The sequence below is a fragment of the Pseudomonas sp. NPDC087690 genome (genome assembly GCF_044743175.1).
Taxonomy (GTDB): domain Bacteria; phylum Pseudomonadota; class Gammaproteobacteria; order Pseudomonadales; family Pseudomonadaceae; genus Aquipseudomonas.
This window is the reverse complement of the sequence record NZ_JBIUVX010000032.1, coordinates 1-55,375: the sequence shown is the minus strand read 5'-3', so window position 1 is coordinate 55,375 and position 55,375 is coordinate 1. Positions and strand designations below refer to the sequence as shown.

At 59.6% G+C, this 55,375-nt stretch carries 55 protein-coding genes, 1 pseudogene and 1 riboswitch; of the genes and pseudogenes, 29 read left to right on the top strand and 27 right to left on the bottom strand.

The genetic code is table 11. The annotated features are described in order from the left end of the window. The first annotated feature begins 121 nt into the window (after window positions 1–121). The 6 genes from hemA to ACIPIZ_RS22885 all read left to right on the top strand — a co-directional run bounded on the left by hemA (window position 122) and on the right by ACIPIZ_RS22885 (window position 5,482). The gene (gene hemA, locus ACIPIZ_RS22910) at window positions 122–1,408 is read left to right on the top strand and encodes a glutamyl-tRNA reductase (RefSeq protein ID WP_401167600.1); all 1,287 of its coding nucleotides are present in this window, start codon (window positions 122–124) and stop codon (window positions 1,406–1,408) included. Further along, window positions 1,405–2,487 carry a peptide chain release factor 1 gene (gene prfA / locus ACIPIZ_RS22905; protein ID WP_064387643.1) on the top strand — a complete coding sequence of 361 codons (1,083 nt, stop codon included), beginning with the start codon at window positions 1,405–1,407 and terminating at the stop codon, window positions 2,485–2,487. The genes hemA and prfA overlap by 4 nt, the downstream gene beginning before the upstream one ends. Beyond that, complete coding sequence (gene prmC, locus ACIPIZ_RS22900; protein WP_064387642.1) at window positions 2,488–3,318, top strand: peptide chain release factor N(5)-glutamine methyltransferase; 831 nt, start codon at window positions 2,488–2,490, stop codon at window positions 3,316–3,318. Continuing rightward, a complete protein-coding gene (locus ACIPIZ_RS22895; protein WP_122854089.1) occupies window positions 3,312–4,067 on the top strand; it encodes a molybdopterin-synthase adenylyltransferase MoeB in 756 nt (251 codons plus the stop codon). Before prmC ends, ACIPIZ_RS22895 begins: the two co-directional genes overlap by 7 nt. Further along, on the top strand, window positions 4,060–4,851 hold the full coding sequence (gene murI, locus ACIPIZ_RS22890) for a glutamate racemase (protein ID WP_236427795.1): 792 nt from the start codon (window positions 4,060–4,062) through the stop codon (window positions 4,849–4,851). The genes ACIPIZ_RS22895 and murI overlap by 8 nt, the downstream gene beginning before the upstream one ends. A gap of 112 nt (window positions 4,852–4,963) precedes the next feature. Further along, window positions 4,964–5,482 (top strand): acyloxyacyl hydrolase, encoded by a 519-nt coding sequence (locus ACIPIZ_RS22885; RefSeq protein ID WP_064387641.1) that lies wholly within the window; start codon window positions 4,964–4,966, stop codon window positions 5,480–5,482. Window positions 5,483–5,611: 129 nt separating this feature from the next. On the opposite strand, the gene ACIPIZ_RS22880 is transcribed toward ACIPIZ_RS22885, so the two are convergent. The 12 genes from ACIPIZ_RS22880 to ACIPIZ_RS22825 form a co-directional block, all read right to left on the bottom strand. Continuing rightward, the gene (locus tag ACIPIZ_RS22880; RefSeq protein WP_064387640.1) at window positions 5,612–5,917 is read right to left on the bottom strand and encodes a YkgJ family cysteine cluster protein; all 306 of its coding nucleotides are present in this window, start codon (window positions 5,915–5,917) and stop codon (window positions 5,612–5,614) included. Window positions 5,918–5,969: 52 nt separating this feature from the next. Then, on the bottom strand, window positions 5,970–6,461 hold the full coding sequence (locus tag ACIPIZ_RS22875; RefSeq protein WP_150647976.1) for a DUF2878 domain-containing protein: 492 nt from the start codon (window positions 6,459–6,461) through the stop codon (window positions 5,970–5,972). After that, entirely contained in the window at window positions 6,454–7,719 is a 1,266-nt protein-coding gene (locus ACIPIZ_RS22870) for a cyclopropane-fatty-acyl-phospholipid synthase family protein (protein ID WP_064387638.1), read from the bottom strand. Before ACIPIZ_RS22870 ends, ACIPIZ_RS22875 begins: the two co-directional genes overlap by 8 nt. Beyond that, window positions 7,706–8,521, bottom strand: a complete 816-nt coding sequence (locus ACIPIZ_RS22865; RefSeq protein ID WP_064387637.1) for a DUF1365 domain-containing protein — start codon at window positions 8,519–8,521, stop codon at window positions 7,706–7,708. The genes ACIPIZ_RS22870 and ACIPIZ_RS22865 overlap by 14 nt, the downstream gene beginning before the upstream one ends. Beyond that, window positions 8,518–9,765 carry an NAD(P)/FAD-dependent oxidoreductase gene (locus tag ACIPIZ_RS22860; protein WP_064387636.1) on the bottom strand — a complete coding sequence of 416 codons (1,248 nt, stop codon included), beginning with the start codon at window positions 9,763–9,765 and terminating at the stop codon, window positions 8,518–8,520. Before ACIPIZ_RS22860 ends, ACIPIZ_RS22865 begins: the two co-directional genes overlap by 4 nt. After that, a complete protein-coding gene (locus ACIPIZ_RS22855) occupies window positions 9,762–10,544 on the bottom strand; it encodes an SDR family oxidoreductase (protein WP_105708777.1) in 783 nt (260 codons plus the stop codon). Before ACIPIZ_RS22855 ends, ACIPIZ_RS22860 begins: the two co-directional genes overlap by 4 nt. Further along, window positions 10,541–10,963 carry a nuclear transport factor 2 family protein gene (locus tag ACIPIZ_RS22850; RefSeq protein WP_064387634.1) on the bottom strand — a complete coding sequence of 141 codons (423 nt, stop codon included), beginning with the start codon at window positions 10,961–10,963 and terminating at the stop codon, window positions 10,541–10,543. The genes ACIPIZ_RS22855 and ACIPIZ_RS22850 overlap by 4 nt, the downstream gene beginning before the upstream one ends. Beyond that, window positions 10,956–12,398: a deoxyribodipyrimidine photo-lyase gene (gene phrB, locus ACIPIZ_RS22845; protein ID WP_401167593.1), complete on the bottom strand. Its 1,443-nt coding sequence runs from the start codon at window positions 12,396–12,398 to the stop codon at window positions 10,956–10,958. The genes ACIPIZ_RS22850 and phrB overlap by 8 nt, the downstream gene beginning before the upstream one ends. Window positions 12,399–12,418: 20 nt before the next feature. Then, the gene (locus ACIPIZ_RS22840; RefSeq protein ID WP_105708779.1) at window positions 12,419–13,360 is read right to left on the bottom strand and encodes a MerR family transcriptional regulator; all 942 of its coding nucleotides are present in this window, start codon (window positions 13,358–13,360) and stop codon (window positions 12,419–12,421) included. Then, on the bottom strand, window positions 13,360–14,322 hold the full coding sequence (locus ACIPIZ_RS22835; protein ID WP_122663033.1) for a DUF523 and DUF1722 domain-containing protein: 963 nt from the start codon (window positions 14,320–14,322) through the stop codon (window positions 13,360–13,362). Before ACIPIZ_RS22835 ends, ACIPIZ_RS22840 begins: the two co-directional genes overlap by 1 nt. Window positions 14,323–14,536: 214 nt before the next feature. Further along, entirely contained in the window at window positions 14,537–14,752 is a 216-nt protein-coding gene (locus tag ACIPIZ_RS22830) for a TIGR02450 family Trp-rich protein (protein WP_064387630.1), read from the bottom strand. Continuing rightward, entirely contained in the window at window positions 14,749–15,735 is a 987-nt protein-coding gene (locus tag ACIPIZ_RS22825; protein ID WP_064387629.1) for an NAD(P)/FAD-dependent oxidoreductase, read from the bottom strand. Before ACIPIZ_RS22825 ends, ACIPIZ_RS22830 begins: the two co-directional genes overlap by 4 nt. A gap of 197 nt (window positions 15,736–15,932) precedes the next feature. On the opposite strand from ACIPIZ_RS22825, the gene ACIPIZ_RS22820 reads away from it, so the two are divergent. Both ACIPIZ_RS22820 and hemH read left to right on the top strand, forming a co-directional pair. Continuing rightward, window positions 15,933–16,835 carry a TIGR01777 family oxidoreductase gene (locus ACIPIZ_RS22820; RefSeq protein ID WP_064387628.1) on the top strand — a complete coding sequence of 301 codons (903 nt, stop codon included), beginning with the start codon at window positions 15,933–15,935 and terminating at the stop codon, window positions 16,833–16,835. 13 nt (window positions 16,836–16,848) lie between these two features. Further along, window positions 16,849–17,874 (top strand): ferrochelatase, encoded by a 1,026-nt coding sequence (hemH, locus tag ACIPIZ_RS22815; RefSeq protein WP_105708783.1) that lies wholly within the window; start codon window positions 16,849–16,851, stop codon window positions 17,872–17,874. Between the two features lie 102 nt (window positions 17,875–17,976). Here the strand turns inward: hemH and ACIPIZ_RS22810 are convergent, their stop codons facing one another. Together ACIPIZ_RS22810 and upp are read right to left on the bottom strand one after the other, a co-directional pair. Beyond that, a complete protein-coding gene (locus ACIPIZ_RS22810; protein ID WP_007912843.1) occupies window positions 17,977–19,251 on the bottom strand; it encodes a uracil-xanthine permease family protein in 1,275 nt (424 codons plus the stop codon). A 2-nt stretch (window positions 19,252–19,253) separates the two neighbouring features. Then, the gene (upp, locus tag ACIPIZ_RS22805; RefSeq protein ID WP_007912842.1) at window positions 19,254–19,892 is read right to left on the bottom strand and encodes a uracil phosphoribosyltransferase; all 639 of its coding nucleotides are present in this window, start codon (window positions 19,890–19,892) and stop codon (window positions 19,254–19,256) included. Between the two features lie 163 nt (window positions 19,893–20,055). On the opposite strand from upp, the gene ACIPIZ_RS22800 reads away from it, so the two are divergent. The 3 genes from ACIPIZ_RS22800 (at window position 20,056) to ACIPIZ_RS22790 (ending at window position 21,605) form a co-directional block, all read left to right on the top strand. After that, a complete protein-coding gene (locus ACIPIZ_RS22800; RefSeq protein ID WP_064387625.1) occupies window positions 20,056–20,613 on the top strand; it encodes a hypoxanthine-guanine phosphoribosyltransferase in 558 nt (185 codons plus the stop codon). A gap of 161 nt (window positions 20,614–20,774) precedes the next feature. Then, entirely contained in the window at window positions 20,775–21,254 is a 480-nt protein-coding gene (locus tag ACIPIZ_RS22795) for a hypothetical protein (protein WP_064387624.1), read from the top strand. 63 nt (window positions 21,255–21,317) lie between these two features. After that, window positions 21,318–21,605, top strand: coding sequence for a PA4642 family protein (locus ACIPIZ_RS22790; RefSeq protein WP_150647970.1), 288 nt, complete (start codon window positions 21,318–21,320; stop codon window positions 21,603–21,605). Window positions 21,606–21,742: 137 nt separating this feature from the next. On the opposite strand, the gene mqo is transcribed toward ACIPIZ_RS22790, so the two are convergent. Then, the gene (gene mqo, locus ACIPIZ_RS22785) at window positions 21,743–23,251 is read right to left on the bottom strand and encodes a malate dehydrogenase (quinone) (RefSeq protein WP_105708785.1); all 1,509 of its coding nucleotides are present in this window, start codon (window positions 23,249–23,251) and stop codon (window positions 21,743–21,745) included. Between the two features lie 709 nt (window positions 23,252–23,960). Continuing rightward, window positions 23,961–24,194 carry a hypothetical protein gene (locus ACIPIZ_RS22780; RefSeq protein ID WP_007912834.1) on the bottom strand — a complete coding sequence of 78 codons (234 nt, stop codon included), beginning with the start codon at window positions 24,192–24,194 and terminating at the stop codon, window positions 23,961–23,963. Window positions 24,195–24,399: 205 nt separating this feature from the next. Here ACIPIZ_RS22780 and ACIPIZ_RS22775 point away from each other — a divergent pair, with 205 nt between their 5' ends. Then, entirely contained in the window at window positions 24,400–24,984 is a 585-nt protein-coding gene (locus tag ACIPIZ_RS22775; protein WP_007912832.1) for a YajG family lipoprotein, read from the top strand. Between the two features lie 266 nt (window positions 24,985–25,250). Here the strand turns inward: ACIPIZ_RS22775 and ACIPIZ_RS22770 are convergent, their stop codons facing one another. Then, window positions 25,251–25,457 carry a hypothetical protein gene (locus tag ACIPIZ_RS22770; protein ID WP_008083982.1) on the bottom strand — a complete coding sequence of 69 codons (207 nt, stop codon included), beginning with the start codon at window positions 25,455–25,457 and terminating at the stop codon, window positions 25,251–25,253. A 193-nt stretch (window positions 25,458–25,650) separates the two neighbouring features. Between ACIPIZ_RS22770 and ACIPIZ_RS22765 the strand changes: the two genes are divergently transcribed. After that, window positions 25,651–25,929, top strand: coding sequence for a hypothetical protein (locus ACIPIZ_RS22765; RefSeq protein WP_105708786.1), 279 nt, complete (start codon window positions 25,651–25,653; stop codon window positions 25,927–25,929). A gap of 90 nt (window positions 25,930–26,019) precedes the next feature. Here the strand turns inward: ACIPIZ_RS22765 and ACIPIZ_RS22760 are convergent, their stop codons facing one another. Further along, window positions 26,020–27,183 carry a 1-acyl-sn-glycerol-3-phosphate acyltransferase gene (locus ACIPIZ_RS22760; RefSeq protein WP_401167585.1) on the bottom strand — a complete coding sequence of 388 codons (1,164 nt, stop codon included), beginning with the start codon at window positions 27,181–27,183 and terminating at the stop codon, window positions 26,020–26,022. A 142-nt stretch (window positions 27,184–27,325) separates the two neighbouring features. Here ACIPIZ_RS22760 and ACIPIZ_RS22755 point away from each other — a divergent pair, with 142 nt between their 5' ends. Genes ACIPIZ_RS22755 through ACIPIZ_RS22745 form a run of 3 tightly spaced genes read left to right on the top strand, consistent with a single transcriptional unit; the run spans window position 27,326 to window position 28,438 of the window. Next, window positions 27,326–27,508, top strand: a complete 183-nt coding sequence (locus ACIPIZ_RS22755; protein WP_064392893.1) for a CPXCG motif-containing cysteine-rich protein — start codon at window positions 27,326–27,328, stop codon at window positions 27,506–27,508. A 9-nt stretch (window positions 27,509–27,517) separates the two neighbouring features. Next, on the top strand, window positions 27,518–27,778 hold the full coding sequence (locus ACIPIZ_RS22750) for a putative signal transducing protein (RefSeq protein ID WP_105708787.1): 261 nt from the start codon (window positions 27,518–27,520) through the stop codon (window positions 27,776–27,778). Between the two features lie 36 nt (window positions 27,779–27,814). Then, complete coding sequence (locus ACIPIZ_RS22745) at window positions 27,815–28,438, top strand: SOS response-associated peptidase (RefSeq protein WP_401167582.1); 624 nt, start codon at window positions 27,815–27,817, stop codon at window positions 28,436–28,438. 219 nt (window positions 28,439–28,657) lie between these two features. Here ACIPIZ_RS22745 and ACIPIZ_RS22740 read toward each other — a convergent pair whose 3' ends face one another. Next, entirely contained in the window at window positions 28,658–29,401 is a 744-nt protein-coding gene (locus tag ACIPIZ_RS22740) for a methyl-accepting chemotaxis protein (RefSeq protein WP_401167615.1), read from the bottom strand. Between the two features lie 111 nt (window positions 29,402–29,512). Continuing rightward, a pseudogene (locus tag ACIPIZ_RS22735) lies at window positions 29,513–29,710 on the bottom strand (HAMP domain-containing protein); the annotation flags it as partial. A gap of 1,301 nt (window positions 29,711–31,011) precedes the next feature. Here ACIPIZ_RS22735 and ACIPIZ_RS22730 point away from each other — a divergent pair. Beyond that, complete coding sequence (locus ACIPIZ_RS22730; RefSeq protein ID WP_105708790.1) at window positions 31,012–31,827, top strand: M48 family metallopeptidase; 816 nt, start codon at window positions 31,012–31,014, stop codon at window positions 31,825–31,827. Between the two features lie 125 nt (window positions 31,828–31,952). On the opposite strand, the gene ACIPIZ_RS22725 is transcribed toward ACIPIZ_RS22730, so the two are convergent. The 3 genes from ACIPIZ_RS22725 to ACIPIZ_RS22715 form a co-directional block, all read right to left on the bottom strand. Then, a complete protein-coding gene (locus ACIPIZ_RS22725; protein ID WP_401167612.1) occupies window positions 31,953–32,543 on the bottom strand; it encodes a TMEM165/GDT1 family protein in 591 nt (196 codons plus the stop codon). Beyond that, a riboswitch (yybP-ykoY riboswitch) is annotated at window positions 32,533–32,655 on the bottom strand. It overlaps the preceding gene by 11 nt. Window positions 32,656–32,695: 40 nt before the next feature. After that, entirely contained in the window at window positions 32,696–33,694 is a 999-nt protein-coding gene (locus tag ACIPIZ_RS22720) for a methyltransferase (protein ID WP_401167579.1), read from the bottom strand. Window positions 33,695–33,725: 31 nt separating this feature from the next. Further along, window positions 33,726–34,691 carry a 2-hydroxyacid dehydrogenase gene (locus ACIPIZ_RS22715; RefSeq protein ID WP_064392888.1) on the bottom strand — a complete coding sequence of 322 codons (966 nt, stop codon included), beginning with the start codon at window positions 34,689–34,691 and terminating at the stop codon, window positions 33,726–33,728. A 91-nt stretch (window positions 34,692–34,782) separates the two neighbouring features. On the opposite strand from ACIPIZ_RS22715, the gene ACIPIZ_RS22710 reads away from it, so the two are divergent. Beyond that, window positions 34,783–35,412, top strand: coding sequence for a LysE family translocator (locus tag ACIPIZ_RS22710; RefSeq protein WP_007912807.1), 630 nt, complete (start codon window positions 34,783–34,785; stop codon window positions 35,410–35,412). A 102-nt stretch (window positions 35,413–35,514) separates the two neighbouring features. On the opposite strand, the gene ACIPIZ_RS22705 is transcribed toward ACIPIZ_RS22710, so the two are convergent. Continuing rightward, on the bottom strand, window positions 35,515–36,279 hold the full coding sequence (locus tag ACIPIZ_RS22705; protein WP_401167611.1) for an AraC family transcriptional regulator: 765 nt from the start codon (window positions 36,277–36,279) through the stop codon (window positions 35,515–35,517). A gap of 85 nt (window positions 36,280–36,364) precedes the next feature. On the opposite strand from ACIPIZ_RS22705, the gene ACIPIZ_RS22700 reads away from it, so the two are divergent. From ACIPIZ_RS22700 to ACIPIZ_RS22670, 7 genes are all read left to right on the top strand, one after another. Beyond that, window positions 36,365–37,549, top strand: coding sequence for an MFS transporter (locus ACIPIZ_RS22700; protein ID WP_105708792.1), 1,185 nt, complete (start codon window positions 36,365–36,367; stop codon window positions 37,547–37,549). 146 nt (window positions 37,550–37,695) lie between these two features. Next, the gene (locus ACIPIZ_RS22695) at window positions 37,696–39,378 is read left to right on the top strand and encodes a fatty acid--CoA ligase (protein WP_401167575.1); all 1,683 of its coding nucleotides are present in this window, start codon (window positions 37,696–37,698) and stop codon (window positions 39,376–39,378) included. Window positions 39,379–39,714: 336 nt separating this feature from the next. Next, window positions 39,715–41,604, top strand: a complete 1,890-nt coding sequence (locus ACIPIZ_RS22690) for a DUF1302 domain-containing protein (protein WP_064392884.1) — start codon at window positions 39,715–39,717, stop codon at window positions 41,602–41,604. 27 nt (window positions 41,605–41,631) lie between these two features. After that, window positions 41,632–42,996, top strand: coding sequence for a DUF1329 domain-containing protein (locus tag ACIPIZ_RS22685; RefSeq protein ID WP_095050635.1), 1,365 nt, complete (start codon window positions 41,632–41,634; stop codon window positions 42,994–42,996). A 345-nt stretch (window positions 42,997–43,341) separates the two neighbouring features. Further along, complete coding sequence (locus tag ACIPIZ_RS22680; protein WP_401167572.1) at window positions 43,342–46,077, top strand: LuxR C-terminal-related transcriptional regulator; 2,736 nt, start codon at window positions 43,342–43,344, stop codon at window positions 46,075–46,077. 51 nt (window positions 46,078–46,128) lie between these two features. Then, window positions 46,129–46,773 (top strand): MBL fold metallo-hydrolase, encoded by a 645-nt coding sequence (locus ACIPIZ_RS22675; RefSeq protein ID WP_064392881.1) that lies wholly within the window; start codon window positions 46,129–46,131, stop codon window positions 46,771–46,773. 111 nt (window positions 46,774–46,884) lie between these two features. Continuing rightward, a complete protein-coding gene (locus ACIPIZ_RS22670; protein WP_253481926.1) occupies window positions 46,885–47,619 on the top strand; it encodes an OmpA family protein in 735 nt (244 codons plus the stop codon). A 230-nt stretch (window positions 47,620–47,849) separates the two neighbouring features. On the opposite strand, the gene ACIPIZ_RS22665 is transcribed toward ACIPIZ_RS22670, so the two are convergent. After that, a complete protein-coding gene (locus ACIPIZ_RS22665; protein WP_064392879.1) occupies window positions 47,850–48,284 on the bottom strand; it encodes a YhcB family protein in 435 nt (144 codons plus the stop codon). A 144-nt stretch (window positions 48,285–48,428) separates the two neighbouring features. Here ACIPIZ_RS22665 and ACIPIZ_RS22660 point away from each other — a divergent pair, with 144 nt between their 5' ends. The 3 genes from ACIPIZ_RS22660 (at window position 48,429) to zapE (ending at window position 51,623) form a co-directional block, all read left to right on the top strand. Then, window positions 48,429–49,058 (top strand): alpha/beta hydrolase, encoded by a 630-nt coding sequence (locus tag ACIPIZ_RS22660; RefSeq protein ID WP_401167608.1) that lies wholly within the window; start codon window positions 48,429–48,431, stop codon window positions 49,056–49,058. Window positions 49,059–49,082: 24 nt separating this feature from the next. Further along, window positions 49,083–50,438: a tryptophan--tRNA ligase gene (locus ACIPIZ_RS22655; protein WP_034156484.1), complete on the top strand. Its 1,356-nt coding sequence runs from the start codon at window positions 49,083–49,085 to the stop codon at window positions 50,436–50,438. 90 nt (window positions 50,439–50,528) lie between these two features. Continuing rightward, entirely contained in the window at window positions 50,529–51,623 is a 1,095-nt protein-coding gene (gene zapE, locus ACIPIZ_RS22650; RefSeq protein ID WP_038361044.1) for a cell division protein ZapE, read from the top strand. A gap of 211 nt (window positions 51,624–51,834) precedes the next feature. Here zapE and ACIPIZ_RS22645 read toward each other — a convergent pair whose 3' ends face one another. Next, window positions 51,835–52,731: a GlxA family transcriptional regulator gene (locus ACIPIZ_RS22645; protein ID WP_177330986.1), complete on the bottom strand. Its 897-nt coding sequence runs from the start codon at window positions 52,729–52,731 to the stop codon at window positions 51,835–51,837. 250 nt (window positions 52,732–52,981) lie between these two features. Between ACIPIZ_RS22645 and ACIPIZ_RS22640 the strand changes: the two genes are divergently transcribed. Continuing rightward, window positions 52,982–54,118, top strand: coding sequence for an acyl-CoA dehydrogenase family protein (locus ACIPIZ_RS22640; protein ID WP_064392876.1), 1,137 nt, complete (start codon window positions 52,982–52,984; stop codon window positions 54,116–54,118). A 105-nt stretch (window positions 54,119–54,223) separates the two neighbouring features. Here the strand turns inward: ACIPIZ_RS22640 and ACIPIZ_RS22635 are convergent, their stop codons facing one another. After that, window positions 54,224–55,264 carry an NADP(H)-dependent aldo-keto reductase gene (locus tag ACIPIZ_RS22635; protein WP_401167566.1) on the bottom strand — a complete coding sequence of 347 codons (1,041 nt, stop codon included), beginning with the start codon at window positions 55,262–55,264 and terminating at the stop codon, window positions 54,224–54,226. Window positions 55,265–55,375 lie beyond the last annotated feature (111 nt).

Sequence of the window (55,375 nt, the reverse complement as noted above, 5' to 3'; positions counted from 1 at the left end):
ATGAACGAGAATGGATCGCAGCATAAGGTGGATACAATAAGGGCGATAGATATCCAATAGTTGTTCTGAATCTGGCGAAGTAGGACAATTGCCGGCTTCACGTCACCATCAGCGACTTTGAATGGCCTTCCTTGCACTCGGTATCAACCACAAGACTGCTTCAGTAGACGTCCGCGAGCGCGTGGCCTTTACGCCAGAGCAGTTGGTGGAAGCCTTGCAGCAGCTCTGCCGACTGACCGACAGCCGCGAAGCTGCGATCCTCTCGACCTGCAATCGCAGTGAGCTTTATATAGAACAGGATCAGCTTTCTGCCGATATCGTGCTGCGCTGGCTGGCCGACTATCACCATTTAAGCCTCGTTGGGCTGCGCGCGAGTGCTTATGTGCATGAAGATGATGCGGCAGTTCGTCACATGATGCGCGTCGCCTCCGGGCTCGACTCGCTGGTGCTGGGCGAACCGCAGATTCTCGGTCAGATGAAATCGGCCTACGCCGTGGCCCGCGAGGCCGGCACCATCGGCCCGCTGTTGGGGCGACTGTTTCAAGCAACGTTCAATGCCGCCAAACAGGTGCGCACCGACACCGCGATCGGTGAAAACCCGGTATCCGTAGCGTTTGCCGCGGTCAGCCTGGCGAAACAGATTTTCAGTGATTTGCAGCGCAGCCAAGCCTTGCTGATCGGCGCCGGCGAGACCATCACCCTGGTCGCCCGCCATTTGCACGAGCTCGGCGTCAAGCGCATTGTCGTCGCCAACCGCACGCTGGAGCGCGCCAGTCTGTTGGCCGAGCAGTTCGGCGCCCACGCGGTGCTGCTGTCGGACATCCCGGCGGAACTGGTGCGCAGCGACATCGTTATCAGTTCGACCGCCAGTCAGTTGCCGATTCTCGGTAAGGGCGCGGTGGAAAGCGCTTTGAAGCTGCGCAAGCACAAGCCGATTTTCATGGTCGATATCGCTGTTCCCCGCGATATCGAACCGGAAGTCGGCGAGTTGGACGACGTTTACCTCTACAGCGTCGACGATCTCCACGAAGTGGTCGCCGAAAACCTCAAGAGTCGTCAGGGCGCAGCCCAGGCGGCAGAAGAGATGGTCTCGGTCGGCGCCGATGATTTCATGGTGCGCCTGCGCGAGCTGGCGGCGGTCGATGTGCTCAAGGCCTATCGTCAACAGAGCGAACGCCTGCGCGACGAGGAACTGCAAAAAGCCCTGCGCCTGCTGGCCAACGGTGGCAACGCCGAAGAGGTGCTCGGGCAACTGGCCCGTGGCCTGACCAATAAACTGTTGCATGCGCCCAGCGTGCAGTTGAAAAAGCTTTCTGCCGAAGGCCGCCTCGATGCGCTGGCCATGGCCCAGGAACTCTTTGCCCTCGAGGGCTCACCGGATAGCTTTTCGGATAAAAAACCGCAATGAAAGCGTCACTGCTCAATAAGCTGGACATCCTCCAGGACCGTTTCGAGGAACTGACCGCGTTGCTCGGCGACGGCGAAGTCATATCCGATCAGGCCAAATTTCGCGCTTATTCCAAGGAATACGCTGAACTCGAGCCGGTCGTGCAAGGCTATAAAAAGCTGCTCGGCGTACAAAGTGATCTTGAAGGCGCGCAGGCGCTGCTCAAGGACAACGATCCGGACATGCGTGAAATGGCTGTGGAAGAAGTCCGCGAAGCCAAGGAATTGCTGATCACCCTGGAATCCGATCTGCAGCGCATGTTGCTGCCCAAAGATCCCAACGACGGGCGCAACGTGTTTCTCGAAATCCGCGCCGGCACCGGTGGCGACGAGGCGGCGATCTTCTCCGGCGATTTGTTCCGCATGTATTCGCGTTACGCCGAGCGTCGCGGCTGGCGTGTGGAGATCCTGTCGGAAAACGAAGGGGAGCACGGTGGCTATAAAGAAGTCATCGCCCGCATCGAAGGCGACAACGTTTACGGCAAACTGAAATTCGAATCCGGCGCGCACCGCGTACAGCGTGTACCCGCCACCGAATCCCAGGGCCGTATCCACACCTCGGCCTGCACCGTGGCGGTGTTGCCCGAGCCGGACGAACGCGAAGCCATCGAGATCAACCCGGCGGATTTGCGTGTCGATACATTCCGCTCCTCCGGCGCCGGTGGTCAGCACGTCAACACCACCGACTCGGCGATCCGCATCACGCACATACCGACCGGTACCGTCGTCGAGTGCCAGGAAGAACGCTCCCAGCACAAGAACCGGGCGCGGGCGATGGCTTGGCTGTCCGCCAAGCTCAACGATCAGCAAACCGCAGCGGCGGCGAATGCGATCGCCAGCGAACGTAAATTGCTGGTGGGTTCCGGCGACCGCTCCGAGCGCATTCGCACCTACAACTTTGCCCAGGGTCGAGTCACCGACCATCGCGTCAACCTGACCCTGTACTCGCTGGACGAAATTCTTGCCGGTGGCGTTGAGGCGGTGATCGAGCCTTTGCTGGCCGAATACCAGGCTGACCAACTCGCCGCGATAGGTGAATAAATGACCATCATTGCCAGCCTGTTGCGCGCAGCCGAACTGCCTGACTCGCCCACCGCACGCCTGGATGCCGAATTGCTCCTGGCCGCCGCGTTGGGCAAGTCGCGCAGTTTTCTCCACACCTGGCCCGAGCGCATTGTGCCGAGTGAAGCAGCGCTGACGTTTGCCGAGTACTTGCAACGTCGTCGTGGCGGTGAGCCGGTGGCCTACATTCTCGGTCAGCAGGGTTTCTGGAAACTCGATCTGGAAGTCGCGCCACACACGCTGATCCCGCGCCCGGACACTGAATTGCTGGTGGAAGCGGCGCTGGAATTGCTGCCCGCGACCCCGGCCAAAGTGCTCGATCTCGGCACTGGCAGCGGCGCGATTGCCCTGGCGTTGGCCAGCGAACGTCCGGCGTGGAAAGTCACGGCGGTGGATCGCGTGCTCGAAGCCGTGGCCCTCGCCGAGCGCAATCGCCAGCGCCTGCATTTGAACAACGCCACGGTGCTGAGCAGCCATTGGTTCAGCGCACTTGAAGGTCAGCGTTTCCAGTTGATCATCAGCAATCCGCCGTACATTGCCGCCGCCGATCCGCATCTGGTCGAGGGCGATGTGCGCTTCGAACCGGCCAGCGCGCTGGTTGCTGGTGAGGACGGGCTCGACGATCTGCGCTTGATCGTCGATCAGGCCCCGGATCATCTGGAGGCCGCTGGCTGGTTGATGCTCGAACACGGCTATGATCAAGCCGAAGCCGTCCGTGACTTGCTGCTGACGCGCGGTTTTGAAGAAGTGCACAGCCGCACCGATCTGGGCGGTCATCAACGCATCAGTCTGGGGCGCCTGCCGTGCTGAATGATCAGGAATTGCTGCGCTACAGCCGGCAGATTCTGCTGCAACACATCGACATCGACGGGCAACTGAAGCTCAAGGACAGTCGCGTGCTGATCATCGGCCTCGGCGGGCTCGGTGCGCCGGTTGCCCTGTATCTGGCGGCGGCGGGTGTCGGTGAATTGCATTTGGCGGATTTCGACACAGTCGACCTGACCAACCTGCAACGCCAGATCATTCATGACACCGACAGCGTCGGCATGAGCAAGGTCGACTCGGCGCTCAAGCGTCTGGGCTCGATCAATCCCGAGATTCAATTGATCGCCCATCGTCAGGCGCTGGACGAGGATTCTCTCGCCGCAGCCGTGGCAGCGGTGGATCTGGTGCTCGACTGCTCCGATAATTTCTCCACCCGCGAAGCGGTCAACGCTGCGTGTGTGGCTGCGTGCAAACCGTTGGTCAGCGGCGCGGCGATTCGTCTGGAAGGGCAGTTGTCGGTGTTCGACCCGCGTCGCGCCGAGAGCCCGTGCTACCACTGCTTGTACGGCCACGGCAGCGAAGCCGAACTGACCTGCAGCGAAGCAGGCGTGGTCGGGCCGCTGGTCGGTCTGGTCGGCAGTCTTCAGGCGTTGGAAGCGTTGAAGGTGTTGGTCGGTTTCGGCGAGCCGCTGGTTGGGCGTCTGTTGCTGATCGATGCGCTGGGCTCGCGTTTCCGTGAGCTGCGCGTCAAGCGTGATCCGGGTTGCAGCGTCTGTGGCTCGCGCCATGCGTGAAGCGCCGATCGGCGTGTTCGATTCCGGCGTCGGCGGCTTGTCGGTGCTGGCGGAAATCCAGCGCTTGCTGCCCAATGAATCGCTGCTCTATGTCGCCGATTGCGGGCACATTCCCTACGGTGAGAAAACCCCGGAATTCATTCGCCAGCGCTGCAGCGTGATGGCCGGGTTTTTCCGCGAGCAGGGCGCCAAGGCGTTGGTGCTGGCCTGCAATACCGCGACCGTTGCCGGTGTCGCCGATCTGCGGCGTGATTTTCCCGATTGGCCGCTGGTCGGCATGGAGCCTGCGGTCAAACCGGCGGCTGCCGCGACCCGCAGCGGAGTAGTCGGCGTGCTCGCCACCACCGGGACTTTGCAAAGCGCCAAGTTCGCGGCGCTGCTTGATCGCTTCGCCACTGACGTGCGAGTGATCACCCAGCCGTGTCCCGGTCTGGTCGAATTGATTGAGAGTGGCGATCTGCACAGCGCCGAGTTGCGCGCGCTGCTGAAAAGTTATGTCGACCCGCTGTTGGCCAGCGGCTGCGACACGATCATTCTCGGCTGCACCCACTATCCCTTTCTAAGACCGATGCTCAAGTCGATGATCCCCGAGGACATCAGCCTGATCGATACCGGTGCTGCTGTAGCGCGGCAACTTCAGCGGCTTTTGGCTGAGCGTGATTTGCTCGCTGCCGGCCCGAACCAACCAGTCAGATTCTGGACCAGCGCCGATCCTGAGTACTTTAAAAACATCCTGCCACTGCTCGGACAAAACGCTGGTGAAGTGCAAAACTTCGACTTGTAAAAAAATTGTGAAATAACTAAAAAATCAGCTGAACTTCTAAGCAGGCGCCAGCTTCTATAGCGAAGAGTTATCTAGAAAACCAAACGATCGTTCCGGAAAAGGAAGTTTCAACGTGAAGCGACTATTCTGCTTGGCCGCGATTGCGGCCGCACTGATGGGGCAAAGTGTTACTGCACAAGCGGCAGGTGTTGAGTTTGCGGTGGGGGCCACTAGCGATTCGACCATGACGTACCGCTTGGGCATGAATTTCGATTGGGACAAGAGCTGGCTGCAGAGCGACGTCGGTCGCCTGACCGGTTACTGGAGCGGTGCCTATACCTATTGGGAAGGCGACAAGACCTCCAGCAACAACAGCCTGTCGTTCTCGCCGGTGTTTGTTTACGAGTTTGCCGGACAGTCGGTCAAACCGTATATCGAAGCGGGCATTGGTGTGGCTGCGTTCTCCAACACCAAGTATGAAAGCAACAACCTCGGCGGTTCTTTCCAGTTCGAAGACCGTATCGGTTTTGGTCTGCGCTTCAATGGCGGGCATGAAGTCGGGATCCGTGCCACGCACTATTCCAACGCTGGCCTGGCCAGTGACAACGACGGCGTAGAAAGTTACGCGCTGCATTACACGATGCCGCTCTAAGCCGTACGCATAACCCCTGTAGGAGTGAGCCTGCTCGCGATAGCGGAGTGTCAGTCACACAAATATTGACTGACACTCCGCTATCGCGAGCAGGCTCACTCCTACATTGGTTTTTGTGATGCTCAAAAATCAGCGGTAGGCAGTACTGATGCCCTGGCGCTCTTCAATGCACTCCGGTGCACCCATCTCAAACTCGCGGCAGATCAACGGGCGTTTCTCATAGATCGTGCACATCATCGTGTCGCGATCCAGCGCCGCGCACCAACCGTCGTCCAGGCGCAGCATCACTTCGCCGCCCCACTCATCGGTATCGATAAAGCGATCAGGTACGCCGGTGTCGGTGATCAGCATCACTTCGAGCTGACAGCAGCACGCCGCGCAGGTCGAACAAGTGACCGCCGGTTCCGTGATTTGTTGGTGGGGAATGGTCTTCATGGCGGCAGTGTAAGGCAGTCGCTGCTGTGCGTGTGAAAGGTCTGACAGACGCTCAATGTGCCAGTCGTCGCGCCATCCCATGCAGCAGCGGAAACAGCAGCGCCCAAAGCAGGCCGATGCCGATCAGCGTCGGTAACTCGCCGTAGGGAAATTGCACCCCGGCCAGGCGTCCGCCAGCGTAATACGACAGTGCTCCGCCGACTGCGCCAAGCACACTCGCCAGCCACCAGGGCCGGGCACTCCATTGCAGGCAATGGCGCAGCGTCGTCGCGAGCAGCGCCCACAGCAGCATCAGCCACAACGGAATCAGTGGCGACTGATCCTGAAACTCGAATACCCCGACACCACGCAACACACTGTCCACCGCCGTGCCGACAATCACCACGCTCAAAATCAAACGGCCTTCAGCCGCCCAACTGCTGATCCAGCGCAGATGGATCACCAGCACCGCTAACGCGATCAACAACCACAAACTGTTGCCGCCGAGCACGCAGGTCAGCCAGCCGATCTGGAACAGCACGGCATTGGCAATACGTTCAGGCATCGAAGCGTCCGAGCAGCGGCGCAGTTATCGCGGCCGGTTTGGCCAGCAGCAATTGCGCGGTGCCGATGGTGCGTTCCAGGAAACCACCTTCGCAGTAGCACAGGTAGAACTCCCATAGTCGCAGGAAATAATCGTCGTAGCCCAATTCGCTCAAACGGCCATGGGCGCGGCGGAAGTTCTCGTGCCACAGGCGCAGGGTGCGCGCGTAGTGCAGGCCGAAATCCTCCATATGCAACAGGTTCATGTCGGTGTCGCGGCCGACCACTTCGAGCATTTTCTGCACACAGGGCAGGGCACCGCCGGGGAAGATGTAGCGCTGGATGAAGTCGACGCCGCGCTTGGCCTGCTCGTAACGTTGCTCGCGAATGGTGATCGCTTGAATCAGCATCAGGCCGTTACTCTTGAGCAAGTGCGCGCACTGTTTGAAGTAGGTCGGCAGAAAGCGATGACCGACCGCTTCGATCATCTCGATCGACACCAGTTTGTCGTACTCGCCGGTGAGGTCGCGATAGTCCTTGAGCAGCAGCGTCACTTGTTGCTGCAATCCAAGTTGTTCGATGCGCTGTGCGGTAAAGGCGTACTGTTCTTTCGACAGCGTGGTGGTGGTGACGCGGCAGCCGTAATGTTGCGCCGCGTAAAGCGCCATGCTGCCCCAACCGGTGCCGATCTCAAGCAAATGGTCACTGGGCTTGAGCGCGAGCTTCTGGCAGATCCGTTCGAGTTTGTTCAGTTGCGCCTGCTCAAGCGTGTCTTCGGGCGTCAGAAACTGCGCTGCCGAATACATCATGGTCGGGTCGAGAAACTGCTCGAACAGGTCATTGCCGAGGTCGTAGTGCGCGGCGATGTTTTTCTGTGAGCCCTTGCGCGTATTGCGATTGAGCCAGTGCAGGCCTTGCACCAATGGCCTCCCGAGGCGGGCGAGGCCGCCCTCCATGGCATCGAGTACTTCCAGGTTGCTGACAAACACGCGCACCACTGCCGTCAGATCCGGCGAACTCCAGTAGCCATGAATAAACGCTTCGCCGGCGCCAATCGAGCCACTGCTGGCAACCATCCCCCAGGCTGCTGGATCGGTGATGTGGATTTCTCCCAGCAGCGCACTGCCGGGCGTACCGAAGAGCATTTGTTCGCCGTCTTCGAACACCATCAATTGCCCGTGTTTGAGCTGAGCGAGTTGACGCAATACGCCTCGGCGCAGCAGCGATCCGGTCAAACCGTTAGTGCTGAGCCGACTGACCGACAGGCTAGAGGATTTCATGGCGGTGCTCCTTGGGAGGCACAGTGGCGGTTTGAAAGCTGCCGTCGGCAGTCTGATGAGCAAAGATCGGAGCGCGTTTGAGCAGCAGTCGCAGCGCTTGCCAGTAAATCGCCAACGCGGTTTTCGCGGTCATCCACGGAAAGCGCCGCAAGTGACGGTGCAAGCTGTGGCGATCAAGGGTTTCGCGTTGCAGATTGAGCGTCGCGTCGAACAGTTTTTGCTCGCCCTGCCAGTCGGCCATGTGCACGCCGAGGGTTTGCGCGGCGGGGCTGAAGCTCATGCGGTATTCGAGATCGCGCGGCAAAAACGGCGAAACGTGAAAGGCTTTGGCCACGGCGAAGTGCTGATGAAAATCCTGCAGATTGACCGGCGTGCGCGCCGGCAGCACGTAGTGATAGCGTTCGCGCCACGGCGTGTTGGTGACCTCGCAGACAATCGCCGCCAGTTGCCCGTCGGCTTCGTGGCAATAAAAGAAACTCACCGGGTTGAACGACAGGCCCCAACTGCGCGCCTGAGTCAGCAGGCAGACCGCGCCTTGCGGCTCATGACCGATGGCGGCAGCCACTTGTTGGCGCACCGCATCGATCAGGCGCACACCACGACCGGTATAGGTCTTGAGGTAGTCGCTCTCCCGAAACGAAAACGGCGCAAAGCGGCTGCGCCCGGCCAGCGGTGACAGCGCCAGCACCGCGTCCTGCTCGCTTAGATCCAGGTAGATCAGGCCGATCCGATAGCGGAATTGATGCTGGCGCGGCGAGAAGCGCCGATGGCCGATCCAGCCGCTGTACAGGGCACTGTTCATAAGGTTTCCCCGAACGCGGCAGCCACACGTAAAGCGCTGACCACGCCGTCTTCATGAAAACCGTTGGCCCAATAGGCGCCGCAATAATGGCTGTGTTGCGCGCCATCGAGTTCGGCCCAGCGATTTTGCGCCGCGACCGCCGCCAGGCTGTATTGCGGGTGCGCGTAGGTGTATTTGGCGAGCACTTTGAACGGGCTGATGCCGGCACTCTGGTTGAGGCTGACGCAAAATGTCGTGTCGCTCTGGATACCTTGCAGAATGTTCATGTCGTAAGTGACCGCAGCCTGGGTATGGCCGGATCCGCCGAGGCGATAATTCCAGCTCGCCCACGCCAGTTTGCGTGTCGGCAGCAAGCGCGTGTCGGTGTGCAGCACCACCTCATTGTCGGCGTAGGGCAGGGCGCCGAGGATCGCGCGTTCGGCATCGCTCGGAACCGCTAGCAGTTTCAACGCTTGATCGCTGTGGCAGGCGAACACCACCTGGTCGAAATGCTCAATGCCCACCGGGCTGTGGATCATCACACCGTGCACATCGCGGTCAACTCGGGTTACTGGGCAAGCGAGTCGGATTCTGTCCTTGAACGCGGCCGTCAGCGGTGCGATATAAGCGCTTGAACCGCCTTCGATGACTTGCCATTGCGGACGGTCACTGACAGACAACAAACCGTGGTTCTTGAAAAACCGGACAAAAAACTGCAGCGGAAAATTGAGCATTTCGGCCATCGGCATCGACCAGATCGCCGCGCCCATCGGCACGATGTAATGCAGGATGAAACGTTCGCCGTAACCGCCAGCCTTGAGGTATTCGTCGAGGGTGGTGTCGGCCGCGATGCGCAGCTCCAGGAGGTCGCGTTGCGCTTCTTTATTGAAGCGCAGAATGTCACGCAGCATGCCCCAGAACCCCGGCGACAGCAGATTGCTGCGCTGGGCAAAGAGGCTGTTGAGGTTGTTGCCGTTGTATTCCAGGCCAGTGTCCGGATCGGTCACCGAAAAACTCATTTCGGTCGGTTTGAACGGCACGCCCAGTTGGCCCAGCAGGCGAATGAAGTTCGGATAGGTCCAGTCGTTGAACACGATGAAACCGGTGTCCACGGCGTACTTGCGACCTTCGACCGTGACCTCCACGGTATGCGTGTGACCACCGACCCAGTCGCTGGCTTCGAACACCGTGACGTCGTGTCGGCGATTGAGCAGGTAGGCGCAGGTCAGCCCGGCGATGCCGCTCCCGACGATGGCGATCTTCATGCCGGATCCGTCTGTGGTGGTGGCTTGCGCACCATGCGCTTGCCGATGGCCAGTTGCGCGCGCGCGGGCAGTTTCGACAAGGGCCATAGCGCCGCCATGAACAGTGCCGGAAAAGCGATCTCCAGAGGTCGATCCTTGAGCTTGGCAAAGATGTGCCGCGCGGCTTTATCCACAGGCCAGCTGAGCGGCATCGGGAAATCGTTTTTGGCGGTCAGCGGCGTCTCGACAAACCCCGGGCTGACCACAGTGACTTCAATGCCCTCGTCCGCAAGATCAATGCGCAGCGATTCGAACAAGTAACGCAGCCCGGCCTTCGATGCACCGTAGGCTTCAGCCCGAGGCAACGGCAAATAGGTCACCGAACTCGCCACGCCGACCAGATGCGGTGCGTTGCCTTTGCGCAGCAGCGGCAGGGCTGCCTCGATGCAGTAACTGCTGGCGAGCAGATTGGTGCGTACCACGTGTTCGATGATCGAGGCATCGAACTGCTTGGCATCGACGTATTCACAGGTCCCGGCGTTGAGGATGACGCTGTCCAGCGAACCCCAGTCCTCAGCAATCTGCTGGCCGATTTCGCGCACGGTCTGGCTGTTGGTCAAATCCCCCGGGACTACCAATACCTGTCCCGGATAGCGTTGCGATAACACTTTGAGCGGTGCGAGCTGGCGTGAACTGACTGCCAGGTGCGCACCGGTTTTCAGTATCTCTTCAGCCAGCGCCGCGCCGATGCCACTGCTGGCCCCGGTCAACCAATAACGCCGTGGAGTTGTACGACTCATCCCATTCTCCTTTTCAGCCAGGCGATCACCCGGCCCAATACGGGTAAATGTTCATAAAGCAGTGCCCCGGCATCGAAATAATCCCGATGGCGATAAACCTTGTCGTGCCACAGCAGGTGCGAGCAGCCGCTGACGCGAATCACCTGACCACCCGCCAGGCGCGGGTGGCGATAACGCATGACCCAGCGCAAGTAGCCTTCGCCCTCGCTGATCTGGTCGAAACCGTGAAAGTCGAAATGCAATTCGCTGACGTTGGCGTAAAGCTCGCTAAAGTAATCGCGCAATTGCGCCAGGCCCTGAACTTCGTGCAGCGGGTCGGTGAAATGAATGTCATCGCTGTAGAGCTCGCCCAGGCGTTGCAGGTTGTCTTTGTTCAACGCTGAAAATTGCCGGGCGAAGCGCTGCAGGAATTCACTCATGATCATCTCCGATGGCTTGGCGCGAGGGCAGGTTCTTGAACGCTGTCAGCGCCCGCTCCCGTGAAGCGCTCAGATTGACGATCGGCGGCGGGTAGTCGGCGGCACCGAACAGACCGGCGCTGGCCGGGTTATGCACTTCTTTTTTGTTGAGACCGGCGAGTTGCGGCAGCCAGTGCTTGATGAACAGGCCTTCGCTGTCGAATTTTTCCGACTGGCTCAACGGATTGAAGATACGGAAGTACGGTGCTGAATCGGTGCCGGTCGACGAACTCCATTGCCAGCCGCCGTTGTTCGCCGCGAGGTCGCCATCGATCAAGTGGCGCATGAAAAAGCGCTCGCCTTCGCGCCAGTCGATCAACAGGTTTTTGGTCAGGAACATCGCCACGACCATGCGCAGGCGATTGTGCATCCAGCCGGTTTCCAGCAATTGGCGCATGGCCGCATCGATGATCGGCAGGCCAGTGCGCGCTTCTTGCCAGGCGGCGAGATCTTCCGGTGCATCACGCCAGGCGAGGGCTTCGGTTTCCGGGCGAAAGGCGCGGTGCCGCGAGACTCGCGGATAGCCGACCAGGATGTGTTTGTAGAACTCGCGCCAAAGCAACTCGTTGATCCAGGTGACTGCACCGACTTTGCCGCTCTCGAACTCACCCTGATTGCTTTGCAGGGCGGCGTGCAGGCATTGGCGCGGCGAAATCACACCAGCGGCGAGATAGGCCGAGAGTTGACTGGTGCCGGGCTTGGCCGGGAAGTCGCGTTCGCTTTGGTAGTAGTCGATTTGTGCGTCGGCGAAGGTATCGAGGCGACGCTGCGCTTCTTTTTCTCCGGCCGGCCAAAGAGCCTGGAGGGATGGACTCGGGGTGGCGAAGCCTTTGACCGCGTCAGGAACCGGGTCGCTGTCGACTTTGAGTTTTGCCTGCTTGCCGGGTGCCTTGACTAATGCCGGCATCGAGCGATGCAGGCGCTCATAACAGACTTTTCTGAACTGGCTGAAGACCTTGAAGTAGGTTTCGGTCTTGGTCAGCACGGTGCCGGGTTTGAACAGCAACTGGTCGAGATAACTGTGAAACTCGATGCCCTTGGCTGTCAACGTTTCAGCCACTGCGGCATCGCGACGGCTTTCATGGACGCCGTATTCTTCGTTGACGTGCAGCGCTTCAATCTTCAGTTGCTGGCACAGCTTGAGCAGTTCGGCCGGAGCCTGATCCCAATGCGCTGCGGTGCGAATCAACAAGGGGATGTTCAGCTCGTCGAGGCTTTTGCTCAGCTCATTGAGATTGCGCAACCAGAAGTCGACCTTGCATGGAGCATCGTCATGTTCCAGCCATTGCTGCGGGCTCAACAGGTACACGGCGACCGTCGGACCGCGCGCTGCGGCGGCCGCGAGGGCGGTGTTGTCATGTTGGCGCAAGTCGCTGCGTAGCCAGATCAATTGCATGTCGGAACTCACTGCGTCCATTAAATCAGCCCACGCTGAACGAGTGCCTGGTGCGCTGAAAGCGGGTCTTCAGCCAGGTACAAATCAGCGATCTCGGAAGTTTTTACGGACAACTCGGCGTGGTGGATGCATACCGTTGGTCCGACCAGTAATTTCGGGCAACTCACTCCGTTCAATAGTTTCGGCAACTGCGCAAGGTTCATGGCTTTGCTGGAATACAGCAGTACGCCACGCGCTTGCAGGTGTTCTGCTGTCAGCGCCAGTTCTCCCACCGGTAGCGGCCAGTCAAACACCTGCACCGGGCAATCGGAGCTGCTGATCAGCCACGCGCATAGCCACAGATGAGGTTCCAGTGGCAGGTCGGAATGATTGATCAACAGCAAGGGCGCAGCATGCAACTGACGGTTGTTATGGTAGATGCGTGCGCCAAATTTGCTGCGCAGCCACGAATAAAAAAACACGCGTTCCATCTGTGCACCGAATTGGCCCTGCCAGCGCTGCTCCAGTTCCGTCAGCAACGGCATGAGCAATTGCTCGCACAGCGTGCGTGGCGGGTAGAGCGCCATGGCTTGATTGACGCTGTCGTCGAGGCTGCGTTCACTGAGTTGCGTAACGGCCGCCAGCAGTGTCTGGCGCAAGCGCTGCCAGTCGTTTTCCACTGATTCGCTGAACGCCTGTGGCGTGTCGAGCAGTGGTTTGACCTGGCTGACTGCCACGCCACGGTTGAGCCAGGTAAGGATCGTCAGAATTCGCTGCACATGTTCGGCCGAATACAGCCGGTGACCTTTGGGGGTGCGTTGTGGCACGACCAGCCCATAGCGGCGTTCCCACGCACGCAGGGTGATCGCATTGACGCCGGTTTGCCGGGCGACTTCGCGAATCGGCAGCCAGCCCTCGTCGAGGGCTTTTTTAAAATCAGCGCCAAGGTCTTCCTGAGCGCTGGTATCGAGTTTGTCGTTCATTAGATGGCGTTTCGCAGACTGAGGTTTTCCGGGTGCGGTTGCAGGTAAACCTGTTGCGCGATGTACGGGTCCGGATGGAGGCGAAAGTGATGCTTGAGCAGCGTCAACGGCACCACCAAGGGCACGATGCCGAGGCGGTATTGGCTGATGACGTGAACCATTTCCTGTTTGTCTTCGGCGCTGATCACTTGTTTCAGATAACCGCTGATGTGCAGCAGCACGTTGCAGTGCGTGCCACGGGTGGCGCATTTTTTCAGCGCCGCCATCAGTTCGCTGAAATAGCGCGGGCCCAGTTCGACGGGATCGGTGTCGGCCATGTTGCCGAGCAGTTTGCCCAGCGCCTTGTATTGCAGCGGGTTGTGCGCCATCAGCAAGTATTTGTAGCGCGAATGGAATTCGGTGAGCGTGCGGCGGCTCAAGCCTCGAGCGATGACTTGTTGCCATTCGCTGTAGGCGAACACGCGGGTGATGAAGTTCTCGCGCAGCACTGGATCGTTGAGGCGCCCGGCTTCTTCCACGGGCAGATCCGGGTGTCGGGCGCAAAACGCCTGGGCGTAAATCCCGCGCCCGCCGCCGTTCACCGGGGCGCCGTTGGCGTGGTAGACCTTGACCCGTTCCAGGCCGCAGGACGGCGATTGCTGCATGAAGATGTAGCCGCAGATGTCATCGAGTTCAGCGGCCATTTTCTCGCCATATTCGGCCAATGGCCGGGTGACGTTGATCGCCGGGTTTACCGTGCCGATGGCTTCAGGATGTTCTGGATCACCGACGAGGCGGATCGGTTCGCGAGGAATGCCCAAGCCGATTGCGACCTCCGGACACACCGGGACAAAATCGAAATGCTCGGTGAGGGTGCGGCTGCACAGGCGCGATTCCTTGTGTCCACCGTTGTAGCGCACCTCCGCGCCCAGCAAGCAGGCGCTGATGGCGATTTTTGGCTTGGCTACACAAGGATCAGACATGAGCACCTCGAATCCATACCTGTACATAGGTAAATCTCTGTACAACTTTGCTCAGCATAGATTCATGGGTGTACAAGTCAAATTATTTGTATAACTTTTTCCGGTTGATGCGATTCCTGTAGGAGTGAGCCTGCTCGCGATAGCGGTATGTCATTCAATAAAAATGTTGAATGGTCCCCCGCTATCGCGAGCAGGCTCACTCCTACAGGGGGCTTTATTGCCAGCCCAATAGCCAGTGATCGTTGTTCTTGAGGACTTGCCAATCGAAGCGTTCAACGCGTTTGGTCAACACCGCCTGCAACTCGACTTCCAGCACCGTGCCTTCCTCATCACGGAACAACTCGGTCACCAGAAAGTGTTTTTCACGGTTCTGCGGATGGGCTGCTGTCCATTTCGACAGCAGCAATTTTTGCGGATTGATGCGCTTCACTGCAGGTGCTCATGCAAGCGACGTGCAGCCTCCTGACCGCTCAGCCAGGCCCCTTCGACGCGGCCAGAAAGACACCAGTCGCCGCAGGCATACAGGCCCAGATCGGCATCGGCCAAGGTGCCCCATTCGTGACCTGTCGCAGGGCGAGCATAGAGCCAGCGGTGGGCGAGGCTGAAGGTCGGCGCGGGCATGGCGCTGTGCAGCAACTCGGCAAAGGCGCCGTGCAGTTGCTCGATCACTGCTTCCTTGGACAAATCGATGTGTTGCCGACTCCACGCACTGGTGGCATGCAATACCCAGGTGTCGAGGGTGTTGTCGCGCCCCGGTTTGCTGCGGTTGCGCGCCAGCCAGTCGAGCGGACTGTCCTGCACAAAGCAGCCTTCAATTGGCGTATCCAGTGGCGTGTCGAAGGCGAGGGCGACGGCCCAGGTCGGATCCATCTTCACCCCCGCAGCGGCGCCGGCGAGTTTCGGTGCAGCGGCCAATAGCGCGGTCGCTTGCGGTGCCGGCGTGGCAATCACCACGTGGCTGAACGGGCCGTGGGTGAAGCCTTCGGCGTCTTGCAAATGCCAGTGTTCTTCACCGCGAAAAACCTCGGTAATCCGGCAGGCGAAATGCACTTCCAGACCGTCGAGCAAACCACGGGTGATGGCGCTCATGCGCGGCGCACCAACCCAGCGGGTCTGTTCGTCCGGCGACAGGTTCAGTTGGCCACCCTGGCAGGTATAGAGCTGCGGCGTCCACTCGGCGACCCAGCCCTGGCTTTGCCAGCGCTGCACTTCGGTGACGAAGCGGCGGTCACGTGCGGTGAAATATTGCGCACCCATGTCCAGTGAGCCAGCGTCGCTGCGCTTGCTCGACATGCGCCCGCCGCTGCCGCGACTTTTGTCGAATAATTGAACGGTATGCCCGGTCTCTGTCAGAGCCTGGGCGGCGGAGAGTCCGGCGATGCCGGTGCCGATGATTGCGATAGGTACAGTCATAGGGGCCTCGTTTACCTTTCTGTACAGACTACGCCGTGGATGAAACCTGTACAATTTTGTTTTTTGGTATAACTTCTAGCGTTCTCGTTCTGACAGCTTGGCCTATGGTTAAACAATAGAGCCTGCCCGATAGAAAAGATCCCTGTTTATAAAAATAGACTAGTGATCAGGGTAAAACGCCACGCGAGGAAGATGTCATGCACATATTGCTGACCGGCGGTACTGGTTTGATCGGACGTCAGCTCTGCCGACACTGGTCGCAGCAGGGCCATCGCCTGACGGTGTGGAGCCGTAAACCGGAGAAGGTCGCGAAGATCTGCGGCGCGCAGGTGCGTGGCATCGCGCGCCTGGAAGACCTCGGCGAGGAGCCTGTGGACGCGATCATCAATCTGGCCGGCGCGCCGATTGCCGATCGGCCGTGGACCCATCGCCGCAAGGCGTTGTTGTGGAGCAGCCGCATCAAGCTGACGGAAACATTGTTGGCGTGGCTCGAAACCCGCGCGCAGAAACCGGCATTGCTGATTTCCGGTTCGGCGATCGGCTGGTATGGCGACGGTGGTGAACGCGAGTTGACGGAAGATTCACCGCCGGTGATCGACGATTTCGCCAGCCAGTTGTGCATTGCCTGGGAGGAAACCGCACAGCGTGCCGAGGCACAAGGCATCCGTGTGGTGCTGGTGCGAACCGGTCTGGTGCTGTCGGCCGAGGGCGGCTTTTTGTCGCGGCTGTTGCTGCCGTTCAAACTCGGGCTCGGCGGGCCTTTGGGCAATGGGCGGCAGTGGATGCCGTGGATTCATATCGACGATCAAATCGCCCTGATTGATTTTCTTCTGCACCGCGATCAGGCCAGTGGTCCTTATAATGCCTGCGCGCCGCAACCTGTGCGCAATCGCGAATTTGCCAAGACGCTGGGCAGCGTTCTGCACCGCCCGGCGTTCATGCCGATGCCGACCCTGGCGCTGAAGGTCGGCCTCGGCGAGATGTCTTTGTTGTTGCTCGGTGGCCAGAAGGCCTTGCCAGCACGCTTGCTGGAAGCGGGTTTCACTTTCCAGTTCACGGATTTACGCGCGGCTCTGGACGATCTTTCCAGCCGCCTCTGAAATAGGACGTTGCATGACCGATCACGCCTTGCTTCTGGTCAACCTGGGTTCCCCGGCCTCCACTTCGGTGGCCGATGTACGCAGCTACCTCAATCAATTCCTGATGGACCCGTACGTGATCGACCTGCCATGGCCGGTGCGGCGTCTGCTGGTGTCGCTGATCCTGATCAAGCGTCCGGAACAATCGGCCCATGCCTACGCCTCGATTTGGTGGGAGGAGGGTTCGCCGCTGGTGGTGCTCAGCCGTCGCCTGCAACAGCAGATGAAGGCGCAATGGAAGCAGGGGCCGGTAGAGCTGGCGATGCGATACGGTGAGCCGTCGATTGAAACCGGCCTGCTGAAACTGGTCGCGGCGGGGCACAAGCGCATCACGCTGGCGCCGCTGTATCCACAGTTCGCTGACAGCACCACGACCACAGTGATCGAGGAAGCCAAGCGGGTGATCCGCGAGAAAAAGCTCGATGTGAAATTGTCAGTGCTGCAACCCTTCTACGATCAGCCGGAATACCTCGACGCGCTGGTCGAAAGCGCCAGGCCGCATTTGCAGCAGGATTACGATCACTTGCTGCTGAGCTTCCATGGATTGCCGGAACGGCATCTGACCAAACTCGATCCGACCGGCAATCATTGCTTCAAGAATGACGACTGCTGCAAGAACGCCTCTCCTGCGGTCATGGCGACCTGTTATCGCGCGCAATGCCTGCGTACAGCGGCGTTGTTTGCTCAGCGCATGGGCCTGCCTGATGGCAAATGGTCGGTGTCGTTTCAGTCGCGTCTGGGGCGGGCGAAGTGGATCGAGCCGTACACCGAAGCGCGCCTGGACGAACTGGCGAAAAGCGGCGTGAAGAAAATTCTGGTGATGTGCCCGGCGTTTGTCGCCGATTGCATCGAGACGCTGGAAGAGATTGGTGATCGCGGCAAGGAACAGTTCCGCGAAGCGGGGGGCGAGGAGTTGGTACTGGTGCCGTGCCTGAATGATGACACGCACTGGGCGAAAGCCTTGGCGACCCTCTGCGAAAGAGCACCACTGGCGCTCTGAAAGCGAATCGCGAGCAGGCTCACTCCTACAGGTATTGCGTTGACCTTGTAGGAGTGAGCCTGCTCGCGATAGCTATCTGTCAGGCGATGAAGATCTAAAGGTTCAGATCAGTGGCTCATCCGCCTTCTTGTTTTTCCAGCCGTCATTGCCTGGCAGAATCAGGTTCAGCGCAATCGCCACCACCGCGCACAGCGCGATGCCTTTGAGGCCGAAGTCGTCCGGACCGGTGCCAGTGCCGACCAGCACACCGCCAATCCCGAATACCAACGTCACCGAAACAATCACCAGATTGCGCGCTTCGCCCAGATCGATCTTGTGACGGATCAGGGTGTTCATGCCCACCGCCGCGATCGAACCGAACAACAGACACAGAATCCCGCCCATCACCGGTACCGGAATGCTCTGCAGCAGCGCGCCGAATTTGCCGATGAACGCCAGGCTGATGGCGAAAATCGCCGCCCACGTCATGATTTTCGGGTTGTAGTTCTTGGTCAGCATCACGGCGCCAGTCACTTCGGCGTAGGTGGTGTTCGGCGGGCCACCGAACAGACCGGCTGCGGTGGTGGCAATGCCGTCACCGAGCAGGGTGCGATGCAGGCCCGGTTTCTTCAGGTAATCGCGACCGGTCACGCTACCCACAGCAATCACGCCGCCGATGTGTTCAATGGCCGGGGCCAAAGCCACCGGAACGATGAACAGAATCGCCTGCCAGTTGAACTCCGGCGCGGTGAAATGCGGAATCGCAAACCATGGCGCTGCGGCAATCTTCGCTGTGTCGACCACGCCGAAATAGAACGCCATGGCAAAACCGACCAGCACACCGGAAATGATCGGCACCAGACGGAAGATGCCTTTGCCGAACACCGCCACGATCAACGTGGTCAGCAGTGCCGGCATCGAGATCATCATTGCGGTCTGGTAGTGGATCAGTTCCGAACCGTCGCCAGCCTTGCCCATCGCCATGTTCGCGGCAATCGGCGCCATGGCCAGACCGATGGAAATGATCACCGGACCAATCACCACTGGCGGCAGCAAACGGTCAATGAAGCCCGTGCCTTTGATCTTCACGGCAAGGCCGAGGAAGGTGTAGACGAAACCGGCCGCCATCACGCCGCCCATGGTCGCGGCGAGGCCGAACTGGCCCTTGGCGAGAATGATCGGGGTGATGAAAGCGAAGCTCGACGCCAGAAACACCGGCACCTGACGCCCGGTGACGATCTGGAACAGGATCGTTCCCAGACCTGCGGTAAACAGTGCCACGTTCGGGTCCAGGCCCGTGATCAGCGGCATCAGCACCAAGGCGCCGAAAGCCACGAACAGCATCTGGGCGCCGGACAGCACCGTGCGCCAGAGCGGATCGTTGAACTCTTGCTGCATGGTTACGCGTCCTTCTGCTTGGTGCCGAAGATCTTGTCACCGGCGTCGCCAAGTCCAGGGATGATGTAACCGTGCTCGTTCAAGCGCTCATCGATGGACGCGGTGTAGATGGTCACGTCCGGGTGAGCTTTTTCGACTGCTGCAATACCTTCCGGCGCGGCAACCAGCACCATGGCGCGGATGTCTTTGCAGCCGGCTTTCTTCAACAGATCAATGGTCGCAACCATCGAGCTGCCGGTGGCGAGCATCGGGTCGATGATCATCGCCAACCGTTCGTCGATTTCCGGAACCAGCTTTTCCAGATAAGTGTGCGCTTGCAGGGTTTCTTCGTTGCGGGCGACGCCCACAGCGGAGACTTTTGCACCCGGGATCAGGCTCAACACGCCTTCAAGCATGCCGATGCCGGCGCGCAGGATCGGCACGACGGTGATCTTCTTGCCGGCGATCTTCTCGACCGACACGGTGCCGCACCAGCCTGCAATATCGTAGGACTCCAGCGGCAAATCTTTTGTAGCTTCATAGGTCAACAGGGCGCCGACTTCCTGAGCGAGCTCACGGAAGTTCTTGGTGCTGATATCGGCGCGGCGCATCAGGCCGAGTTTATGACGGATCAGCGGATGGCGGATCTCGAGGATGGGCATGGAAAAACTCCGGCGGCGGGCAAAAAAACCGGCCTAGATTAATCTATCCGAGGGTGATGTCCTATAGGACATTCTGTACGTTAGTCCATAAAGGCTTGATTCGGCCTCAATGGATGCGTACCTTTGCCCGCTTTTCCGAAAACATCCCCCCCTGGAGAGCGCCATGTCCGCTGATCTCGAGCATATCCGTCAAATCATGCGAGAGGCTGACTGCCTGTACACCGAAGCTGAAGTCGAGGCGGCCATCGCCCGTGTCGGTGCACAAATCAACGAACAACTGGCTGACAGCAACCCGGTGGTGTTCTGCGTGATGAACGGCGGCCTGATCTTCTCCGGCAAGCTGCTGACCCATCTGCACTTCCCGCTGGAAGCGTCCTACCTGCACGCGACTCGTTATCGCAACGAAACCAGCGGCGGCGACCTGTTCTGGAAAGCCAAGCCGGAAGTTTCGTTCATCGACCGCGACGTGCTGATCATCGACGACATTCTCGATGAAGGTCACACCCTCGGCGCGATCATCGACTTCTGCAAACACGCCGGCGCGCGCAAAGTGCACACCGCCGTGCTGATCGACAAGGATCACGACCGCAAGGCGCGTCCTGACCTGAAAGCCGATTTCGTCGGCCTGCCGTGCATCGACCGCTACATCTTCGGTTACGGCATGGACTACAAAGGCTACTGGCGTAACGCCAACGGGATCTTTGCCGTTAAAGGCATGTAAGAACCCTGCACCATGCCCGTAGGAGTGAGCCTGCTCGCGATAGCGTCGTATCAGTCAACATCTACGTTGCTGACAGACCGCTATCGCGAGCAGGCTCACTCCTACATTTGTTTGCATGATACCCATGCTAGAGTGCTCGGCCCCGCCCTCCGGAGCCTGTCATGCGCCTCTTGATCCGCAGCTTTGCCGCCCTGTTGCTGGCCGTCAGCCTGCCGCTGTCCGCCGCGCCGATGCACAGCCAGTTCCTGCCGCCGGACGATCTGACCCTGCGCGATGCCGAGCCTGAGCAGCAGCAACTCATGCAGGTCACCGACTATTCCGTAGTGGTGGGCGCGCAACGCCAGTCCAATCAGCAGCCGATTCCGGTCACCTCGCCATTGATGATTCGCCTCAAGGGCAAGTCCCTGAACAAAGGCGCGAGCATTACTCAGGTGCTGGTCAATTTCGACGGCGAGAGCAAAAGCCTGAAAAAGCCGATCTACGACGACAAGAGCAAAACCCTGACGTTGTTTTATCCACAGGCCCAATACCGCGTGATCATCGATCTGCTGCGCAATGACACCGTGTATGTGCAGTTCCTCAGTTACGCCAACGGCCACATCTGGGCCGATTTGCACACCGGGGCGGTGCGTTCGCGTTGAGCCTGGCGGTCGGGCAGGGGTAAACTGCCCGCCCCGTGTAATGTCTGCGAGCTGGAGTCGGCAATGCGTAAAGATAAGAAACAAGTGATTGGTGACGAGATCGGCGATGAGCAGATCAAGCTGTTCCTCGATTTTGAACCGGTCGACGCCACTTCGCCGTCGCTGCACAAACTGATCAAGGCTTACCGTGGTTTGCGCATCGATGACTTCGAGCGCTTTCTGGGTTTCTTCGTTGCAGCTGGCTACGACGTCGATGGCAAGGACGAGCAGGGCAAGACTTTCGTTGAGCTGATCGCCGATCAGCGCAACGCCCCGGAATACATCGAGCTGATTGAAAAGTCCCGCAGTTAAGATCAAAAGATCGCAGCCTTCGGCAGCTCCTACAGGATAAATACACATCCCATGTAGGAGCTGCCGAAGGCTGCGATCTTTTGCTTTTGACAGGCATAAAAAAACGCCCCGATCGGGGCGTTTTTTATGCGGCAAGATCAAGCGTAGCTTGGGGTCTCGCTGCTTTCTTCAACCAGCTCCAGCGCGATGTTGTTCTGCGTGTTGATCTTGCGATACAACGCAGCATCGGTTTCCAGCACTTTTTCACGGGCCGGGAAGATCTCGGCCAGTTTGCCAGCCCACTCACCCTTGGCCTTGGCCGGAAAGCACTTCTCGATCAGTTCCAGCATGATCGAAACGGTCACCGACGCACCCGGCGAAGCGCCAAGCAGTGCGGCAAGGGAACCGTCCTTGGCCGACACCAGTTCCGTACCGAACTGCAGGATGCCGCCCTTTTTCGGGTCTTTCTTGATGATCTGTACCCGTTGGCCGGCCACTTCCAGGCGCCAGTCTTCGGCTTTCGCTTCCGGGTAGAAACGGCGCAGGGAATCCAGACGCTGTTCCATCGACTGCATCACTTCGCTGACCAGGTACTTGGTCAGGTCCATGTTGTTTTTCGCTACCGCCAGCATCGGCCCGATGTTGCCGGCGCGAACCGACAGCGGCAGGTCCATGAAGGAGCCGTGCTTGAGGAACTTGGTGGTGAAACCGGCGTATGGTCCGAACAGCAGGGACTTCTTGCCATCGACCACGCGGGTGTCGAGGTGCGGCACCGACATCGGTGGCGAACCTACAGCGGCCTGGCTGTAAACCTTGGCCTGGTGCTGCTTGACCACTTCCGGATTATCGCAACGCAGCCACTGGCCGCTAATCGGGAAGCCGCCGAAACCTTTGCTTTCTTCGATGCCCGAGGCCTGCAGCAACGGCAGGGCCGCGCCACCGGCGCCGAGGAAGACGAACTTCGCGTCGACTTCACGGGTGTTGCCGTTGTTGACGTCCTTGATGCTGACGGTCCAGCCGCTGCCGTTACGCTTGAGGCCGGTCACGCGCTTGCAGTATTTGACTTGAGTGTCCGGGGCGCTGGTCAGGTGCTTGAGCAACTGATTGGTCAGGGCGCCGAAGTTGACGTCGGTACCGTTCATCACGCGGGTCGCGGCGAGGACTTCGTCCGGCGAGCGGCCCGGCATCATCAACGGCATCCACTCGGCCATCTTGGCCTTGTCTTCGGTGTACTCCATGTCAGCGAAGGCGTGGTGCTTGCTCAACACGTCGAAGCGCGATTTGAGGAAAGACACGCCGCTGTCACCCTGGACGAAACTCAGGTGCGGCACCGGGCTGATGAAGGATTTGCACGAGCCGAACGTGCCTTGCTTGGTCAGGTACGACCAGAACTGCTTCGACACCTCGAACTGGGTGTTGATGTGCACGGCTTTCTTGATGTCGACGGTGCCATCGGCGGCTTGCGGCGTGTAGTTCAGCTCGCACAGGCCGGCGTGGCCGGTACCGGCGTTGTTCCAGGGATTGGAACTCTCGGCGGCACCGGAATCCATCAGCTCGACGACTTCCAGCTTGATCGCGGGGTCGAGCTCTTTGAGCAGCACGGCAAGGGTGGCACTCATGATGCCGGCCCCAACCAGAACTACGTCGACTGCTTCGTTATGCGCCATTTAACGCGTCTCCAAAATCTGCAGCACCAAATTGTCGGCATGGCTGCCAGGCGTTCCGGGACAGGTCAGTAGTGTCCGGGCTATCCGTGGTCAGGTTCGCCATGTCCGAATCTTCGCAATTTTTCGCAACTTCGACGGATGTATGCGGCTTGGCTTTCAAGAGCTCCATGAACTCATTTCAGCACGCAGCTGGCAATTCGACTTATGGTCGAGACATCCGTTTTTGTGCAACCAAATCCGTAGCGGACAGGCTTCAGGCTCCGATATTCGAGGTATACCCGGTCCTGTGTCGTTGGGCTGTTTCAGACGCTAATGGTGCATGTTCAGACGCAAAACTTTTCATTTGCTCGCCACACTCTTGTGAAGTTGTGAAAACCCGTTTTTTTCACGCTCTTTTGAAGACGTGAACCTCAAAAAAGGGCTGTCCAGGCCTGGCACCTTGCCCGCAAAGGCAAAACAACGCGGTGGCCGAGCGTCATGACAGCTCTGCAGATTCGCGAAAAGCGGGTTTTTGCCGGAAGAACAGGCAAGCGCGCCAACTTCACTCGATCTGTGTGGGCGGCTCTCTGTGGGCGATTTTGGGTGTCGATGCATGCGCATTGACGCTGTTGCGGGGCCCGATCAGGAGACGTCCTTATAATCGGGGGGAGATTGTATCGAAGAAATGCGCGGTGTTGCTCGTGTTTAATGACTTTTATTAGGCATCCGGTCAGATGCTCAACATCGCTTGCACCCGTGCGCGAGGCTGCGACGCTATGACGCGGGCGCTGGCGGGCAATGGCTGGTGTAACCAGTTGAGGCGGATTTCTTCGATTTCCACCCAACCGTCGCCCATCGGTTGCAGGCTGCACTGCTTGAATGCCTGGCAATGGCCGTTGCGGTCGAGCAGGGCAAAGCTGCGATGCAGCGGGCGTGGAGCGAACAACGAGATCAGATAACGCATGGCTGAGTACCTTGCTGGAGGACTTGTGTGAAGGTTGGCAACACGCCGTGACGCGAACGTGTATGGCCGGTGAACAATCTGTGACAGGAACCGCCTTCAACGGGGTTTGTCAGACATTTCAGTATTCGCTGCCGGGCGCTGGTTACCCGCAGTGGCCCACCGCTATACTGCCGGCCTGTTTGTGCCTGATTCTGGAGAGAAGAGCATGTTGCAACGCCTGTTGTTCGGTTTGATCACTGTGGCCGGTTTGACCCTGGCCGGCTGCGCCCACAGCCCGCAACAACTGAGCCCGGAGCCGAAGCTGACCACCCAGCTGCCAGCGGTCGGCCGTGGCCAGCCAGTCGTGGTGCGTGTGGTTGACGGTCGCCCGTCGCCAACCCTCGGTACCCGTGGCGGTCTGTACCCGGAAACCAGCGCCATCACCGTGCAGCGCGAGCAGATCCTGCCGAAGCTGCAGGCTCAGGCTGAAGCCGCCGTGCGTCTGCTCGGTTTTACCCCGACCAACAACGCGCCGAACGCGCCACAGCTGACCGTGACCCTGGCCGAGCTGAAGTATCAGTCGCCGAAAGAAGGCATGTACGTAACCGAGGCGACCATCGGCGCGACGTTCCGCTCCGACGTGCAGAACGCCAACCGCCGTTACAGCGGCCGTTACGGCGCGTCGCTGGACCAGCGTTTCGGCATGGCGCCGAACCAGGAAACCAACACCAAACTGGTCAGCGATGTGTTGAGTGATGCGCTGACGCGTCTGTTCAAGGATCCGACCGTGGGTCAGGTTTTGGCTGAGTAAGTTTTCGGCGGATGTGAAAAAGCCCGGGGCCAGTGATGGTTTCGGGCTTTTTTGTGGGTGTCAGGTTCGGGACTTGTGGCGTATGGGAAATCGATCCCCCTCACCCCAGCCCTCTCCCCAAGGGGGCGAGGGGGAAGGGAGCCGATCGGGGGCTTTTCAGAACCGGAGTTCGGCTGGATGTTTCAGGTCGATGGACCTCGACCAAACAACTCGGTCGGTTCCCTCTCCCTCCGGGAGAGGGCTAGGGTGAGGGTGCTTTTGCTTTTTCAGGCAGCCTGAGAATAGAAGTCGAGGACGCTGACGCCGGTCAGCAGGTCGGTCTCGGGTAAATCGGCATGTTGATGCCCGCCCAGCGCGCAATACACCAGCCAATGGCGATCCTGAACATTGAAGGCGAGGCTGCCGACGAGGCTTTGCTGTTCGTCGTAAGGGGTAATGAGATAAAGGCGATCCTGGTTTTCAGCGTGAAGCATGTCGCGTTCCATGTGCGTTTCGAGGCGCGCATCTTGGTGTATCCACATGACGATGCCGTGACATGGGACAGCCATCGGTCGATTGTCATGTAATTTGTCGCAAAGGCTGGGGCAGGGCACTCGGGTTTCGGTAGAATCCGCGCCGCGGTCGTCGATCTGGCGTCTGCCATACCGGTTTAGATAGAGGTCTGTGATGTCGCTGCACTTGATGACGCTGTTTACCGCCCATCCCGCCAAATTGATCAACCTGCTGGCGCTGCTCCTGGCGTTTCCCGGCAGTTGGCTGCTGCACGCGACCCGTCGTCGTGAGCAGCGCGCGATGGCCAGCATCGCTGCCCAGCGCCAGGCACAGCCAAATGCCGAGCCGTTGCTGGATTGGGCGACGCTGCGCATGAACCGGTTTTTCTATCGTTTCGGTTTCGCCTGTCTCGCTCTGGCCCTGATCGTTTCGTGGATCAGCACGCGTTACTAAAAGCAAAAGATCGCAGCCTTCGGCAGCTCCTGCATGAATCCACTGTAGGAGCTGCCGAAGGCTGCGATCTTTTGCTCTTGCTCTGAAAATTTAAAGCGGCAACCCAGCCTTCACGCGGTACTGATTGCGCACCGGCGTCGCATATTGCAGCACTAGATACGGACGATGCTCTGCAGGGCAAGCATCCAGTCGGCTCTGCCATTCTTCCTGCGCCTTGGCCAACTCATCCGCCGGGAACACCTCGGCAGCTTTCGGCACATTCAACTGCGGATCGGCATCGGCCCACTGCGCATACGCCAGGTAATGCACCGGGAACAACCGGTAACCGCCGAGAATCTGCTTGTCCATTTCGACCGCCAATTGCTTGGTGTCTTCGAACAGCTCGGTGATCGGCGCAGCGAAATTCACGTGCACCCGGCCCTTGTAGCCGGTGATGCCCTTGGCAATGCTCACGTCATCCTCGCCCGGCGCTTTCGCGTAGGTGCCGGTGGTGGCGCGGATGTACAACTCGCGAGCCTTGGCCTGGTCGCACGGGTCGTATTCGTAGCTGATCGACACCGGGGTGACGTTCAGCGAGCGAATGACTTCGCCGAACGGCTCGTCCTTGCGGCTCATGTGGAACATCTTGAGGATCGCCGACTCGGTGCGGTCGTCGCCATCCTTCGCCCGGCCTTCAGCCTGAGCGATCCAGATCGACGCGCAATCGTTGCGGATCGAATGGTTGATGTACGCCGACAACAGTTGATACGCAGCCATTTTCTCGCGACGACCGGTGATCGAGCGATGAACGATGAAGCTCTTGTTCAGGCGCATCAGGTCGCTGACAAACGGCTTCTGCAGCAGGTTGTCGCCAATCGCGATGCGCGGCGTCGGCAGGCCGGCGTGGTACACGGCGTAGTTGACGAAGGCCGGATCCATCACGATGTCGCGGTGGTTGGCGATGAACAGATAGGCGCTGCCGGACTTGAATTGTTCGACACCGGTGTAGGTCACGCCGTCAGTGGCGCGCTCGATGGTGTGGTCGACGTAGGACTCGACCTTGTCCTGCAGCGTCGCCACCGATGTCACGTCGGCGAACTCACGACGCAGCCGATGGGCTATAAGTGGTTTGAGCATCCAGCCGAAAGCACCGGCAAAACGCGGGAAGCGGAAGTGGGTGAGGATATCTAGAAACGCCTTGACGCCGAGCAGTCGTGCCAGTACCACAGGTACTTCGCTGTCGTCGTAAGGTCGGATGGCATCGAATTCGCCCATCATGCTCTCTTGTTGGAAACGGCTAGGGTAAGTAAAGGTTTTGATCGAAAACCCGCGGGGCACGGTCTGAAAAAGTAGCCAGACAAAAATAGCCCTGCAAATAGACCGGCGATTATACGCACAAGTCACTTGGGAGACCGCGATGCTGGAAACTGCTCAGTATGATTGTCCTTATTGTGGGGAGGTTGTTGAGACGACGGTGGACTTGTCCGGCGGGGATCAGACCTATATCGAAGACTGTCAGGTGTGTTGCCGGCCAATCACGTTTGTCTTGCAGGTCCACGGAGAGGACTGGTTTCTGGAAGTCTTCAGCGAAAACGAGTGAGGCGCGCCCATGCAGCGAATCTACGAGCCGGAAAACCTGATGGAAGGTGAAATGCTCAAGGGCATGCTCGCCAGTGAAGGCATAGAAGCGCACTTGATCGGCCGCGATTTGCTCGGTGGCACGGGCGAGTTACCGATTTTCGGTCTGCTGGGACTGTCCGTCGAGAACGACCAGGCCGAATACGCCCGCGAGCTGATCACCGCGTACAATGCCGCGCTGCCGCTGCCCGGCGATGAACCGGAGAGCTTCCCCGGGACGCTGGTCTGTTAGGCTGAGCTTCGTTTTACTTCAGAGTCGTGTTGCCCCATGTGTGGACGTTATGCCCTGTTTCGCTGGAACCGCGATTTTGCGGCCCTGCCAGGTTTTCCCGCCGATCAGCAGGCGCAGTGGAACATTTCCCCCAATGATTCGGTGTTGATGCTGCGTGCCGGTGAAGCCGGTGAGCGCACGTTGGCCCGCGCCCGCTGGGGGCTGACGCCGCCGTGGCTGACCGATCTGTCGAAGACCCCGGCGCATGCCCGTGCGGAAACCGTGGCCGAGCAGCCGATGTTTCGTGAGGCGCTGCGCCAGCGCCGCTGCCTGCTACCGGCGAATGGTTTCTACGAATGGCGCGGAACGCAGCGCAAGCGGCCGTACTGGCTGACGCCGGGGGAGGGCGCTTCGCTGTTTTTTGCGGCGATCTGGGAGGCGTATCCGGTGCAGGAACAGGTGTGGTTGAGTACGGCGGTGATTACTCAGCCGGCGTCGAGTCAGCGCCGGCCGTTGATTCTCGATGAGGCGGGGCAGGCGTCGTGGCTCGATCCCGAGACGCCGCTGCATGTGTTGCAGGGCTTGCTGGCGAGTGAACCGGCGGCGTTGCGCGAGCGAGTGCTGGCGAATCTGATCAATGATCCGAAGCTCAACGGGCCGGAGTGTTTGACTCCGGGTTAAAGCCTGAAGGTCAAAAGCCCCTCACCCTAGCCCTCCCGAAACGTCGGACCGCCCGGAGGGAGAGGGGACTGATTGGGGGATATTGAGGGAATACACCGACTTGAACGCTCTGCTTTGAATCCATAATCGACTGGTTATTTCAGGTCGATGTATGACGGGAGACAACTCGGTCGGCCCCCTCTCCCTCCGGGAGAGGGCTGGGGTGAGGGTGTCTTCACCTCAAACCTTGAACTGATTGATCAACCGCCGCTGCTGCTCTGCCAGCTTGGTTAAATCAGCACTCGCCGAACTCGACTCATCCGCACCGCCCGCGACTTCATTGGCCACTTGCCCAATGTTGATCACATTGCGATTGATGTCATCGGCCACCGCGCTCTGCTCTTCCGCCGCACTGGCAATCTGCGTGTTCATGTCGTTGATCACCGACACCGCCTGCGTGATCGTCTCCAGCGCCTCCGCCGCTTTCGCCGCGTGTTGCACGCTTTCATCAGTGCGGTTCTGGCTGTCTTCCATGACCCGCACGACATCGCGGGTACCCTGTTGCAGTTGCTGGATCATGCTCTGGATTTCTTCGGTGGCTTTTTGGGTTTTCTGCGCCAGATTGCGCACCTCGTCGGCCACCACGGCAAAACCGCGACCTTGCTCGCCGGCACGCGCCGCTTCGATCGCTGCGTTCAGCGCCAGCAGGTTGGTCTGCTCGGCAATCCCGCGAATCGCCGTGAGAATGGCGTTGATGTTTTCGCTGTCCTTGGCCAGCGTCTGCACCACTTCCACTGCTTTGCCGATTTCCACCGCCAGCACGCCAATCGAGTTCGACGTGTCGCGGACGATCTGCATGCCCTGACTCGCCGCCTGATCGGCATGGCTCGCCGCTTGTGCAGCCTGCGTCGCGTTGCGCGCCACGTCCTGCGCGGTGGCGGTCATTTCCTGCACTGCCGTGGCGACCTGATCGATTTCGGCCATTTGTTTCTGGATGCCGATGTTGGTGCGAATTGCAATGTCGGCAGTGTGTTCCGAGGAATCGCTGACGCTCTGCACCGATGTCACCACCTGGGTGATCATCGCCTGCAACTTGGCCAGGAACGTGTTGAAACCTTTGGCGATCGAGCCGAGTTCGTCGCTGCGATCACTGCTCAGGCGTCGGGTCAGATCACCTTCGCCCTGAGCGATGTCATTGAGCATCGCGACCATCTGTTTCAGCGGTCTGGCGATGCCGTGGCCAACCAGCCAGATCACCAGCAAGCCGAGGCCGGCAATGAGCAGACCGACCATGGCCATGCCGAACGTGTCGGACTTGCGCTGGGTATCCAGATCGCCCTGCAGCTTTTGCAAATCCGCCATTACCGCGTTCAAAGGCAATTGCAGCATCAATGTCCAGCGCGCGTCGGTCTGGCCGATGCCGAACGGCAGGTACAACTCGATGCGGCCCTTGTCCTTGTTGACCGAGTAAGTCACTTCACCGCGCTTGAGATTGGCCATGTTGGCCGTCTGTTCGGCGTCGAGGATGTCGCTGACTTTCTCGCCGAATTTGCTCGGGTCCTGAGTGTAGGCCACGATGCGGCTGTTGCCGCCGATCAGGGCCATTTGTCCGGCGCCGCCATAGAGTTTCTGGTTGGCGGCGAGGAGCATTTCCTGAATGAAGTTCACCGACAGGTCGGCGCCGACAATGCCCTGGAACGTGCCGTTGAGCATGATCGGTTCAATGAACGAGGCGAGCATGACGATCTTGTCGCCGACTTTGTAAGGCGCCGGATCGATCACGCAGGCTTTTCTGGTTTCCTTCGAGCACAGGTAGTACTCGCTGGCGCGCACGCCGGTGGACAGGGTTTTCTGATCGTCGACGTCGACCAGCTTGTCCAGACCGAGGGTGCCATCATCATTGCGGAACCACCACGGCAGGAAGCGCCCGTTGGCCGCATCGATACCGACTACGCTGGTGCCGACGTAGGCCGCGTCATTGTGATCCAGTGCGTTTTTTTCCCAACCGATATAGGTGCCGAGAATCTTCGGGTTCTTTTCGACGTTCTCTTTGATCAGGCTGATCAGTTGTTCGCGGCTGACGCTCAGGCGCGGCTGGCCGTCGGCATCCGGCATGCCAAGCAGGGCGTTGACCCGCACCAGCCCGCCGGCAATCAGCAGCGGCGCTTCGAGCTCGCGCTGGATCTGGCTGACCTGGGTTTGCGCCAGCGAGGTCAGGCGCTGTTCGATGACCTGCTCGAACTGCGCCTGGGTGCGCTGTTGCACCATCTCTTGCGTACGCGCGCCGGAAAACAGCGCGTACAGCACCAGCGCGGCGACCACGCTGAGGACGATGGCGCCGGCCAGGGCGGCGACGGAAAACTGGATCGACTTGAACTTCATGGGAGCTCCGCACGCAAGAGGACGTCTGCGGTGATGTATCGGCAGGGGGGCTAATGGACATGAGCAAAAGGGGCTGAATTGACCGTTTTGGATGTGTCCGTGTCGCATTCAGACAGGTGCAGAACCTTTGTCCGGCAAGGCAGTCAGTTCAGTATGAATTTTTTCCTACTACAGTCTGCCTGTCGCAGAGTGCGGATATCAGGAGTGATGGGATGAACAAGTCGCTGATAGCGGGTGTACTGGGCTCGGTGCTGTTGCTCAACGGTTGTGAGACGGTGAACACCACCAGTGCCGGTGAGGTGGGGGTGGTTCGTCAGCAGCGGATGTTCAGTCTGGTGTCGAGCGAGCAGGTCAATCAAGCGTATGCCCAGGACTACCAGCAGACCCTGGGTGATGCGAGCAGCAAGAATGTGCTCGACAAAACCAGCGCCGATGCGAAACGCATTCAGGCGATCGCCGATCGATTGATTGCCCAGGCGCCGACGTTCAGGCCGGATTCTGCGCAATGGAAATGGGAAGTCAATCTGATCAAGAGCGATGAGCTCAATGCCAACTGTGGTCCTGGCGGCAAGATCATCGTTTACACCGGTCTGCTCGACAAACTGCAACTGACCGACGATGAGACGGCTGCGGTAATGGGCCATGAAATTGCCCATGCCTTGCGCGAGCATGGTCGCGAGGCCTTGTCGAAGTCTTATGGCGTGCAAATGGCGCAACAGATGGCGATAGCGGCGGGTGCGCCACCCGCCTTGGTGGAGGTGGGAAACAATGGTGTGAATCTGTTGATGACGCTGCCTAACAGCCGCACCAATGAAAACGAGGCTGACCTGATCGGTCTGGAGCTCGCCGCCCGGGCCGGTTACAACCCCAATGCGGCCATTACGCTGTGGGAGAAAATGAGCAAGGCCAGCGAAGGTGCTCCGCCGGAATTCCTCAGTACTCACCCGTCTTCAAATAGTCGCACTGCTGCGTTGCAGGCAGCGATTCCGAAGGTTATGCCGCTGTACGAACAAGCCCCGAAGTCCTGAGTCGGTGATCGTTCTCACGCTCTGCGTGGGAATGCCTCAAGGGACGCTCCGCGTTCCAGGCGGGGACGCAGAACCTCCCCGGCTGCGTTCCCACGCGGAGCGTGGGAACGATCTTTCTCTCAGGGTTAAACCCAGCCACTGCTCTGCATCGCCTTGTACACCGCAACGATCGCCAGAATCATGAATGCCGAAGCCGCGAGGCGACGGATCAGCGTTAGCGGCAATTTGTCCGCAGCGAAATTACCCGCCAGAACCACCGGCACGTTGGCAATCAACATGCCCGCTGTCGTACCGATAATCACCAGCCACAGATCCGGGTATTGCGCGGCGAGCATCACCGTGGCGACCTGAGTCTTGTCACCCATTTCCGCCAGGAAGAACGCAATCAGCGTGGTCAGGAACGGCCCGAACTTGCGCGCAGTGCTGGTTTCATCGTCGTCCATTTTGTCCGGAACCAACGTCCACAGCGCTGTTGCCGTGAAGCTCGCGGCGAGGATCCAGTGCAGCGTCGCATTCGAAAAGAAACTGCCGAACCAGGCGCCTACCGCACCGGCTGCTGCGTGGTTGGCCAGGGTCGCAGCGACAATGCCGGCAATGATCGGCCAGGGTTTGCGGAAGCGAGCGGCGAGAATCAGCGCGAGCAGTTGCGTCTTGTCGCCGATTTCGGCCAAGGCAACGATTGCGGTGGGAACGAGTCCCGAGTCAAACCCTGCGATCCGTCTGCTGCGGACGCTTGGGTCGCATACGCCATGATCTGAGGATCAAGTATGTTGACGTATGCCGGACGAGCTTGGCGCTCGTGGGAGACTACTCCCCTAGGACGGAGCGGATTCTGCCTAGGCAAATCCGTTTGGGCAAGAACAAATTTTCAGCCGCGCTTGGCCCGGTAAATGCGGAAACCATTGCCTTCAGCCTTGATCGCACACACGCCAAGATGCTCCTCGATCAGCGGTTGATACTTGAGGAAGCTGTTCGCCACCAAGCGCAGTTCGCCGCCGTTTTTCAGATGTTTGGCTGCTTTTCGCAGCAAGTTTTCCGTAGCGAAATAATCGGTGTGCACGCCGACATGAAACGGCGGGTTGCTCAGAATCGCATTCAAACCCATCGGCGCAGCATCGATACCGTCACCGGTCAGCACGTCGGCTTCCAGACCATTGGCAGCCAGGGTGAGGCGACTGCTGGCAGCGGCGAAGGCATCCACATCGAGCAATGTGACCTGGTTGTGCGGATAGCGACGTTTCACCGCAGCACCCAGCACGCCAGCGCCGCAACCGAAGTCGAGCAGGTGACCGCTCGGCAACTTGTCCAGATGCTCCAGCAGCAGGGCGCTGCCGCGATCCAGTCGACCGTGGCTGAACACGCCCGGCAGGCTGATGACCTTCAACGGGCCTTCAGCCAGCGGCAATTCATAGGTCTGCGCCAGACTTTCCAGGGATTTCGCTTCCGGGGCATTGGCCACCGTCACTTGCCACAGCTGGCAATGACGCGCGCTGTCGAGCTTGCGCGGCTTGCCGAATGGGTTGAGCTGCTTGGACGCGCCTTCGATGCCGCTGCGTTTTTCGCCGACCAGAAACACTTCGCGACCGGCCAGACGCGATGCCACCGCGTTGAGGATGTAATCGGTCAGGTCCTTGGACTTGGGCAGGAACACCACGGCGCTGTCGAACTCACGCTCCGGCACGTTCACGCCGAAATGGCTGCGGCCTTCGAAACGGGCGTCCAGCGCGGCTTGATCGCCGGCATGCCAGCACCAGCCGAACGCGTCGGGCAGACGGCCGAGCAAATCATCGGCAGGCAAACCGGCCAGCAACAACGAACCCTGGAACAACTCGGGCTGACGAAGCAGTACTTCACTGCGCGGATCCATAACTGCTCCTCAAAAAAAGTGCCGCAGTTTATCAACTGACGACCCGCAGCGCCTTACCGCTGAAATATGCCTGGGCGTTTTCGGTCAATTGGCCAACGATACGCTGGCGTGCTTCGCGACTGCCCCAGGCGTTGTGCGGCGTGACAATGAGGCGCGGGATGTCCGCGGCCAGCAGCGGATTGCCATTGGTTGGCGGCTCGACGCTCAACACATCTGTCGCGGCGCCACCGAGGTGGCCGTTGCGCAACGCATCGGCCAGCGCCTGCTCATCGATCAGCCCGCCGCGTGCCGTGTTGACCACGAAGGCGCCGGGTTTCATCGAGGCCAGTTCGCGGGCGCCGATGAAGTGGCGGGTGTGCTCGTTGAGCGGGCAGTGCAGGGTGAGGGCATCGATTTGCGGCAGCAGCTCCTCCAGCGGCAAGCGATCCGGGCGAGCAGGGCGCCCGGGAATCTGCCCCAGCAACACGCGCATGCCGAACGCCTCGGCCAGTCGCGCCACGGCACCGCCGAGTTCGCCATGACCGAGCAGCCCGAGAGTTTTGCCTTCCAGCTCAACGATCGGATAGTCGAGCAGGCAGAACTGTCTGGCCTGCTGCCAGCGGCCTTCACCCACAGCTTTTTGATAATCGGCCAGGCGTGTGGCGAGGTTGAGCAGCAGCATGATCGTGTGTTGCGCCACCGACGGCGTGCCGTAACCCTGGCAGTTGCACACGGTAATGCCGTGGGCGCGGGCGGCGGCGAGGTCGACGTTGTTGGTACCGGTGGCGGTGATCAGGATCAGTTTCAGATCAGGGTTGGCGGCCATGGCGGCGGCGTCGATCAGGATCTTGTTACTGATCGCCACGGTGGCGCCTTGCAAACGCTCGGCGACTTGCTCGGGCAAGGTCTGGGCGAACAATTGCAGATCGCTGAAACAATCACGCAACGGACTGAGGTCCAGATCGCCGAGATCCAGCGAAGGGTGATCAAGGAATACCGCACGGCGCGTGTTCGTCATCAACTGTACCTTTTAGGCTTTGAGCGTAGGGCGTAATCTGCCGAGCCTACCAGATGAAACAAATTGATACGCTTGGCCGAAAGGAGCCCCCATGTACTGGACCGAGTTCTTGACCGTTGCACTGATCCATCTGTTGGCCGTGGCCAGCCCCGGCCCGGACTTTGCCGTGGTGGTGCGCGAGAGCGTGACCCACGGTCGCCGCGCCGGCACCTGGACCGCACTGGGCGTGGGCACGGCAATTTTCCTGCACGTCGGTTATTCGCTGCTCGGTATCGGCCTGATCGTGTCGCAGTCGATCGTGCTGTTCAACGCCTTGAAGTGGGCCGCTGCGGCTTATCTGCTGTACATCGGCTTCAAGGCCTTGCGTGCGCAGCCGGCGAAAACCGTAACTGACGATCTGCACAAGGAGGCCGGCGTACGCACGGCTCGCGGCGCGTTCACCTCGGGCTTTGTGACCAACGGTCTGAATCCGAAAGCCACGCTGTTCTTCCTGTCGCTGTTCACGGTAGTGATCAACCCGCATACGCCGCTGGCGGTGCAGGCCGGTTACGGTATTTACCTGGCGGTCGCGACTGCGATTTGGTTCTGTCTGGTGGCGATGTTGTTCAGCCAGCAGCGCGTACGTGCCGGTTTCGCCCGCATGGGTCACTGGTTCGACCGCACCATGGGCGCGGTGCTGATCGCTCTCGGCGTGAAAATCGCGTTTACCGAGATGCATTGATCCTACTGTGTAGGAGCTGCCGAAGGCTGCGATTTTTTGATCTTGATCTTGATCTTAAAAAACAAAGTCAAAAGATCGCAGCCTCGTTGCACTCGACAGCTCCTACACAAGCTCGCTGAGCTTGCTCAGGTGATTGAGGTATTCGCGGGGATTTTCCCCGAGCAAGCGGCGAAACATCGCGCTGAACGCCCGTGCGCTGCCGTAACCCAAATCCCGCGCCACACGCTGCACGCTGTCCCCGGCGAGCAGGCGGGGCAGGGCTTCCATCAGGCGCAGTTGCTGGCGCCAGGCGTTGAAGCTCATCTGCACTTGTTGCTGAAACAGCCGCGCCAACGTGCGTGAACTGGCGCCGACCTGCTGTGCCCAGTCTTCCAGCGTGTTCGGGTGATCCAGGGTGTGCAGCAGCGCCAGACAAATGTTCTGCAGGCGCCGATCGGTCGGCATCGGAATGTGCAGCGGCAGGTTTTCCAGACTGGCGAGCTCCTCGAGCATCAGTTGCTGGATCAAGGGATTGTCGGCATGCGGCGGCCCTTGCACGGCACGCAGGATCAGCTCGCGCAGCAGTGGCGTCACGGCCAGTACGCAGCATTGTTGCAGGCTGGCGGGCGACAGCGCAGGCGCGATGAACAGCGAGCGCATCTGCACATCGCCGCTCATGAAAATCTCGTGCGCCACCTCGGGCGGAATCCACACTGCACGGCTGGGCGGAATCACCCACGCACCCGATTGCGTGACCACGCGCATGATCCCGCTGACGGCATACAACAATTGCGCCTCGCGATGCAGGTGCAACGGCTGGTGCGCGCCGTCCAGATAATCCCGGGGATAGGCGCTCACCGGGCCGTGTTCGAAGTGGCTGATCAACATGTCGGATTCGATGACTTGTTTGGCAGGAATGCGCTTTTTCGCCAACTTAGCATAAGCGGCACACAACAACGTAAAGCGTGCCGCCATGAATCAATCCAGAAACGTCATTCGCTATATCAACGCCGCCCATGTGATCGATCACATGTTCATGCTGATCTTTCCCGCCGCCGTGCTCGGCATGACCCAGGCCTTTGGCCTCGACTATGCCGCGCTGATAGGCCTGTCGCTGGGCGGTTTCATCGCTTTCGGGGCCTGCTCGCTACCCGCCGGTTGGCTGGGCGATCACTGGAGCCGGCGGCAGATGATGCTGGTGTTTTTCTTCGGCATCGGCGCCTCGGCGATTTTCACTGGCCTGAGTAACAGCCCGACCATGCTGGTGATCGGCCTGACCCTGATCGGTATTTTTGCGGCGATTTATCACCCGGTCGGCACGGCGATGTTGGTCGCTTATGCACAAAACCGTGGCCGTGAAATCGGCATCAACGGCATGTGGGGCAATCTGGGCGTGGCGTTTTCGGCGCTGATCACCGGCTTGCTGGTGGCGCAGCTCGGCTGGCGTTCGGCATTTCTGTTACCGGGCGCGGTGGCGATTGTGTTGGGCGTCGGTTTCGCCTTGCAGGTGCGAGAAGAACCGATCCCGAAACGCCCGCACACGCCGCTCAAAGGCGCCGCCGGTCAGCGCATTTCGATGGTCATGGTGTTCGGCGTGCTGGCGCTGGCCACGGCCACTGGCGGCGTAGTGTTCAACGCCACCACCATGACCTATCCGAAATTGTTCCAGGAACGTCTGCATGAATTGTTCGCTTCGCCGCAAACCCTTGGCGTGGTTGTCAGCCTGGCCTATGCCTTTGGTGCGGTCGCGCAGTTGAGCATCGGCCGAGTGCTGCACCGCCTCAGCCTGAAATGGCCGTTCATTGTTCTGACCCTGTGTCAGGCGCCGCTGTTGTTTGCACTGGCATACGCCGATGGCTGGGCGGTGATCGCCCTTGGGGCAGCGTTCATGTTCGTGGTGTTTGGTCAGGTAACAGTGAACGATGCGATGGTTGCCAACTTCGTCGCCCCGCAATGGCAATCGCGAATCTTCGCCCTGCGTTACTGTTTATCGTTCGGCGCCAGCGCCACGGCGATTCCGCTGATTTCCTATGTCGAACCGCGCCAAGGTTTCGTAGGCCTGTATTTGATTCTCGCGGGCTTCGGCGCATTGACCTTCCTCGCTGCGGTGGTTTTCCCACGCACGCCTTCTGAAGAGGCTGTAGGACAAACCGCCTGACAAATGATGAAAACCGGCAAATGCTGGCGCAAAGCTAGCATTTGTACGGCTTTGCAAATCATTCCTTTGGCTGATTTGGCTGGCGTATAAGGGTTCTAGAGTACCAATCTCTACGCCAACACCGTGCAGTCAGAAAAGGGATTCTTATGTTGCAGACTCGCGTCATTCCCCCGGCCGATGGGGCCTACCAGTATCCATTGCTGATCAAACGGCTGCTGATGTCCGGCGCCCGTTACGAGAAAACCCGCGAGATCATCTACCGTGACCAGTTGCGCTACAGCTACCCGACGCTGATCGAACGGGTGGCACGCCTGGCCAATGTGCTCACGGCGGCCGGTGTGAAGGCCGGTGACACGGTGGCGGTGATGGATTGGGACAGCCACCGTTATCTGGAATGCATGTTTGCGATTCCGATGATTGGCGCAGTGATTCACACGATCAACGTGCGTCTGTCGCCGGAACAGATCCTCTACACCATGAACCACGCCGAGGACCGCTTTGTGCTGGTCAACAGCGAGTTCGTCGGTCTGTATCAGGCGATCGCGCCGCACCTGACCACGGTCGAGAAAACCCTGCTGCTGACCGATCTGCCGGAGAAAACTGCCGACTTGCCGAATCTGGTCGGCGAGTACGAGCAACTGTTGGCCGCCGCTGGTGCGCAGTACGATTTCCAGGACTTCGACGAAAATTCCGTCGCCACCACGTTCTACACCACCGGCACCACCGGCAACCCGAAAGGCGTGTACTTCACCCATCGGCAACTGGTGCTGCACACCATGGGCGTGTCGACGATCATGGGCTCGATCGACAGCGTACGCCTGCTTGGCACCAACGATGTGTATATGCCGATCACCCCGATGTTCCACGTCCACGCCTGGGGTCTGCCGTACGTGGCAACCATGCTCGGGCTCAAACAGGTTTACCCGGGGCGCTACGACCCGGAGTTTCTCGTGGAGTTGTGGCGCAAGGAAAAGGTCACCTTCTCTCACTGTGTGCCGACCATCCTGCAAATGCTGCTCAACGCCAAAGGCGCGCAGAGCACCGATTTCGGTGGCTGGAAAATCGTCATCGGCGGTAGCGCACTCAACCGCACCTTGTATGAAACCGCCAAGGCCCGTGGCATTCAGCTCACCGCCGCCTACGGCATGTCGGAAACCGGCCCGCTGGTGTCCTGTGCTCACCTAAACGACGAACTGATGGCCGGCACAGAAGATGAACGCACCACCTACAGGATCAAGGCCGGTGTGCCTGGGCCGTTGGTGGAAGCGGCGATCGTCGACACTGAAGGTAATTTTCTCCCGGCAGATGGGGAAACCCAGGGCGAACTGGTGCTGCGCGCACCCTGGCTGACCGAAGGTTATTTCAACGAACCGCAGAAGGGCGCCGAGCTCTGGGCCGGAGGCTGGCTGCACACCGGCGACGTCGCCACGCTCGACAGCATGGGCGTGATCGACATCCGCGACCGGATCAAGGACGTGATCAAGACCGGCGGCGAATGGATTTCCTCGCTGGACCTCGAAGACCTGATCAGCCGACACGTCGCGGTACGCGAAGTAGCAGTGGTGGGCATTGCCGATCCGCAGTGGGGCGAGCGGCCGTTTGCCCTGCTGGTGATCCGCGAAGGGCACGTGATCGGGGCGCGCGAACTCAAGGAACACCTCAAGCCATTTGTGGAATTGGGGCACCTGAGCAAGTGGGCGATTCCGAGTCAGATCGCCCTTGTTACCGAAATTCCCAAGACCAGTGTCGGCAAGCTCGACAAGAAGCGCATCCGCCTCGACATCACCGAATGGCAGGCTAACAACAGTACCTTCCTCTCGACACTTTAAGTGTCTGCCGGCGCGCCGAAAACGGCGCGCCAGGCCCACCAAGCAAGCGCTTGCCTTGTGAAATCGAAAAATTCAGCCATCCTTGCCGTGCCGACATGTGTCGGACTGGCGAAAGGACTGTTCCAGAGTGGCCGGCAGCTGCAAATCACACTTTAGAGGGATCAAGCAGTACCACCTGCTGGCTATAGTCCGCTCAAGGATTTTTAAGAACGGAGCACACGCACTGAACGGGGCGAGCAACTTTGGAATGATTTCGGGCAGCCCTGGCGCCCGGTCTTCCACAGCGTTTTTAAAAGTACTCACTGCCATAACAATAATGCACATGGAGTAGCGTCGATGACCTCAGTAAACCAGTTCTGGCGCCGGGCAAAACTGCCTCTGGCGGTCAGCATTGCCTCTTCGCTCGCCGGGCCCGCATTCGGCGTCAGTTTCAACGTCGGTGAAATCGAAGGCCAGTTCGACTCTTCTCTGTCGATCGGTGCCAGTTGGTCTACTCAGAGCCCGAACAAGAACCTCATCGGCGTCAACAACGGCGGCCATGGCCTGTCGCAGACCTCCGATGACGGCCACGCCAACTTCAAGAGCGGCGAGACCTTCTCGAAAATCTTCAAGGGCATCCATGACCTTGAACTGAAATACGGCGACACCGGTGTCTTCGTCCGTGGCAAATACTGGTACGACTTCGAACTCAAGGACGAAAGCCGACAGTTCAAGGACATCAGTGACAGCAACCGCAAGGAAGGCGCCAAGTCGTCCGGCGGGCAGATCCTCGACGCCTTCGTCTATCACAACTATTCGGTTGCCGATCAGCCGGGCTCGGTGCGTCTGGGCAAGCAGGTCGTGAGCTGGGGTGAAAGTACCTTCATCGGCGGCGGCATCAACTCGATCAACCCGATCGACGTGTCGGCGTTCCGTCGTCCGGGTGCCGAGATCAAGGAAGGCCTGATCCCGGTCAACATGTTCTATGTGTCCCAGAGTCTCACCGAGAACCTCTCGGCCGAAGCGTTCTATCAACTGGAATGGGACCAGACCGTCGTCGACAACTGCGGCACGTTCTTCTCGCAGCCGGACATCGTTGCCGACGGTTGCAACGACAACCTGCGCGTGCTGAACAAACGTTCGCAGATTCCGGCCGTCGCCTTGGGGCCGTTGGCCGCCAACGGCGTCAACGTCAACGAAGAAGGTGTTCTGGTACGCCGTGGCGGCGACCGCGATGCCCGTGACAGCGGCCAGTGGGGCGCATCCTTCAAGTACATGTACGAACCGCTGGACACCGAGTTCGGTGCCTACTTCATGAACTACCACAGCCGTGCGCCGATCTTCAGTGCCACCGGTGCGCCGCAATCTGTCTACAACACGGCGCGCGGGCTGCCGGGGCCTTTTGCCGCACTCGCACCCCTATTGGTCGCGGGCAACTCGCAATACTTCATTGAATACCCTGAAGACATTCGTCTCTACGGCCTGAGCTTCTCCACTACCCTGCCTACGGGCACTGCGTGGAGCGGTGAGATCAGCTACCGTCCGAATGCGCCGGTGCAGCTGAACTCCACCGACATCCTGTTTGCCGGTGTACGTCCACTGGGCGGTGCACTGACCAACGCTTCGCTACTCAACGGCGTGCCGGGTCAGGATCTGCACGGTTACGAACGCAAGGAAATCACCCAGATCCAGACCACCTTCACGCACTTCTTCGATCAGGTCATGGGCGCCAGCCGTCTGACCCTGGTCGGTGAAGTCGGTGCGACCTATGTCGGCGGGCTGGAAAGCCGTTCCGACATGCGTTATGGCCGCGATCCCGTGTATGGCCCGGGTGAGTTGCCGGCCACTGGCGGTATCAATACCTGCTCCAACATTCTCAACGCCAGCACCATCAACGGTGCAGGGCCTGGGTCGCCGCAAAACAACCGCAGCCGCAATTGCGACAATGACGGCTTCACCACATCGGTTTCCTGGGGCTATCGCGGTCGTGCGATCTGGGAATACAACGACGTGTTCGCCGGTGTGAACCTCAAGCCGAACGTGGCCTGGTCCCACGACGTCAGCGGTTACTCGCCTGGCCCTGGCGGCAACTTCGAGGAAGGTCGCAAGGCTGTCAGCCTCGGTGTCGACGCGGAATACCAGAACACCTACACCGCGAGCCTGGCTTACACCAACTTCTTCGATGGCAAGTACACCACCGTGGATGATCGCGACTTCGTTGCGCTCAGCTTCGGCGTGAACTTCTAAGCACTGCATTTCAGGACGAACACACATATGAAAATAACAAAGAGTCTGTTCCACGCCGGTGTTCTGGGTCTGTCGCTGCTGGCGACCGGTGTCATGGCCGCGGTACCTGCCGCCGAAGCCGACAAACTGGGCAAGAGCCTGACGCCGATGGGCGCCGAAATGGCTGGTAATGCCGATGGTTCCATTCCTGCCTGGAAGCCACTGCCGAAGAATGCCGGCTCGGTCGACAGCAAGGGTTTCCTGTCCAATCCATACGCCAGTGAGCAACCGCTGTTCACCATCACGGCGAAAGACGTCGACAAGTACAAGGACAAACTCGCGCCGGGGCAGTACGCGATGTTCAAGCGTTACCCGGACACCTTCAAGATGCCGGTGTATCCGTCCCATCGCGGTGCGACCGTGCCGGATGACGTGTTCGCCGCCATCAAGAAAAACGCCACCACCACCAATCTGGTGTCCGGCGGCAACGGTCTGGAAAACTTCGATACCGCCGTGCCGTTCCCGATTCCGAAAACCGGTGTGGAAGTCATCTGGAACCACATCACCCGCTATCGCGGCGGCAGCGTGACCCGTCTGGTGACTCAGGCCACGCCGCAACCGAACGGCTCGTACAGCCTGGTGTACTTCCAGGATCAGTTCGTGTTCCGCGACAAGATGAAGGACTACGATCCGGCGAATCCGGGCAACATCCTGTTCTACTTCAAGCAGAAAGTGACCGCGCCGGCACGTCTGGCCGGTGGCGTGCTGCTGGTGCACGAGACTCTCGACCAAGTGAAGGAACCGCGCTCAGCGTGGGTCTACAACGCCGGTCAGCGCCGCGTGCGTCGCGCGCCACAAGTGTCCTATGACGGCCCGGGTACCGCGGCGGATGGCCTGCGTACTTCCGACAACCTCGACATGTTCAACGGTGCACCGGATCGCTACGACTGGAAGCTCGAAGGCAAGAAAGAGATGTACATCGCCTCCGACAGCTACAAGCTCGACGATCCGAAGCTGAAATACGCCGACATCATCAAGGCCGGTCACATCAACCAGGATCTGGCGCGTTACGAGCTGCGCCGCGTCTGGCATGTGGTCGCGACCCTGAAGGAAGGTCAGCGCCACATCTACGCCAAGCGTGACTTCTACATTGACGAAGACACCTGGCAAGCCGCGGTGATCGACCATTACGATGGTCGTGGTCAGCTGTGGCGTGTGGCCGAGGCGCATGCCGAGAACTACTACGACAAGCAAGTGCCGTGGTACGCCCTGGAAACCCTCTACGACCTGCAGTCCGGCCGTTATCTGGCTCTGGGCATGAAGAACGAAGAGAAGAGTGCGTATGACTTCGGCTTCACTGCTACCACCAGCGATTTCACTCCAGCCGCCCTGCGGCAGGATGGCGTCCGCTAAACCGCTGTAAACCCGAGGCCGCATCCTCGTGAAAAACGCCCCGACTGGTTCGGGGCGTTTTTTTTCGATCAGATTTCCCTGCTTGTGCAGGAGCTGCCGCAGGCTGCGATCTTTTGATCCTGCTTTTTTTGAGAGGGGGCAAAACAACGTCAAAAAATCGCAGCCTGCGGCAGCTCCTACAGGGGTTCATCGGGGGGGCGCGATGTAGCGGTGATGCCGGTTTTTGTCGGCGCTGTGTAGCTTTTTTGTAGCCATTTGTAGCAGCAACCTTCATTCCCTCTTCGTTTAAGGCTAGTCTGCGGACATCTGCAACGCCGCCAACAGCAATTCGAACAAGAGCCGGCCATGACTGATCTGTCCCCACTTCCGGGTCCCGCAAGTGTTGCCGTCACGGCATTGGACGGGCGTTTTTTTCGCCCGCCACTCCCCGACGGATACGTGCTGCGACCACGACTTTGCGAGCGCCTGCAAGCCGGGCTCGGTGGGCGACTGTTGCTGGTCAGCGCCCCGGCCGGGTTTGGCAAGAGTTCGCTGGCGGTGGAGTTTTGTCAGAGCCTGCCGGCGCATTGGCAAAGTTTATGGCTGGGTCTGAGCCCACGGGACAGCGACCCGGGGCGGTTTCTCGAACGCTTGCTCGAAGGCCTGCAGGACTACTTTCCACAGTTGGGCAGCCGCGCGTTGGGCCTGCTGAAAATGCGCCAACGGCATCAGCCATTTGCCTTCGAGGAATGGCTCGATGGCTTGCTCGACGAACTGGCGCTGCAACTTGATCCGGCGGCGCCGTTGCTGCTGTTGCTCGACGATTACCATCTCGCTCAAGGCCCGGTTCTTGACCGTTGCCTGCAATTCTTCCTCAATCATTTGCCCGATGGCCTGCTGGTCATGGTTACCAGCCGACAGCGACCGGACTGGCATCTGGCGCGCTTGCGCCTGTCGCGACAGTTGCTCGAATTGCATGAACAGGATTTGCGCCTGACCCGCGACGAAGCACTGAGCCTGCTCGATCGGCACAGCACGTCTCTGCGCGGTGAAGCCCTGGAAAGCCTGATTCAGCGCAGCGAAGGCTGGGTCGCGGGTTTGCGTTTCTGGCTGCTGGCGGTGGCCGAGGCCGGCAGCGATGCGGTGTTGCCGCAAGCGTTGAACGGCGGGGAAGGGCTGATCCGCGACTATCTGCTGGAAGAGGTCATCGATTGTTTGCCGGCCGAAGTGCAGGCATTTCTCTACGACACGGCGCCACAGGAGCGCTTTTGCAGCGAACTCTGCGATGCCGTGCGCGAAGCCCATGACAGTGCCGAAATCCTGCGTTTCCTGCTCGCACACCAAGTCTTTCTGGTGCCGCTGGACGAGCATGGCCACTGGTATCGCTATCACCATTTATTCTCCGACTTGCTGCGCAGTCGTCCGATCGCGCAGGCGATGGTGCCGCCGGCGACCCTGCATCTGCGCGCCTGCCGCTGGTTCAACGCGCAGGGGCTGCTCGACGAAGCGGTGGAGCAGGCCTTGCGCGCCGGCCATCTCGACGTGGCAGCGAATCTGGTGCAGAACCTCTCCGAAGAACAACTGCTTGCCGAGCAAAACATCGGCATGTTGCTGCGCTGGAAAATGGATTTGCCCGACAGTCTGCTGATCAGCACGCCACGCTTGATCGTGCTCTACAGCTGGGCGCTGGGGCTGGCCTGTCAGCTCGATGCCGCCGAAGAGTTGTCCAGTCATCTGAGCCGTTTTCTGCCAGCGCCTTCTGCCACTGCGCAAAAGTCGATGCTGGCGCAATGGCTGGCACTCAGCGGAATCATTGCTCGCGGACGCGGGCATCGAGAGTTGACGCTGCGCTATTGCAGCGAAGCGCTCGAAAGCCTGCCGGCCAAGCGCTACGGTCAGCGGTTGATGTGCTTGTCGACCTTGTCGAATCTGGCCATTGCCGATGGCGATCTGTGGCGCGCGCGGGGCTTGAACCGCGAATCCCTTGAACTGGCGCAGCGGGTCGGCAATCCCTTGTTTGAAGCATTGGCGCATTACGACCGGGCGCGGGTTCTGCAATCGCGAGGTGAAATTCTCCGTGCGCTCACGGAAGTGCACCAAGGGCTGGAGCGCTTGCGCGGGTTGTCGGCGCAACGTTTGTACGCCGTACGTGCGCGTCTGACGTTATACGAGGGCTTTCTGCTGGCGATGCGCCTGCAACCCCAGGCCGCGCGCGGGCGCCTGCTGAGCGGGATCGCAGAGGCGCGCGCCTGTCGCGATATCAGCGTGTTGATCGGCCATTGTGTGATCGCCCGGCTGGATGGCGCCAAAGGCGAGTTCGCCGGTGCTTTTGCGGAATTGGCCGAAGCCGAACGGCTGATGCATATCTGGGACGTGCCGCCGATCTACTATCTGGCGATGATCACGCTGGTCAAATGCGAACTGTGGCTGGCCCAGGGCCGCACCGATCTGGCCGAAGCCTGGCTGGCGCGACTGGGCCAGACCTACACCGGCGAACGTGCTGCCGCGCCACCGGAATTTCATCCGCAGTTGCCCTTGCATGTCGAGCTGCAACAGGCACTGCTCGACATGATTCAAGGGCAACCGATGCTCGCCGAAGGGCGGTTGAACGTGTTGCATGAAAACGGCCAGCAAACCGGCCGCCAGTTGCTCAGTGTGATGGCGTTGACGCAGAAAGTGGCGTTGCTGCTGGCCGGTGGTCGCGAGCCGGAAGCGCGCAAGACTTTGAGCCTGGCGCTGGATGCCGCAGCGGGCGGTGTGCTGCAACCCTTCGATGGCTTGCTCAAGGAACATCCGGACTGGGTGCGCGGGCAATTGGCGGCTAACGTGTCGAACCCGGTTGGCCAGCAATTGCTCGAACACATTGCCCCGTCTACAACCCGTCCGGTGCCCGAGTGTCCGGCAGCAGAACAGCTCAGCAGTCGTGAGCTGGCGGTGCTGCGACTGATCGCCCAAGGTTGTTCCAACCAGGAGATCAGCGAGCAGTTGTTCATTTCACTGCACACGGTGAAAACCCATGCGAGCCACATCAACAGCAAGCTGGGCGTCGAGCGGCGCACCCAAGCCGTGGCGCGCGCAAAGGAGCTGGGGTTAATGATCTAACGGCGGTAAAATCGCCGATCTGCCGCTTCGAACCTTGGCTCAGGATTGCCCATGACTGTTGCAAAACCAGCGCTGATCCGCGAAACCTTCCCTGTTGGCCCGTTGCAGTGCAATTGCACGATCATCGGCGACCCGCTGACCAAAAAAGCCATTGTCGTCGACCCGGGCGGCAACCCTGACCTGATCATGGCGCGCCTCGATGCGCATGGCCTGAAAGTGGTCAGCATCATCCACACCCACGCGCACCTCGATCATTTCCTTGCTTCCGGGCAGATGAAGGAAAAAACCGGCGCGACCCTGCATTTGCACAAGGAAGACCAGTTTCTTTGGGACAACCTCGAGATGCAGTGTCAGATGTTCGGTGTGCCATACACTCCGGTGCCATCGCCAGATCGCTGGTTAAACGATGATGAAGAACTAGCCTGTGGTTGCGGCGTGGCCCTGCATACGCCGGGACATACCCCCGGTTCCATGAGCTTTTGGTTTTCCGAGGCTAAGCTGTTGATTGCCGGCGACACGCTGTTTCGTCGTGGCGTAGGACGTACGGATTTGTGGGGCGGCGATCAGGCGACCATCGTGCGTTCGATCAAACAGCGGCTGTATACCCTGGACGAAGACGCAACAGTGGTGACCGGGCACGGTCCGGATACACGGTTGGGCGATGAAATGCGCGAGAACCCTTTTGTGCGGGCGTAAATATTTTGTCACGAGTGCCCGGCGGAATTTTTGTGCATTGTCATGATCCAACGCCCGCACAGGTCCATTGCCAAAAATGGCCGTCATAGAATGCAAAAGTAGGAGCTCTCCATGTTCACCAAGCGTCGTTTGATTATTGTCGCTACCGCCGTGGCCTTGCTGTCCGGCTGCGCCTCGCCTAATCCGTATGACAATCAGGGCCAGGCCGATGGTGGCTCTCAAGGCATGAGCAAAACCGCCAAGTACGGTGGTCTCGGTGCGCTGGCCGGTGCTTTGGCCGGTGCTGCCATCGACCATAACAATCGCGGCAAAGGTGCCTTGATCGGCGCGGCGGTGGTGGGGGCTTCGGCGGCCGGTTACGGTTATTACGCTGACAAGCAGGAAGCCAAGCTACGCGCGAGCATGGCCAACACCGGGGTTGAAGTGCAGCGTCAGGGCGATCAGATCAAGCTGATCATGCCAGGCAATATCACCTTCGCGACCGACTCGGCGAACATCGCGTCCAGCTTCTATCAACCGCTGAACAATCTGGCCAACTCGCTGAAAGAGTTCAACCAGAATCAGATCGAGATCGTCGGTTACACCGACAGCACCGGCAGCCGCCAGCACAACATGGACCTGTCCCAGCGTCGTGCGCAGAGCGTGGCGACCTACCTGACCTCGCAAGGCGTCAGCGGTGCCAACCTGACGGCCCGTGGTGCCGGTCCGGATAATCCGATTGCCAGCAACGGCGACGTCAATGGCCGGGCGCAGAACCGTCGGGTTGAAGTCAACCTGAAGGCGATTCCGGGCCAGGAGTATGGTGGTCAGCAGCAACAGCCGGGCACTGTTCAGCAGTATCCATAAGCGCTTGCCTGAATGAAGAAATGCCCGGTCCTGGTGATCGGGCATTTTTGTGTGGGGACTGTGCTGGCCTCATCGCGAGCAGGCTCACTCCTACAGGGGAATGCAATTCAAAATGTAGGAGTGAGCCTGCTCGCGATGGCGATCAAGTCGGCCGCACAAAACTATCAGATACAAAAAAGCCCCCGGACACATCACTGTCCGGGGGCTTTTTGTTTGTCAGCGAAGACTGATTACTTCTTCAAGCCATAGTGCTCATCGAGCATGCCCGGTGAGTTCGGCGTCTTCGGTGCGTAGTCGCGTGGCGGCTCCTGATCGCGCGGTGGCGTCAGGCGTTCACGTGGCGCCTGCGCCGCGTCAGCGTGCAGGGCAGCGATCAGGCGCTGGCGGGTCTGCTCGTCCAGGGCCAGACGATTGGCACCCTCGGCGAGATGATCCTGCACTTCCTGATAGCTCTGGGTCAGCTTCTTGACCAGCATCGCGGTGCTGTTGAAGTGGGTGACCACCTCGTTTTGATAACTGTCGAAACGCTCCTGGATATCATCCAGTTGACGCTGCGTACGGCTCGGCGCGGCGTTCGGCGCAACGCGCGCGATCAGGAATCCAATGGCGACACCCACAACCAGGGCAAGAGTCGGTAACAACCAAACTAAGAGCGAGTGTTCCACGAGTCCTTCCTCGAAAAACCGCTTTGCTTTAAGTTACCGGCTCGAACCTGCGCTGTATACCGCGATTCACTCGCAATAGATTGGCACAGACAATTTGCTAGACGAGTCGACCCGATTCGAGGTCACGGAGTTCCTTCCTTGCTGATGCGTGAAACCCCTGTAGTGATTGCCGGCCCCGTCGGCCAAATCGAAGCGTTGTACCTGGATAACGAGCAGCCAATCGGCATCGCGCTGATCTGCCATCCGAACCCGGTGCAGGGCGGCACCATGCTCAACAAGGTCGTCTCGACCCTGCAGCGCACCGCGCGCGACGCCGGCCTGATCACCTTGCGCTTCAACTATCGCGGCGTGGGTGCCAGTGAAGGTTCCCACGACATGGGCACCGGTGAAGTCGACGATGCCCAGGCAGCCGCCAAGTGGTTGCGCGAGAAATACCCGGATCTGCCGCTGACCTTGTTCGGTTTCTCCTTCGGCGGATTTGTTGCAGCAAGTCTCGGTGGCCGTCTCGAAGCGCAAGGCGTGCAGCTCAAGCACCTGTTCATGGTCGCGCCGGCGGTGATGCGTCTTGGCGAGCAGGATCAACTGCCGCAACACGGCGAACTCACGGTGATCCAGCCGGAAACCGACGAAGTCATCGATCCGCAACTGGTTTACGACTGGTCGGAAAAACTCCAGCGCCCCCATGAGCTGCTGAAAGTGGCAGAATGCGGACACTTTTTTCATGGCAAGCTGACCGATCTCAAGGATCTGATCCTGCCGCGTCTCTCGAATTGATTGCAGTCTGACAAGCGATTACCCATGACGAACCGTACCCGTATCCTCACCGGCATCACCACCACCGGCACGCCGCACCTGGGCAACTATGCCGGCGCCATCCGCCCGGCGATCCTTGCCAGCCGCGACAGCAATGCCGACTCGTTCTACTTTCTTGCCGACTACCACGCCCTGATCAAATGCGATGACCCGCTGCGCATCCAGCGCTCGCGTCTGGAAATCGCCGCGACCTGGCTGGCCGGTGGCCTCGATGTCGACCGCGTGACCTTCTACCGTCAGTCCGACATCCCGGAAATCCCTGAGCTGACCTGGCTGCTGACCTGCGTCGCGGCCAAGGGCCTGCTCAACCGCGCGCACGCCTACAAGGCGTCGGTGGACAAAAACGTCGAAACCGGTGAAGACCCGGACGCCGGCATCACCATGGGTCTCTACAGCTATCCAGTGCTGATGGCGGCGGACATTTTGATGTTCAACGCGCACAAGGTGCCGGTCGGTCGTGACCAGATCCAGCACGTGGAAATGGCCCGCGACATCGGCCAACGTTTCAACCACTTGTTCGGTCAGGGCAAAGAATTCTTCACCATGCCCGAAGCGCTGATCGAAGAAAGCGTGGCGACGTTGCCAGGCCTCGACGGTCGCAAGATGTCGAAGAGCTACGACAACACCATCCCGTTGTTCTCCAGCGCCAAAGAGATGAAGGACGCGATTTCGCGGATCGTCACCGACTCCAAAGCGCCAGGCGAAGCCAAGGATCCGGACAATTCGCACCTGTTCACGCTGTTCCAGGCGTTTGCCACGCCGGCGCAGGCTGACGAATTCCGCAGCGAACTGTTGGGCGGTCTGGGTTGGGGCGAGGCGAAGAACCGTTTGTTCCAGTTGCTCGACAACGATCTCGGCGAAGCGCGCGACAAGTATCACCAGTTGATCGAGCGCCCGGCGGATCTGGAAGACATTCTGCAGATCGGTGCCAAGAAGGCCCGCGCCGTGGCAACGCCGTTCCTCAACGAACTGCGCGAAGCCGTTGGCCTGCGCTCCTTCGTCAATCAGGTTCAGGTTGCTGCGACCACCAAGAAGAAAGCCGCGAAAGCCGCGCGTTTCGTCAGCTTCCGCGAAGACGACGGCAGCTTCCGTTTCCGTTTGCTGGCGGCTGATGGCGAGCAACTGCTGCTGTCGCGCAACTTCGCCGACGGCAAAACCGCAGGCCAGGTGACCAAGCAACTGCAATCCGGTCAGCCGCTGGACGTGCGCAGCGAAGACCTGAGCTTCAGCGTCTGGCTGGAAGGCGAGTGCGTTGGTGACAGCCCGGCGTTCGCCGACGCTGCTGCGCGGGACGCGGCCATCGAGGCTTTGCGCGTCGCGCTGACCCCGGTTCAGGACTAATCGGCGGCACGACCCGACCAAGGGCCGATTGCCATTCCTACGGGCCGTCGCTACAGTGACGGCCCGTTTTTGTTGCCTTGCTAACGAATTATGACGCCCCTAGAACGATACCAAGCTGATCTGAAACGCCCGGACTTCTTCCATGACGCCGCGCAGGAAACTGCTGTGCGTCATTTGCAGCGTTTGTACGAGGATCTGATCGCCGCCGATCAGAACAAGCCGGGTCTGCTGAGCAAACTGTTCGGCAAAAAGGATCAGACGCCGGTCAAGGGCCTGTATTTCTGGGGCGGCGTAGGTCGCGGCAAGACTTACCTGGTCGACACCTTCTTCGAAGCGCTGCCGTTCAAGGAAAAGACCCGCACCCACTTCCACCGCTTCATGAAGCGCGTGCACGAAGAAATGAAAACCCTCGGCGGCGAGAAAAACCCGCTGACCATCATCGCCAAGCGCTTCGCGACCGAGTCGCGGGTAATCTGCTTCGATGAGTTCTTCGTTTCCGACATCACCGACGCGATGATCCTCGGCACGCTGATGGAAGAGCTGTTCAAGAATGGCGTGACCCTGGTCGCGACCTCGAACATCGTCCCGGATGGCCTGTACAAGGACGGTCTGCAGCGTGCGCGCTTCTTGCCAGCCATTGCGCTGATCAAGCAGAACACCGAGATCGTCAACGTCGACAGCGGCGTCGACTACCGTCTGCGCCACCTCGAACAAGCGGAGCTGTTCCACTATCCGCTCGATGAAGCCGCTCACGAAAGCCTGCGCAAGAGCTTCAAGGCACTGACGCCGGAATGCACTGCCGCGGTCGAGAACGATGTACTGATCATCGAAAACCGCGAGATCCGCGCCCTGCGTACTTGCGACGACGTGGCGTGGTTCGACTTCCGCGAACTGTGCGACGGCCCGCGCAGCCAGAACGATTACATTGAGCTGGGCAAAATCTTCCACGCCGTGCTGCTCAGCGGTGTTGAGCAGATGAGCGTCACCACCGACGACATCGCTCGCCGCTTCATCAACATGGTCGACGAGTTCTACGACCGTAACGTCAAGCTGATCATTTCTGCTGAAGTCGAGCTGAAGGATCTGTACACCGGCGGACGTTTGAACTTCGAGTTCCAGCGCACGTTGAGCCGATTGCTGGAGATGCAATCGCACGAGTTCCTGTCGCGGGCGCACAAGCCTTAAACAGAATCGGCAAAGTAAAAGGGCCTGCGATTGCAGGCCCTTTTTTATCTCGAATTCACCGGCCCGCGCACACTGATCGTTCCCACGCTCCGCGTGGGAATGCATACCGTGACGCTCTGCGTCACATTCCGGGGCGGACGCGGAGCGTCCATTGGCAGCATTCCCACGCAGAGCGTGGGAACGATCAATGGGTTTGTGTATGGGCAGAGGGCTACGCAGCCTGTTGGAACTGCTGCCGATACTGGTTCGGCGACAGCTCCGTGTGCTGGCGGAACAACCGCGCAAAGAAACTCGCATCGTCGTAACCGACCTCATAACTGATGGTCTTGATGCTCTTGCGGCTGCCGGACAGCAGGCCCTTGGCCGTCTCGATGCGCAGCCGTTGCAGGTAGTGCAGCGGCTTGTCGCCGGTGGCGGTCTGGAAGCGCCGCATGAAATTGCGGATGCTCATGCCATGCTCGCGGGCGACGTCTTCGAAGCGGAACTTGTCGGCGAAATGCTCTTCGAGCCAGTGCTGAATCTGCAGGATGATCACGTCCTGATGCAGCTTCTGCCCGCCGAAACCGATACGCCCCGGCGCATAGCTGCGCTGCACCTCATAGAGAATGTCGCGGGCCACGGCTTGCGCCACGTTGGCACCGCAGAAACGCTCGATCAGGTAGATATAGAGGTCGCAGGCCGATGTGGTGCCGCCGGCGCAGTAAAGGTTATCGGCGTCGGTCAGGTGCTTGTCCTGATTGAGGTAGACCTTCGGAAAGCGTTCGGCAAAGGCATTGAAGAAACGCCAGTAGGTCGTCGCTTCCTTGCCATCGAGCAACCCGGCTTCGGCCAGCCAGAACACGCCAGTGGCTTCGCCGCACAGCACAGCGCCGCGGGCATGTTGCTCGCGCAGCCAAGGCAGGATCTGTGGATAACGGCTGCACAAGGTCTCGAAATCATCCCAGAACGCCGGGAGGATGATGATATCGGTGTTTTCCAGACCACCATCCACCGGCATGACGACATCGCTGAAGCTTTTCACCGGTTTGCCATCGGGACTGACGATTCGTGTTTCAAACGCCGGCGTCAGGCCGTGGCCCAGTTGTTTGCCGTAACGGAGGCTGGCCACATGGAAAAAATCCTTGGCCTGCATGAGGGTGTAAGCGAAAACCCGGTCGATTGCCAGGATGCTGACGCGCCGCAAGGGCGTGGAGACTTGCTTGGACATAATTCAACTTTTGTTTTGTTTTTATAAGGGAAAGTGGTCACCAGACGGCTGGATCGTCTTATTTTTTGTCGGATGTGTCCAGTGTCCTGTGTCAGAGGGGAGGCTTAGTCTCTGAAGGCCATAATCCTCCAACAAGAAGGTAAGGTGCCGCATGATCCCCAGAACCTTGTTCAGCTCCGAGCACGAATTGTTTCGCGACAGCGTACGAACGTTCCTTGAGAAAGAGGCCGTGCCGTATCACGCGCAATGGGAGAAACAAGGCCATATCGACCGCAAGCTGTGGAACAAGGCAGGGGAGGCGGGGATGCTTTGCTCGCACCTTCCGGAGGAGTACGGCGGGCTGGGCGCGGACTTTCTCTACAGCGCCGTGGTGATCGAAGAGGTCGGTCGGCTGGGCCTGACCGGCATCGGCTTCTCGTTGCATTCCGACATCGTCGCGCCTTACATCCTGCATTACGGCAGCGAAGCGCTGAAGCACAAATACCTGCCGAAACTGGTTTCGGGCGAGATGGTCACGGCCATCGCCATGACCGAGCCGGGCGCGGGATCCGATCTGCAAGGCGTGAAAACCACCGCTGTGCTGGACGGTGACGAGTATGTGATCAACGGCTCGAAAACCTTTATCACCAACGGTTTTCTCGCAGACCTGGTGATCGTTGTCGCCAAGACTGATCCCAAGGCCGGCGCCAAGGGCACCAGCCTGTTTCTGGTCGAAGCGAACACGCCGGGCTTCGAGAAGGGCAAACGCCTGGAGAAGGTCGGAATGAAGGCCCAGGATACGTCGGAATTGTTCTTCCAGGACGTGCGTGTGCCGAAGGAAAACCTCTTGGGTCAGGCTGGGGCCGGATTCGCTTATCTGATGCAGGAATTGCCGCAGGAGCGCCTGACCGTGGCGATCGGTGGGTTGGCTTCAGCCGAAGCGGCATTGCAGTGGACGCTGGATTACACCCGTGATCGCAAAGCCTTTGGCAAGGCGATTGCCGACTTTCAGAACACCCGATTCAAATTGGCTGAGATGGCCACGGAGATTCAGATCGGTCGGGTCTTCGTCGATAAGTGTCTGGAGCTGCACCTGCAAGGCAAGCTCGACGTACCGACGGCGGCGATGGCGAAATACTGGGGCACCGACCTGCAATGCAAGGTGCTCGACGAGTGCGTGCAATTGCATGGTGGCTACGGCTTCATGTGGGAATACCCGGTGGCCCGGGCGTGGGCGGATGCGCGGGTGCAACGGATCTATGCCGGCACCAATGAAATCATGAAGGAGATCATTGCGCGGTCGCTTTGAAATTCTGGTGACTTTCAGACCGCTATCGCGAGCAGGCTCACTCCTACATTTGGAATGCGTTCCCTTGTAGGCGTGAACCTGCTCGCGATTGGGTCTATGAATCAATCAAGGCGCAGGATTCGGATGATCCTTGTGAATCGCCTCAATCCCTTCCAGCACTTCATCCGACAGCTTCAGGTCGAAGCTGTCGATGTTGCTGTCCAGTTGCTCAAGCGTCGTCGCCCCAATGATGTTGCTGGTGACGAACGGTTGCTGCGTCACGAACGCCAATGCCATTTGCGCCGGATCCAGACCGTGTTCACGGGCCAGCGCCACATAACGGCTGCACGCTGCTTCCGATTGCGCATTGAAATAGCGACTGAAGCGGCTGTAGAGGCTCAGGCGGCCCTTCGGTGGACGAGCGCCACCTTCGTACTTGCCTGACAGGAAACCGAACGCCAGCGGCGAATAGGCGAGGAGGCCGCACTGTTCGCGGATGGCGATTTCCGCCAGACCCACTTCAAAACTGCGGTTGAGCAGGTTGTACGGGTTCTGGATCGACACCGCGCGCGGCCAGCCACGGGCTTCGGCCAGCGCCAGAAAACGCATTGTGCCCCACGGTGTTTCGTTGGACAGGCCGATGTGGCGGATCTTGCCGGCCTTTACCTGCTCGTCGAGTGCTTCGAGGGTGTCTTCGAGCGGGGTCAGGTTCGCTTCGATCTTGTGTTTGTAGCCCAGCTGTCCGAAAAAATTGGTGCTGCGCTCTGGCCAGTGCAATTGGTACAGGTCGATGTAATCGGTCTGCAGGCGCTTGAGGCTGGCATCGACGGCTTCAGTGATGTGCTGACGGTTGTGGCGCAGGTTCTTGTCGCGGATGTAGTCGATGGTGTTGCCCGGACCTGCGATCTTGCTGGCGAGAATCCAGTCGGCGCGGTCGCCGCGACTTTTGAAGTAATTGCCGATGTAGCGCTCGGTGGTAGCGTAGGTTTCGGCTTTTGGCGGCACCGGGTACATCTCGGCGGTGTCGATGAAATTGATCCCGGCTTGCTTGGCCCGTTCGATCTGGGCGAAGGCTTCAGCTTCAGTGTTTTGCTCGCCCCAGGTCATGGTGCCGAGGCAGATTGCACTCACGTTCAGGTCGGTACGGCCTAGCTGGCGATAGTCCATCGGGTGCTCCTTGGGCAAAACAATCATAAAAGCAGGTTGAAATATTTTTCGCAATCTGCATAATTGCCGACCTCTTTATGCAGAGGAATTGATGCGCCGCAGCAGAAGAAT

Coding starts and splice junctions, on each gene's coding strand:
- ACIPIZ_RS22855 (WP_105708777.1), bottom strand. CDS start 10,544: ATGAGTCGTACAACTCCACGGCGTTATTGGTTGACCGGGGCCAGCAGT.
- ACIPIZ_RS22795 (WP_064387624.1), top strand. CDS start 20,775: ATGCGCCTCTTGATCCGCAGCTTTGCCGCCCTGTTGCTGGCCGTCAGC.
- ACIPIZ_RS22775 (WP_007912832.1), top strand. CDS start 24,400: ATGTTGCAACGCCTGTTGTTCGGTTTGATCACTGTGGCCGGTTTGACC.
- ACIPIZ_RS22765 (WP_105708786.1), top strand. CDS start 25,651: ATGTCGCTGCACTTGATGACGCTGTTTACCGCCCATCCCGCCAAATTG.
- ACIPIZ_RS22695 (WP_401167575.1), top strand. CDS start 37,696: ATGTTGCAGACTCGCGTCATTCCCCCGGCCGATGGGGCCTACCAGTAT.
- ACIPIZ_RS22655 (WP_034156484.1), top strand. CDS start 49,083: ATGACGAACCGTACCCGTATCCTCACCGGCATCACCACCACCGGCACG.
- ACIPIZ_RS22875 (WP_150647976.1), bottom strand. CDS start 6,461: ATGCCTGAACGTATTGCCAATGCCGTGCTGTTCCAGATCGGCTGGCTG.
- ACIPIZ_RS22755 (WP_064392893.1), top strand. CDS start 27,326: ATGCTGGAAACTGCTCAGTATGATTGTCCTTATTGTGGGGAGGTTGTT.
- ACIPIZ_RS22730 (WP_105708790.1), top strand. CDS start 31,012: ATGAACAAGTCGCTGATAGCGGGTGTACTGGGCTCGGTGCTGTTGCTC.
- ACIPIZ_RS22680 (WP_401167572.1), top strand. CDS start 43,342: ATGACTGATCTGTCCCCACTTCCGGGTCCCGCAAGTGTTGCCGTCACG.
- ACIPIZ_RS22740 (WP_401167615.1), bottom strand. CDS start 29,401: ATGGCCGAAATCGATCAGGTCGCCACGGCAGTGCAGGAAATGACCGCC.
- ACIPIZ_RS22790 (WP_150647970.1), top strand. CDS start 21,318: ATGCGTAAAGATAAGAAACAAGTGATTGGTGACGAGATCGGCGATGAG.
- upp (WP_007912842.1), bottom strand. CDS start 19,892: ATGCCCATCCTCGAGATCCGCCATCCGCTGATCCGTCATAAACTCGGC.
- ACIPIZ_RS22710 (WP_007912807.1), top strand. CDS start 34,783: ATGTACTGGACCGAGTTCTTGACCGTTGCACTGATCCATCTGTTGGCC.
- ACIPIZ_RS22840 (WP_105708779.1), bottom strand. CDS start 13,360: ATGAACGACAAACTCGATACCAGCGCTCAGGAAGACCTTGGCGCTGAT.
- zapE (WP_038361044.1), top strand. CDS start 50,529: ATGACGCCCCTAGAACGATACCAAGCTGATCTGAAACGCCCGGACTTC.
- ACIPIZ_RS22800 (WP_064387625.1), top strand. CDS start 20,056: ATGTCCGCTGATCTCGAGCATATCCGTCAAATCATGCGAGAGGCTGAC.
- prmC (WP_064387642.1), top strand. CDS start 2,488: ATGACCATCATTGCCAGCCTGTTGCGCGCAGCCGAACTGCCTGACTCG.
- phrB (WP_401167593.1), bottom strand. CDS start 12,398: ATGCAATTGATCTGGCTACGCAGCGACTTGCGCCAACATGACAACACC.
- ACIPIZ_RS22720 (WP_401167579.1), bottom strand. CDS start 33,694: ATGGATCCGCGCAGTGAAGTACTGCTTCGTCAGCCCGAGTTGTTCCAG.
- ACIPIZ_RS22635 (WP_401167566.1), bottom strand. CDS start 55,264: ATGGACTATCGCCAGCTAGGCCGTACCGACCTGAACGTGAGTGCAATC.
- ACIPIZ_RS22700 (WP_105708792.1), top strand. CDS start 36,365: ATGAATCAATCCAGAAACGTCATTCGCTATATCAACGCCGCCCATGTG.
- ACIPIZ_RS22640 (WP_064392876.1), top strand. CDS start 52,982: ATGATCCCCAGAACCTTGTTCAGCTCCGAGCACGAATTGTTTCGCGAC.
- ACIPIZ_RS22660 (WP_401167608.1), top strand. CDS start 48,429: ATGCGTGAAACCCCTGTAGTGATTGCCGGCCCCGTCGGCCAAATCGAA.
- ACIPIZ_RS22750 (WP_105708787.1), top strand. CDS start 27,518: ATGCAGCGAATCTACGAGCCGGAAAACCTGATGGAAGGTGAAATGCTC.
- murI (WP_236427795.1), top strand. CDS start 4,060: ATGCGTGAAGCGCCGATCGGCGTGTTCGATTCCGGCGTCGGCGGCTTG.
- ACIPIZ_RS22825 (WP_064387629.1), bottom strand. CDS start 15,735: ATGACTGTACCTATCGCAATCATCGGCACCGGCATCGCCGGACTCTCC.
- ACIPIZ_RS22760 (WP_401167585.1), bottom strand. CDS start 27,183: ATGGGCGAATTCGATGCCATCCGACCTTACGACGACAGCGAAGTACCT.
- hemA (WP_401167600.1), top strand. CDS start 122: ATGGCCTTCCTTGCACTCGGTATCAACCACAAGACTGCTTCAGTAGAC.
- ACIPIZ_RS22670 (WP_253481926.1), top strand. CDS start 46,885: ATGTTCACCAAGCGTCGTTTGATTATTGTCGCTACCGCCGTGGCCTTG.
- ACIPIZ_RS22780 (WP_007912834.1), bottom strand. CDS start 24,194: ATGCGTTATCTGATCTCGTTGTTCGCTCCACGCCCGCTGCATCGCAGC.
- ACIPIZ_RS22870 (WP_064387638.1), bottom strand. CDS start 7,719: ATGAAATCCTCTAGCCTGTCGGTCAGTCGGCTCAGCACTAACGGTTTG.
- hemH (WP_105708783.1), top strand. CDS start 16,849: ATGACCGATCACGCCTTGCTTCTGGTCAACCTGGGTTCCCCGGCCTCC.
- ACIPIZ_RS22705 (WP_401167611.1), bottom strand. CDS start 36,279: ATGTTGATCAGCCACTTCGAACACGGCCCGGTGAGCGCCTATCCCCGG.
- ACIPIZ_RS22690 (WP_064392884.1), top strand. CDS start 39,715: ATGACCTCAGTAAACCAGTTCTGGCGCCGGGCAAAACTGCCTCTGGCG.
- ACIPIZ_RS22865 (WP_064387637.1), bottom strand. CDS start 8,521: ATGAACAGTGCCCTGTACAGCGGCTGGATCGGCCATCGGCGCTTCTCG.
- ACIPIZ_RS22835 (WP_122663033.1), bottom strand. CDS start 14,322: ATGTCTGATCCTTGTGTAGCCAAGCCAAAAATCGCCATCAGCGCCTGC.
- ACIPIZ_RS22685 (WP_095050635.1), top strand. CDS start 41,632: ATGAAAATAACAAAGAGTCTGTTCCACGCCGGTGTTCTGGGTCTGTCG.
- ACIPIZ_RS22675 (WP_064392881.1), top strand. CDS start 46,129: ATGACTGTTGCAAAACCAGCGCTGATCCGCGAAACCTTCCCTGTTGGC.
- ACIPIZ_RS22850 (WP_064387634.1), bottom strand. CDS start 10,963: ATGAGTGAATTCCTGCAGCGCTTCGCCCGGCAATTTTCAGCGTTGAAC.
- mqo (WP_105708785.1), bottom strand. CDS start 23,251: ATGGCGCATAACGAAGCAGTCGACGTAGTTCTGGTTGGGGCCGGCATC.
- ACIPIZ_RS22880 (WP_064387640.1), bottom strand. CDS start 5,917: ATGAAGACCATTCCCCACCAACAAATCACGGAACCGGCGGTCACTTGT.
- prfA (WP_064387643.1), top strand. CDS start 1,405: ATGAAAGCGTCACTGCTCAATAAGCTGGACATCCTCCAGGACCGTTTC.
- ACIPIZ_RS22715 (WP_064392888.1), bottom strand. CDS start 34,691: ATGACGAACACGCGCCGTGCGGTATTCCTTGATCACCCTTCGCTGGAT.
- ACIPIZ_RS22820 (WP_064387628.1), top strand. CDS start 15,933: ATGCACATATTGCTGACCGGCGGTACTGGTTTGATCGGACGTCAGCTC.
- ACIPIZ_RS22810 (WP_007912843.1), bottom strand. CDS start 19,251: ATGCAGCAAGAGTTCAACGATCCGCTCTGGCGCACGGTGCTGTCCGGC.
- ACIPIZ_RS22745 (WP_401167582.1), top strand. CDS start 27,815: ATGTGTGGACGTTATGCCCTGTTTCGCTGGAACCGCGATTTTGCGGCC.
- ACIPIZ_RS22860 (WP_064387636.1), bottom strand. CDS start 9,765: ATGAAGATCGCCATCGTCGGGAGCGGCATCGCCGGGCTGACCTGCGCC.
- ACIPIZ_RS22770 (WP_008083982.1), bottom strand. CDS start 25,457: ATGCTTCACGCTGAAAACCAGGATCGCCTTTATCTCATTACCCCTTAC.